57 protein-coding genes and 2 pseudogenes (2 of these 59 cut by a window edge) are annotated in these 57,671 nt (G+C 36.7%); 24 read left to right on the top strand and 35 right to left on the bottom strand.

Translation table 11 applies throughout. The features are described 5' to 3' along the window. Positions 1-220 carry the start of an enoyl-CoA hydratase/isomerase family protein gene (locus tag BW951_RS17280; RefSeq protein WP_076395176.1) on the bottom strand. It extends 545 nt beyond the left edge of the window, so 220 of the gene's 765 nt are visible here — the first part of the coding sequence; its start codon is at positions 218-220; its stop codon lies beyond the left edge, outside the window. A gap of 270 nt (positions 221-490) precedes the next feature. On the opposite strand from BW951_RS17280, the gene BW951_RS17275 reads away from it, so the two are divergent. Genes BW951_RS17275 through BW951_RS17265 form a run of 3 tightly spaced genes read left to right on the top strand, consistent with a single transcriptional unit; the run spans position 491 to position 2,471 of the window. Beyond that, entirely contained in the window at positions 491-1,036 is a 546-nt protein-coding gene (locus tag BW951_RS17275) for a phage tail protein (RefSeq protein WP_076395174.1), read from the top strand. Positions 1,037-1,069: 33 nt separating this feature from the next. Next, on the top strand, positions 1,070-1,615 hold the full coding sequence (locus BW951_RS17270; protein WP_076395172.1) for a phage tail protein: 546 nt from the start codon (positions 1,070-1,072) through the stop codon (positions 1,613-1,615). A gap of 28 nt (positions 1,616-1,643) precedes the next feature. Further along, positions 1,644-2,471, top strand: coding sequence for a T9SS type A sorting domain-containing protein (locus BW951_RS17265; RefSeq protein ID WP_076395170.1), 828 nt, complete (start codon positions 1,644-1,646; stop codon positions 2,469-2,471). Between the two features lie 189 nt (positions 2,472-2,660). Here BW951_RS17265 and BW951_RS17260 read toward each other — a convergent pair whose 3' ends face one another. The 20 genes and pseudogenes from BW951_RS17260 to BW951_RS17165 all read right to left on the bottom strand — a co-directional run bounded on the left by BW951_RS17260 (position 2,661) and on the right by BW951_RS17165 (position 19,578). Further along, complete coding sequence (locus BW951_RS17260) at positions 2,661-3,347, bottom strand: SMUG2 DNA glycosylase family protein (RefSeq protein WP_076395168.1); 687 nt, start codon at positions 3,345-3,347, stop codon at positions 2,661-2,663. Between the two features lie 38 nt (positions 3,348-3,385). Further along, positions 3,386-4,006, bottom strand: a pseudogene (locus BW951_RS17255) (DUF4241 domain-containing protein). Between the two features lie 292 nt (positions 4,007-4,298). Then, on the bottom strand, positions 4,299-4,460 hold the full coding sequence (locus tag BW951_RS22860; RefSeq protein ID WP_165762953.1) for a bacteriocin-like protein: 162 nt from the start codon (positions 4,458-4,460) through the stop codon (positions 4,299-4,301). A 159-nt stretch (positions 4,461-4,619) separates the two neighbouring features. Next, a complete protein-coding gene (gene paaZ / locus BW951_RS17250; RefSeq protein ID WP_076395166.1) occupies positions 4,620-7,115 on the bottom strand; it encodes a phenylacetic acid degradation bifunctional protein PaaZ in 2,496 nt (831 codons plus the stop codon). Positions 7,116-7,210: 95 nt separating this feature from the next. Next, complete coding sequence (locus BW951_RS17245; RefSeq protein WP_076395268.1) at positions 7,211-7,804, bottom strand: acyltransferase; 594 nt, start codon at positions 7,802-7,804, stop codon at positions 7,211-7,213. Between the two features lie 108 nt (positions 7,805-7,912). After that, on the bottom strand, positions 7,913-9,118 hold the full coding sequence (gene pcaF, locus BW951_RS17240) for a 3-oxoadipyl-CoA thiolase (protein ID WP_076395164.1): 1,206 nt from the start codon (positions 9,116-9,118) through the stop codon (positions 7,913-7,915). Positions 9,119-9,212: 94 nt separating this feature from the next. Beyond that, on the bottom strand, positions 9,213-9,626 hold the full coding sequence (locus BW951_RS17235; protein ID WP_029297542.1) for a PaaI family thioesterase: 414 nt from the start codon (positions 9,624-9,626) through the stop codon (positions 9,213-9,215). Positions 9,627-9,628: 2 nt separating this feature from the next. Beyond that, on the bottom strand, positions 9,629-9,943 hold the full coding sequence (locus tag BW951_RS17230) for a hypothetical protein (RefSeq protein ID WP_076395162.1): 315 nt from the start codon (positions 9,941-9,943) through the stop codon (positions 9,629-9,631). 11 nt (positions 9,944-9,954) lie between these two features. Beyond that, positions 9,955-10,182: a hypothetical protein gene (locus tag BW951_RS17225; RefSeq protein WP_076395160.1), complete on the bottom strand. Its 228-nt coding sequence runs from the start codon at positions 10,180-10,182 to the stop codon at positions 9,955-9,957. 265 nt (positions 10,183-10,447) lie between these two features. Next, positions 10,448-10,663, bottom strand: coding sequence for a hypothetical protein (locus BW951_RS17215; protein WP_076395156.1), 216 nt, complete (start codon positions 10,661-10,663; stop codon positions 10,448-10,450). A gap of 1 nt (position 10,664) precedes the next feature. Next, positions 10,665-11,798: a 3-hydroxyacyl-CoA dehydrogenase NAD-binding domain-containing protein gene (locus tag BW951_RS17210; protein WP_076395154.1), complete on the bottom strand. Its 1,134-nt coding sequence runs from the start codon at positions 11,796-11,798 to the stop codon at positions 10,665-10,667. Between the two features lie 106 nt (positions 11,799-11,904). Beyond that, positions 11,905-12,705 carry an enoyl-CoA hydratase-related protein gene (locus tag BW951_RS17205; RefSeq protein WP_076395152.1) on the bottom strand — a complete coding sequence of 267 codons (801 nt, stop codon included), beginning with the start codon at positions 12,703-12,705 and terminating at the stop codon, positions 11,905-11,907. Between the two features lie 94 nt (positions 12,706-12,799). Continuing rightward, a complete protein-coding gene (paaD, locus tag BW951_RS17200; RefSeq protein ID WP_076395266.1) occupies positions 12,800-13,237 on the bottom strand; it encodes a 1,2-phenylacetyl-CoA epoxidase subunit PaaD in 438 nt (145 codons plus the stop codon). A gap of 190 nt (positions 13,238-13,427) precedes the next feature. Further along, complete coding sequence (locus BW951_RS17195; protein WP_076395150.1) at positions 13,428-13,673, bottom strand: hypothetical protein; 246 nt, start codon at positions 13,671-13,673, stop codon at positions 13,428-13,430. Between the two features lie 175 nt (positions 13,674-13,848). Beyond that, the gene (paaC, locus tag BW951_RS17190) at positions 13,849-14,637 is read right to left on the bottom strand and encodes a 1,2-phenylacetyl-CoA epoxidase subunit PaaC (protein ID WP_076395148.1); all 789 of its coding nucleotides are present in this window, start codon (positions 14,635-14,637) and stop codon (positions 13,849-13,851) included. Positions 14,638-14,667: 30 nt separating this feature from the next. Next, positions 14,668-14,949 carry a 1,2-phenylacetyl-CoA epoxidase subunit PaaB gene (gene paaB / locus BW951_RS17185; RefSeq protein WP_002981782.1) on the bottom strand — a complete coding sequence of 94 codons (282 nt, stop codon included), beginning with the start codon at positions 14,947-14,949 and terminating at the stop codon, positions 14,668-14,670. 188 nt (positions 14,950-15,137) lie between these two features. Beyond that, the gene (gene paaA, locus BW951_RS17180) at positions 15,138-16,076 is read right to left on the bottom strand and encodes a 1,2-phenylacetyl-CoA epoxidase subunit PaaA (RefSeq protein ID WP_056017716.1); all 939 of its coding nucleotides are present in this window, start codon (positions 16,074-16,076) and stop codon (positions 15,138-15,140) included. 112 nt (positions 16,077-16,188) lie between these two features. Further along, entirely contained in the window at positions 16,189-17,274 is a 1,086-nt protein-coding gene (locus tag BW951_RS17175; protein ID WP_076395146.1) for a 2Fe-2S iron-sulfur cluster-binding protein, read from the bottom strand. Beyond that, a complete protein-coding gene (locus BW951_RS17170) occupies positions 17,275-18,591 on the bottom strand; it encodes a phenylacetate--CoA ligase family protein (RefSeq protein WP_076395144.1) in 1,317 nt (438 codons plus the stop codon). Between the two features lie 408 nt (positions 18,592-18,999). Further along, positions 19,000-19,578, bottom strand: a complete 579-nt coding sequence (locus BW951_RS17165) for a TetR/AcrR family transcriptional regulator (RefSeq protein WP_076395142.1) — start codon at positions 19,576-19,578, stop codon at positions 19,000-19,002. Between the two features lie 793 nt (positions 19,579-20,371). On the opposite strand from BW951_RS17165, the gene clpB reads away from it, so the two are divergent. After that, positions 20,372-22,966, top strand: coding sequence for an ATP-dependent chaperone ClpB (clpB, locus tag BW951_RS17160; RefSeq protein ID WP_076395140.1), 2,595 nt, complete (start codon positions 20,372-20,374; stop codon positions 22,964-22,966). Positions 22,967-23,099: 133 nt separating this feature from the next. Here the strand turns inward: clpB and BW951_RS17155 are convergent, their stop codons facing one another. Beyond that, positions 23,100-23,801: a BamJ family beta-barrel-assembly machinery protein gene (locus BW951_RS17155; RefSeq protein WP_076395138.1), complete on the bottom strand. Its 702-nt coding sequence runs from the start codon at positions 23,799-23,801 to the stop codon at positions 23,100-23,102. A gap of 192 nt (positions 23,802-23,993) precedes the next feature. Here BW951_RS17155 and BW951_RS17150 point away from each other — a divergent pair, with 192 nt between their 5' ends. From BW951_RS17150 to BW951_RS17130, 5 genes are all read left to right on the top strand, one after another. Beyond that, positions 23,994-24,548 (top strand): hypothetical protein, encoded by a 555-nt coding sequence (locus BW951_RS17150; protein WP_076395136.1) that lies wholly within the window; start codon positions 23,994-23,996, stop codon positions 24,546-24,548. A gap of 30 nt (positions 24,549-24,578) precedes the next feature. Then, positions 24,579-25,226 carry a hypothetical protein gene (locus BW951_RS17145; protein ID WP_076395134.1) on the top strand — a complete coding sequence of 216 codons (648 nt, stop codon included), beginning with the start codon at positions 24,579-24,581 and terminating at the stop codon, positions 25,224-25,226. Further along, positions 25,205-25,990: a sensor histidine kinase gene (locus BW951_RS17140; protein WP_076395132.1), complete on the top strand. Its 786-nt coding sequence runs from the start codon at positions 25,205-25,207 to the stop codon at positions 25,988-25,990. Before BW951_RS17145 ends, BW951_RS17140 begins: the two co-directional genes overlap by 22 nt. Further along, on the top strand, positions 25,987-26,625 hold the full coding sequence (locus BW951_RS17135; RefSeq protein ID WP_076395130.1) for a response regulator transcription factor: 639 nt from the start codon (positions 25,987-25,989) through the stop codon (positions 26,623-26,625). Before BW951_RS17140 ends, BW951_RS17135 begins: the two co-directional genes overlap by 4 nt. 193 nt (positions 26,626-26,818) lie before the next feature. Beyond that, complete coding sequence (locus tag BW951_RS17130) at positions 26,819-27,811, top strand: zinc metalloprotease (protein WP_076395128.1); 993 nt, start codon at positions 26,819-26,821, stop codon at positions 27,809-27,811. Positions 27,812-27,873: 62 nt separating this feature from the next. Here BW951_RS17130 and BW951_RS17125 read toward each other — a convergent pair whose 3' ends face one another. From BW951_RS17125 to BW951_RS17085, 9 genes are all read right to left on the bottom strand, one after another. Next, positions 27,874-29,736 (bottom strand): M1 family metallopeptidase, encoded by a 1,863-nt coding sequence (locus BW951_RS17125; RefSeq protein ID WP_076395126.1) that lies wholly within the window; start codon positions 29,734-29,736, stop codon positions 27,874-27,876. 143 nt (positions 29,737-29,879) lie between these two features. Continuing rightward, on the bottom strand, positions 29,880-30,707 hold the full coding sequence (locus tag BW951_RS17120; RefSeq protein WP_076395124.1) for an endonuclease/exonuclease/phosphatase family protein: 828 nt from the start codon (positions 30,705-30,707) through the stop codon (positions 29,880-29,882). 422 nt (positions 30,708-31,129) lie between these two features. Next, positions 31,130-33,328: a M1 family metallopeptidase gene (locus BW951_RS17115; RefSeq protein ID WP_076395122.1), complete on the bottom strand. Its 2,199-nt coding sequence runs from the start codon at positions 33,326-33,328 to the stop codon at positions 31,130-31,132. A 79-nt stretch (positions 33,329-33,407) separates the two neighbouring features. Continuing rightward, positions 33,408-33,602, bottom strand: coding sequence for a hypothetical protein (locus BW951_RS17110; protein ID WP_139326199.1), 195 nt, complete (start codon positions 33,600-33,602; stop codon positions 33,408-33,410). A 2-nt stretch (positions 33,603-33,604) separates the two neighbouring features. Next, entirely contained in the window at positions 33,605-34,861 is a 1,257-nt protein-coding gene (locus tag BW951_RS17105) for a S8 family peptidase (RefSeq protein ID WP_076395118.1), read from the bottom strand. A 162-nt stretch (positions 34,862-35,023) separates the two neighbouring features. Next, positions 35,024-35,602, bottom strand: a complete 579-nt coding sequence (locus BW951_RS17100; protein ID WP_076395116.1) for a hypothetical protein — start codon at positions 35,600-35,602, stop codon at positions 35,024-35,026. Next, positions 35,602-36,300 carry a hypothetical protein gene (locus tag BW951_RS17095; RefSeq protein WP_076395114.1) on the bottom strand — a complete coding sequence of 233 codons (699 nt, stop codon included), beginning with the start codon at positions 36,298-36,300 and terminating at the stop codon, positions 35,602-35,604. The genes BW951_RS17100 and BW951_RS17095 overlap by 1 nt, the downstream gene beginning before the upstream one ends. A gap of 16 nt (positions 36,301-36,316) precedes the next feature. Then, positions 36,317-37,189 carry a DUF2589 domain-containing protein gene (locus tag BW951_RS17090; RefSeq protein WP_228408263.1) on the bottom strand — a complete coding sequence of 291 codons (873 nt, stop codon included), beginning with the start codon at positions 37,187-37,189 and terminating at the stop codon, positions 36,317-36,319. 484 nt (positions 37,190-37,673) lie between these two features. After that, a complete protein-coding gene (locus tag BW951_RS17085) occupies positions 37,674-38,555 on the bottom strand; it encodes an SDR family oxidoreductase (RefSeq protein ID WP_076395112.1) in 882 nt (293 codons plus the stop codon). 229 nt (positions 38,556-38,784) lie between these two features. On the opposite strand from BW951_RS17085, the gene BW951_RS17080 reads away from it, so the two are divergent. Both BW951_RS17080 and BW951_RS17075 read left to right on the top strand, forming a co-directional pair. Beyond that, positions 38,785-40,419: a DUF1800 family protein gene (locus BW951_RS17080; RefSeq protein ID WP_076395110.1), complete on the top strand. Its 1,635-nt coding sequence runs from the start codon at positions 38,785-38,787 to the stop codon at positions 40,417-40,419. Between the two features lie 4 nt (positions 40,420-40,423). Continuing rightward, positions 40,424-42,040, top strand: coding sequence for a DUF1501 domain-containing protein (locus BW951_RS17075; protein ID WP_076395109.1), 1,617 nt, complete (start codon positions 40,424-40,426; stop codon positions 42,038-42,040). A gap of 116 nt (positions 42,041-42,156) precedes the next feature. Here BW951_RS17075 and BW951_RS17070 read toward each other — a convergent pair whose 3' ends face one another. Beyond that, positions 42,157-42,567 carry a DUF1573 domain-containing protein gene (locus BW951_RS17070; RefSeq protein ID WP_076395107.1) on the bottom strand — a complete coding sequence of 137 codons (411 nt, stop codon included), beginning with the start codon at positions 42,565-42,567 and terminating at the stop codon, positions 42,157-42,159. A gap of 162 nt (positions 42,568-42,729) precedes the next feature. Between BW951_RS17070 and BW951_RS17065 the strand changes: the two genes are divergently transcribed. From BW951_RS17065 to BW951_RS17050, 4 genes and pseudogenes are all read left to right on the top strand, one after another. Further along, a complete protein-coding gene (locus BW951_RS17065; protein ID WP_076395105.1) occupies positions 42,730-43,977 on the top strand; it encodes a sensor histidine kinase in 1,248 nt (415 codons plus the stop codon). 15 nt (positions 43,978-43,992) lie between these two features. Beyond that, the gene (locus BW951_RS17060; protein ID WP_076395103.1) at positions 43,993-44,673 is read left to right on the top strand and encodes a response regulator transcription factor; all 681 of its coding nucleotides are present in this window, start codon (positions 43,993-43,995) and stop codon (positions 44,671-44,673) included. Positions 44,674-44,784: 111 nt separating this feature from the next. Continuing rightward, entirely contained in the window at positions 44,785-47,082 is a 2,298-nt protein-coding gene (locus BW951_RS17055) for a GH92 family glycosyl hydrolase (RefSeq protein ID WP_076395101.1), read from the top strand. Positions 47,083-47,325: 243 nt separating this feature from the next. Further along, positions 47,326-47,685, top strand: a pseudogene (locus tag BW951_RS17050) (helix-turn-helix domain-containing protein); the annotation flags it as partial. On the opposite strand, the gene BW951_RS17045 reads toward BW951_RS17050, so the two are convergent. Then, entirely contained in the window at positions 47,682-48,059 is a 378-nt protein-coding gene (locus tag BW951_RS17045) for a winged helix-turn-helix transcriptional regulator (protein WP_056017652.1), read from the bottom strand. The pseudogene BW951_RS17050 and the gene BW951_RS17045 sit on opposite strands and share 4 nt — an antisense overlap. 108 nt (positions 48,060-48,167) lie before the next feature. On the opposite strand from BW951_RS17045, the gene BW951_RS17040 reads away from it, so the two are divergent. Continuing rightward, on the top strand, positions 48,168-48,770 hold the full coding sequence (locus tag BW951_RS17040; RefSeq protein ID WP_076395262.1) for an FMN-dependent NADH-azoreductase: 603 nt from the start codon (positions 48,168-48,170) through the stop codon (positions 48,768-48,770). Positions 48,771-48,929: 159 nt separating this feature from the next. Here the strand turns inward: BW951_RS17040 and BW951_RS17035 are convergent, their stop codons facing one another. Beyond that, a complete protein-coding gene (locus BW951_RS17035) occupies positions 48,930-50,264 on the bottom strand; it encodes a dihydroorotase (protein WP_076395099.1) in 1,335 nt (444 codons plus the stop codon). A 161-nt stretch (positions 50,265-50,425) separates the two neighbouring features. On the opposite strand from BW951_RS17035, the gene BW951_RS17030 reads away from it, so the two are divergent. From BW951_RS17030 to ribA, 8 genes are all read left to right on the top strand, one after another. Next, on the top strand, positions 50,426-51,850 hold the full coding sequence (locus tag BW951_RS17030; protein WP_076395097.1) for an oligosaccharide flippase family protein: 1,425 nt from the start codon (positions 50,426-50,428) through the stop codon (positions 51,848-51,850). Between the two features lie 144 nt (positions 51,851-51,994). Continuing rightward, complete coding sequence (locus BW951_RS17025; RefSeq protein WP_076395095.1) at positions 51,995-53,011, top strand: sugar phosphate nucleotidyltransferase; 1,017 nt, start codon at positions 51,995-51,997, stop codon at positions 53,009-53,011. Between the two features lie 107 nt (positions 53,012-53,118). Next, positions 53,119-53,958, top strand: a complete 840-nt coding sequence (lolB1, locus tag BW951_RS17020; RefSeq protein ID WP_076395093.1) for a lipoprotein insertase outer membrane protein LolB1 — start codon at positions 53,119-53,121, stop codon at positions 53,956-53,958. Continuing rightward, positions 53,955-55,520, top strand: coding sequence for a peptidoglycan DD-metalloendopeptidase family protein (locus tag BW951_RS17015; RefSeq protein ID WP_076395091.1), 1,566 nt, complete (start codon positions 53,955-53,957; stop codon positions 55,518-55,520). The genes lolB1 and BW951_RS17015 overlap by 4 nt, the downstream gene beginning before the upstream one ends. 30 nt (positions 55,521-55,550) lie before the next feature. Further along, the gene (locus BW951_RS17010) at positions 55,551-55,757 is read left to right on the top strand and encodes a twin-arginine translocase TatA/TatE family subunit (protein WP_076395089.1); all 207 of its coding nucleotides are present in this window, start codon (positions 55,551-55,553) and stop codon (positions 55,755-55,757) included. 16 nt (positions 55,758-55,773) lie between these two features. Further along, entirely contained in the window at positions 55,774-56,388 is a 615-nt protein-coding gene (locus BW951_RS17005; protein WP_076395087.1) for a DUF4254 domain-containing protein, read from the top strand. Further along, on the top strand, positions 56,385-56,843 hold the full coding sequence (locus tag BW951_RS17000) for a hypothetical protein (RefSeq protein ID WP_076395086.1): 459 nt from the start codon (positions 56,385-56,387) through the stop codon (positions 56,841-56,843). Before BW951_RS17005 ends, BW951_RS17000 begins: the two co-directional genes overlap by 4 nt. 18 nt (positions 56,844-56,861) lie before the next feature. Next, on the top strand, positions 56,862-57,458 hold the full coding sequence (ribA, locus tag BW951_RS16995) for a GTP cyclohydrolase II (RefSeq protein ID WP_076395085.1): 597 nt from the start codon (positions 56,862-56,864) through the stop codon (positions 57,456-57,458). A 68-nt stretch (positions 57,459-57,526) separates the two neighbouring features. Here ribA and BW951_RS16990 read toward each other — a convergent pair whose 3' ends face one another. Then, positions 57,527-57,671: the 3' end of a hypothetical protein gene (locus tag BW951_RS16990; protein ID WP_076395083.1), read on the bottom strand. The gene runs 368 nt beyond the window's last position; the window shows 145 of its 513 coding nt (coding positions 369-513); the start codon falls outside the window, past its right edge; its stop codon occupies positions 57,527-57,529.

Below are 57,671 nucleotides of genomic sequence, written 5' to 3'. Positions count from 1 at the left end.
CTTCAATTTCCAGAAGTTCATCAAAACTGGCTCCTGCGCAGAAAGCTTTTTCACCTTCACTTTTTACAAGAATGGCTTTTACATTCTCTTTTGCTCCTTCATTTAAAATAGTCTGTGCTAATTTTTCAAGAATTGCTCCCGGAAGAGAATTGCTTTTGGGTGTTCCGAATGTAATTTCGGCAATATTGTTCTTTAGTTCTGATACTACAAATTCGCTCATTTTTAGTTTTAATTGGATTTCTGCAAAAATACTAATTACAGGAATTTTAATGATTGTTTTATTCAAATATTTATGCCCTGAATATTTTTTACAATTCTCATTACGTAGAAATACGTAATCTTAAATTTGGTATTTTCTACTCTACTGTGAATTATTCTATTGTCGTTACTTTGACATGTCAATAAGACATAAGTTTTTAAAGATTTTTTGGCGGTATCCGAAAAGCCATGAACAGAGTAGGAATTTAAAAAAACTGAAAATTATATTATCATGGACGACGAATTAATGGGCGTAATCAAAGTATTCGCAGGCAATTTTGCACCTAGAGGCTACATGTTCTGCAATGGTGCTTTACTAAGTATTGCTCAAAACACTGCGCTTTTCTCAATTTTAGGAACAACCTATGGAGGTGATGGTATTAATACATTTGCTTTACCTAATCTTAACGGACGTACTCCTATCGGACAGGGAAATTCAACTACAGGAAAATCTTACGTTTTAGGAGAAGTTGGCGGAACACCACAAGTAACTTTACTTTCTTCTAATTTACCAAGTTTTACCAGTCAATTGAAAGTTGCAAACACCAATGCAACATCAGTAACTCCAACTTCCGTATCTTCTATTGCCATCACAGGACAGCCGAACGGAAGACAGTTTGATGCTATTCCAAGCTTCGTAGATGGAACTCCGGACACTCCTATTAATGCGATGTCTGTAACTTATTCAGGACAAAATTCACCTGTTAATATAATGCCTCCGTATGTAGGGCTTAATTATATTATCTGCGTAGAGGGAATTTATCCATCAAGACCATAATTTTAAAACTAATAACAACCAAATACGATAATCATGGACGAAGAATTAATAGGAACCATCAAATTATTTGCAGGAAATTTTGCACCAAGAGGATATATGTTGTGCAATGGCGCATTATTAAACATCAATCAAAATCAGGCACTTTTTGCCATTCTGGGCAACACTTACGGAGGAGACGGGAGAACAACATTTGCATTACCGAATCTTAATGGTCGTGCGCCTTTTGGAGCTGGTGCTTCTAATACCGGAAAAAGTATTGCTCTCGGGGAAGCTTCAGGAAGTCCGCAGACAACTATTTTACAGCAAAACCTTCCAAGCTTTAACAGTCAGTTGAGAATAGCTAATACCAATGCAACATCTGTAACTCCAAATCCGGCTTCTTCGATTGCCATTACAGGACAACCGAACGGAAGACAATTTGATGCTATTCCTAGTTTTGCGGATACTGCTCCAAATACAGCTATTAACGGAACATCTGTGGTACATGTTGGACCAAATCTTCCTATGAACACAATGCCTCCGTATTTGGGGATGAATTATATTATCTGTGTTCAGGGTATTTTCCCATCCAGACCATAAACAAAAAACCAACCTAAATATTTAAATCATGAAAAGCACTACCATTTTATTAATCTTTAGCCTGTTCATTTCTACCTTTTCAAATGCGCAGACCAGTACAGAGCAGTTTGAAACCGAATCAGTCGGAAGTACAAGTTTTACTGATAATGGAGTGATCTTTAATATTATATCCGGTGTGGCTACCTACGACATCTACGCGCTTAGCGGAGGCGGATGGAATGGTACAGCAGCTGATAACAGATTTATAGACAATACAGGAACAGCAACTGCACAGTATGCCAACTCATCATTGACTATAAAGACAACCTCAAATCTTTTTAAGGTAAACAGATTCTGGGTATATTTAACAGACAGACTTAATGTACTTTCTGCTCCGGGAACACTAACCGTAACCGGGAAGCTTTCCGGTGTAACAAAATTTTCCCAGACAAAAAGCACTGGTTTTACAACCTCAATCTCTACCAATAATGGATTTACGCTTATTGACCTTACGAATCTGAATGGCCAGAACTACAGCAATATCGTTCTTGATGAGCTTGTTGTAACAATAGGCGGGGACTTCCGTTATATGGCATTGGATGCTTTTACATGGGTAAAAGATACCGGACTTGTATTAGCCGCCAATGAAGTAAAACCATCGAAAAAAGATTCAGGGGTTTATCCTAACCCGACTAACGGTCCGCTAACCATTAAAACTGACGAAAATACTAAGTTTGAGGTATACAGCCAGGCCGGACAATTGGTAAAAACAATTGAAACCCAAAAAGGAATCAATGAAACAGACATTTCAGAGCTTCCGAAAGGTGTTTATACGGTAAAGTCTTCCAGAGAATCTTATAAAATTATTAAAAAGTAATACGCTTATTATTAAAGTAAGAACTAATAACCATGAAATTCATTAGGATAAGCGATTGTACCGTGAAAGATTTTAAAGCATAATATTGTGATGATATCCCCTGAGAGATCGGGGGATTATCATATTTTCCCTCGTTCTGGCGATATTTATTATCACCGTTCTAAAACTCTCTGAGAAATTCAGAGAGTTTTAATTTTTCAGTGTGAGAATATATTTATCGATATATAATTGTTTCTCTTTGGATTTATACTGCTGAATGTATCTCGGATGTTCCAAAACCGTCATTTTTTCAAATAAATTGGCTTCCTTATTTAATTTTGAAATAAAATCTGCATTTTTTTTACCCAAAATAAAAACTTCTGAAGTGTCGAGATTTAGGGTGATATGCTTTTTTAAAGAATCAATCATGAAGTCTTTTACATCTTTAAAAAGCTCTTTATCATCATAATAATTGGCATTGATCCAGCTGCCTTTCGATTTTCTTACAATCGCCAAAGGAAATGGTGAGTTGATGTAAACCTCTTTATAAAATTCTTCTGCTCCACCATACTGCCCAATCACATCATACATAAAGACCGAAGAAACTTCGTGGGTGTGAGCAGATTCCATTTTAATTCCGCAAACCGCTTCCAGACGTTTGGTATCGGTAAACGGAACGCCTGTAACTCCGGCTCCGTGACGACTTGGGTTAATTCCGATTAAAAATTTCCTTTGATGGCTGTCATTGTAATATTTCTGATAAAACTTTTCCATGACAATCATGGTTTCAGGATTATCGAGATATGGGTTTAAAACCTGAAAATCATCGGGAAGATTTCCGGAGTAATGTAAGTTTCGATTAAATTCTACTACTTCCTCAGCAAAAGTTTTCGTCATATTTGGTTTTTAAGAAAAAAATTATCTGGCTGATCTTTTTAATCTACATCATCCTCATCTCCATCTTCGCTTAAGGCCAATTCAACATCAATGAACTGAATGTACAATCCACAAATATTTCCATTTGCATCATAGGCAAAATAAACAGGATAAATACCATCGCCAAAACCACTTGCAAACATAGGAATCCGGTATTCTGTATTCGGAACCTTCCAGTTGATCCAGTCTCCTTCATCTCTCTGGTTTTTAGGATTTTACTGATAGCTTTGCTCAAATAAATCGGCAAAATAATCGTCGTAAACATTATCAATATCTGCTTCATCAAAAAAATTATCCACAAAAGGAAGCACTTCCGCATCAGCAATACAGCCTAGTCCCGCATCTACCTCAAAACCAAAGAAATCATCTTCACTTACATCCTCCAATTCCTCAATTCCTACTAAAGCCTCCCTGTAAATAATAGGCTTTTCTTTTGCAAATTCAACTTTTACAACAGCATATCTATCTCCCCAATCTTTAGATTTTACCACGGCAACCGTTACCGGAAAATTTCCTTGCGGAGCCTGAATAAAATAAGGTGATTGATTGGCATTCAGATTCACAAGCGGATCTCTCACCACTATTTTTCCGGAAGGAAGGGAAACATTTCCGATTTCCATCGTTTCCAATGGCTGCCCTGCAATTTCATCAGACGTAAAATAAGTTTCCAAATCCGTCGGACATATGAGAACATTTTTTACTTCTTCATATTTCTGTAGCCAGTTTTCATTCATTTCTTTTATGATTTAATTTTAAGCCTTAAAATAAGGAATAAAAATAAAGACATAACTATCCATAAGTTTTTTAACATAAAATTATAAAACACCCTTTCAACAAAAGCTGAAAGGGTGTTTAGAATTATTTTAACCGAAACAGGCTAAGTAAAATAATACATGAAATTTATTTGTACGACTAAGAATCTGCACAAATAACGCACGCTCTTGGAGTACTCGGCCAGCTTCCGGGAATACAGCAGCTTCCTTTAGGACACGAAGTTGGTGTACAAGACCAGTTTGGACCAGATCCTTCAATGGCTCTCAACTCTGGTCTTGACAGTTTTTTTAAGTTTTTCATAATGATTTAGTTTTAATGATTGTTCCTACTCTTTATGCTTTTCGGATTTCGCATTCTAAAGTTAGCAATAAAATTATTTAAAAACAATTTAATCAAACAGTTATACAATTAAAAAGCAGCAATTCGTTAGAGAATGCTGCCTTATATCATCTTCTGAATTTAAATCAATCCAAACTGCTCAAAATGATGTGTAAAATGCTTTTTGTGCATCAGTTCCCACATTTCCTTATTCAGTTTTCCGAAAACGAAATTCAGGTGTTCTGCCTGTGGATTTTCTTTGTAATAAATGATAAATCTTTTTAAGTTATCAATGAAAGACTGTTTAGCAGCTTCAAGATTTTTATGTCTTAACTCCAATAGTTTTTCGTCATCCTCTAAAAACGGCGCAGGGAAATCTTTTGGCATTTTTCGGTGATTATACAAAGAATCCTGCCATTTTTCCAATTGCTCTTCAGGAGTGAAACATTTGTCTGCTTCAGGTTCGCCAAGACTTACCAAAACCCCATGCTCCAAATGTTCAATCATTTGTTGTGGAGACATTTTACCCCAGCTTGGCTGAGTAGATTCTGTTAATCCATTCAGCATTTTCTGAATATTTTTTAAGTTTAAATCAATAAAAGGAGATTGTTTTGCCACCAAAGTTAAAATAGTAGCAACACAAACGATCTCATCTCTTTGATTCACGACCTCAACCAGCCATTTTACCACTCCGGAAGGAATGTTTCTTCCTTTTACGCCACGATTGATTTTTTCTTTCGCCGTTAAATACACCGTAATGGTATCTCCTGCATAAACCGGCTTGAAGAACGAACAGTTTTCCAATCCGTAATTTGCGATAACCGGTCCTTTTTTCCCTGAAACAAACAATCCTGCCGCTGCGGAAAGAATGAAATAGCCATGAGCAACGGTTTTATCGAAAATAGTTCCGGTTAAGCTCGTTGCATCGGTGTGTGCGTAGAAATGATCCCACGAAACATTGGAGAAATTCACGATATCTGCGTCGGTAACCGTTCTTCCTGCTGTTTCCAGAGAATCTCCCACCTCAACTTCTTCAAAATATTTCTGGAACGGATGTTTATCTGAATATTTTTTTTCAGCTCCCTGCTGATAAATCTTTGTAATGGCTGTTAAAATATCCGGAGACCCCTGAATTGCTGTCTTCTGAAGGAAGAAATGAAGACCGTTTAATCCGCCCATTTCCTCTCCTCCTCCTGCTCTTCCAGGACCGCCGTGCATTAAAGTCGGAAGCGGAGAACCGTGACCCGTACTTTCTTTCGCGCTGTCTCTGTTCAAAACAAAGATTCTTCCGTGCTGTGAAGCCATTTTCCATGACGTTTCGGCAACAAAATTATTATCATGGGAAACGATGGAACCTACCAGACTTCCTTTTCCTCTTTTTGCCAACGCCGCCGCTTCTTCCGCATCTTTGTAAGGCATTAATGTAGAAACCGGACCAAATGCTTCGACATCGTGAGAGATATTTTTTTCAAAAGGTTTATCATTCAGGAAGAGTTTCGGACTCATAAATGCTCCGTTTTCGTAATCGGCATCTACCAATTCGTGCTTTCCGTCGTAAACCAGTTCTGTTTCGGCTTTTAATAAATTTATTTTTCTTACAACTTCATCATACTGCTGTTTTCCCACCAAAGAACCCATTCTTGTTTCCCTACTCAACGGGTTTCCGATTTTTGTCTGGTCTAAAGCTTTGGACAAAGCATTCTGAACGTCTCCGATTAAGTTTTCAGGAACGAGGATTCTACGGATCGCTGTACATTTTTGTCCGGCTTTCGTCGTCATTTCATTACGGACTTCTTTAATGAATAAATCAAACTCGGGAGTTCCCGGTTTTGCATCCAACCCAAGAATTGAACAGTTCAAAGAATCGGCTTCCATATTGAAGCGAACGGCATTTCCTGCAATTGAAGGCAGAGATTTTAATTTTCTACCTGTATTTGCAGAACCTGTAAACAGCACAGAATCTCCATCCTGAACATAATCCAGAATATTTCCCGGATCACCGCAAACCAACTGAACCGCTCCTTCAGGAAGGATTCCACTTTCAATCATATCCTGAAAGACGGCATTCGTTAAATAAGAACCAAACGGAGAAGGTTTCACAATGGATGGAACACCTGCCAATAAAGAGGTGGATAGTTTTTCCAGCATTCCCCAAACCGGAAAGTTATAGGCGTTAATCTGAACGGAAACTCCTTCACTTGGTGTTAAAATATGAGTTCCTAAGAAAGTTCCATTTGCTGAAATTTTCTGCGTATCTCCATCTACCCAAAACGGCGTATTCGGAAGCATTCTTTTTGCCAATCCTGAATACGTGAAGAATGTACCGAAACCTCCTTCAATATCTACCCATGAATCTACATGAGTAGCTCCTGTCTTATATGATAATTCGTAATATTTTTTCTTTCTTTCTAAAAGGTAAAGCGCTACTTTTTTCAACATTTCACCACGATCGTAGAACGTCATGGATGATAGGTTTTTGTAGCCTACTGTTCTTCCGTAATCCAAAGCCTGCTCAAAATTCAGACCTTCTGTGTCGGAAACAGCAACCTGCTCTCCATTAACAGCGTTATATAAAGGAATTCCGTTTCCGTTTCCTTCGATCCACTCGCCGTAGATATAGTTTTTTAACTTTTCCATATTTATCTAATTTGAAAATTTGAGAATGAGTCAATTTGAAAATTAATTTCCTATGATAAAATTTTCAAATTAGCACATTTTCAAATTATTTAATTTTACTTAATATCATCCCAGATGCTGTAATCTACAACTTTCGTAGGAATCTGCTGAACATATTCTGTAAAAGGTTCACAAGGCAAAATAGCATCTTTTCCTTCTCTTGCCAATTCCTGATACAGTTTTGTTCCTTCTGTTTTCCATTTAATCATTTCATCGGAAACATCGCGGATGATTTTTGCAGGACTTCCGACAATTAATTTTCTTGCATCACATCTGAAATTTGCCGGAACAAAAGCCAAAGCACCGATGATACATTCATCTCCGATGACCGCTTTGTCCATCACGACTGAGTTCATTCCGACCAGACAATTTTTTCCGATATGTCCGGAGTGAATAATTGCTCCATGACCAATGTGTGCAGACTCTTCAAGTATGGTTTCAATTCCCGGAAAAACGTGAAGGGTACAGTTTTCCTGAACATTGGCACCGTCTTTCACAATAATTTTACCCCAGTCGCCACGAATCACTGCATTGGGACCAACATAAACTTCTTCGCCAATTTCCACATTTCCGATGATCACCGCTTGTGGGTGAACGTACGCGGAAGGTTTTATTATCGGCCGAATTCCGTGATATGAGTAGATATTCATAATTTTAATTTGAAAATAAATCAATTTGGAAATTTGAAAATGTGCCAATTTGAAAATTAAAACGCTGTGAATAGTATTTTCAAATTCTCAAATTAGCTCATTTTCAAATTAAACCCGTTCAATCACCATCGCATACCCTTGTCCGACACCGATACAAAGAGTACACAATGCATATTTCTTATCCTGTTTTCGAAGTTCCATTGCTGCTGAACCAACGATTCTGGCTCCCGAAACTCCAAGTGGATGACCGATTGCAATAGCACCTCCGTTTGGATTTACTCTTGAATCGTCATCTTTTAAACCTAAGGTTCTTGTTACGGCTAAAGCCTGAGCAGCGAATGCTTCATTCAATTCGATGATATCCATATCATCTAATGAAAGATTCAGTCTTTTTAATAGTTTTTGAGTGGCTTCAACAGGTCCGATTCCCATGATTCTTGGCTCAACACCGGCAACGGAAGATCCTAAGATTTTCGCTTTTGGTTTCAACCCGTATTTTTTTACAGCTTCTTCGCTTGCTAAGATTAAAGCTGCTGCTCCGTCATTCATTCCGGATGCATTTCCTGCGGTTACCGTTCCTTCTTTTCTGAAAGCCGGACGAAGTTTTCCTAATCCTTCTATTGAAGAAGTCGGCTTGATAAATTCGTCGGTATCAAATATTTTAGGTTCACCTTTTTTCTGTGGAATTTCAACTTTTACGATTTCTTCCGCCAGTCTTCCGCTTTCCTGAGCTTTGGTAGCTTTCTGCTGTGACCAAAGGGCAAATTTGTCCTGATCTTCACGGCTGATGTTATGTATATCCGCTAAATTTTCAGCCGTTTCACCCATTGCATCAATCCCGTACATTTCTTTCATTTTCGGATTTACAAATCTCCATCCGAAAGTGGTATCAAACATTTGGCTATCTCTACCGAAAGCTGTACTTGGTTTTGACATTACATAAGGAGAACGCGTCATGTGTTCTACTCCACCTGCGATATAAATTTCACCTTCTCCTGCAGCAATAGAACGGAAAGCATTTGCCACCGCAGACATTCCTGAAGCACACAATCTATTCACCGTTTCCCCTCCGATTTTATATGGAAGTCCAGCTAGTAAAAGTCCCATTCTGGCTACGTTTCTGTTGTCTTCACCTGCCTGATTGGCACATCCGAAAATAACATCCTCAATTTCCTCAGCAGGAACTTCAGGATTTCTTGCTACAATTTCTTTAATAACAATGGCAGCCAAATCGTCGGCTCTTACTTCTGAAAGACCTCCGCTCAATTTTGAAATGGGAGTTCTTATGTAATCTATGATGTATACGTTGTTCATGATTTAATTTGAAAATGTGTTAATTTTATAATTTGAAAATGAAAAAAGCAGTAAAAAATAATTTTCAAATTGCCTCATTTCCAAATTTTCAAATTTATAATTCTGTTACTTTTTTTCCTATTTTATAAACCGTTCCGACAAATTTGGCAACCAATTCTTCGTTTTGATTGGTAATTTTAATGTCATAAACAGCGGTTTTTCTGGTTTCATTTACCAAAATACTTTCTGCTCTGAAAGTATCGCCTTCTTTTCCCGCTTTTGTAAAATTGATGATGCAGTTTAAAGCAACGGCAGCGTCTCCGGAATTGTTGGACGAAAAAGCCAGTGCAGAATCTGCAAAAGCGAATGTAACGCCTCCGTGAACCGTTTTCAGCCCGTTAATCATTTCTTTTTTAATGGGCATTTCTATTAAACAATAATTTTCTCTGACTTCAATCAATTTGATATTCATCCATTGGGAAAAATAATCCTGATCGAACATATATTCTGCAACCTGTCTCGGATTCATTTTTAATTTATAGTTGTTATTTTTTCATATAATTCATCAGCCAACTTGTCGTAAACCGACATGGTCTTTCCAAGAATAATCTGATGGTATGAAAGATTTTCGCAATTTGATGGATCTTCAGCTTGAAAAGGTTCATGTAAATCAATTCCAAATTCATTCGCTAATCTTTTAATCAGCTCTTTATATTTTTCATTGAATTTGCCTAATAATTCAAGTTTTTCCTGATAATCTTCAATCGAAGAAAGTTCCTGAATGATGTATTCTTTTTCAATGATAAGTCTTGTTTCCAGTTCAGCTCTGAATGATTCTATATCCATCCTAAATAATATTATTTCATCAAATCTTTTCTGTCGGGATGTTTTAAATATTGTTTACCATCTTTATCAAAACACCAGACATCTGATATCTCTCTTAGCTGAAAAAATTCAAAATCTCCCTTATGAATTTTCATTCTATTCAGTCTTCTAAGCTTTCTATTGGCTTCTAATTTATTTTTCTTTTCTGTCTCAGCAGTTGTTATTCCGGTAATCGGAGTTTTTCTTTTTGATCTACTCATAAAAATAAATTAAATTTTATTGATTGATTATCCTTTTCAAATCTTTAATCCCATTTTCATAAGATTTCTTAAAAAGAAAATTAATTATAAAATATAAAAATCCAAATGTCATTAAAAGTGGTATAAATAAGGCAAAAGCTTTTACTCCAAATTCTAAAAAATTTATAATAATCGTGAAAAAAGGAAGCAAACTCCATATATAAATTAATATTTTAAATGTATTATGAAATTTTGCATCCAACCTTATTATTGTCTCTCTTTCCTTCTAAACCAGCCTTCCTTCAAAAACACAAAAAATTCCCAAAGGCTTTTCTGAACTGATGATTTTGAAAAAATTCTTTTCTATATTTCCCTTGAAATATTTATCAGACCTTCTCATTGTTAAAGAACTGATCTCAGTATTATCTTTGATATTTAATAATACTTCTTCAATTATTTTTGAAGATTTTAATTCTTCAGATTTTTCAGGAAAAAACTTCATCTTATAATTTTCTCAACAACGGGCTTTGTCTGTATCTTTCTTCCTGATATTCTTCGTAAAGATTCTGCAAAGTTTCTGAGATTTTAGCATATCCTATTTCTTTTCCCCAAGCCAATAATCCTTTAGGATAATTTACGCCTTTCTGCATTGCAAGTTCGATATCTTCGTCATTCGCCACGCCTAATCTTTTTGCTTCTACGGCTTCGTTAATCAGCATGGAAATAATTCTCATGAATATTTGCTGATAAAGCGTATCATCTTTCACAGGTTCCGGTTTAACGGCTCCTTCCGAATAATCGTAAAATCCTTTTCCTGTTTTTCTGCCGTGAAGTTTTGCCTCCGACATTCTTTGCTGAAGAAGAGACGGTTTGTATTTAGGATCGTAGAAATATTCGTTATAAACGGTTTTGGTTACCGAGAAATTTACGTCAACTCCAATTAAATCCATTAACTCAAAAGGTCCCATTTTAAAGTTACCTAAAGTCTTCATAGCATCATCAACCTGTTCTACCATTGCGATGTTTTCCTCAACTATTCTCAACCCTTCTCCATAGTAAGGACGGGCAATTCTGTTGACGATAAATCCGGGAATATCTTTGGCAATAACCGGAGTTTTTCCCCAATCTTTCATCAGACTGTAGATTTTTTCCGCTAAAGATTTTTCGGTTAATAAAGATGGAATAACCTCAACTAAAGGCATCAACGGAGCCGGATTGAAGAAGTGAATTCCGATGAAACGCTCCGGTTTCTGTAATTCCGCACCAAGAGAGGTGATGGAAATAGAAGAAGTATTGGAACCAATAACACAGCTTTCTGAAACGTATTTCTCTAATTCTGTGAAAACTTTGGTTTTTATTTCTTTGTTTTCTATGATCGCTTCAATAATCAGTTCACAATCTTTGAAGTCTTTTAATTCTGTAGCAATGGAAATACTGGCTAAAATTTCAGTCATTTTCTCTGATGAAATTTTTTGTTTATCAACCAGTTTAGTCAATGTTTTTTCCAGACCTACGGTTGCCGTTTCTACTTGTTTTGCATTAGCGTCATAAATCCAGACTTTGCATCCGTTCGTTGCGGCTACCTGTGCAATGCCGATTCCCATGGTTCCGGCACCGATAATTCCTACATTTTTCATTATGTAACAGTGTATCAATATACCAATATAACAATCATTGTCATGCTGAGCTTGTCGAAGCATCTAATTGATAAGCCGCTACATTGGTACATTGCTATATTAATTCTTATTTCCCTTTATACTCAGGTTTTCTTTTCTGTAAAAAGGCACTTACTCCTTCTTTAAAGTCTTCTGTTTCTGCGGCTTTCTGTTGAAGATCGCCTTCTAATTCCAACTGCTGCTTCAGCGTATTGTCATAAGAATGTGCAAATGCCTTTTTGGTTAATTTTAAACCAACTGTAGGCATATTGGATACTCTTTCTAAAATTTCCAGTGATTTTGAACTGAATTCTTCCTCATTGAAAACTTCAGCAACCAAACCGTATGATTTAGATTCTTCTGCGGATAATTTTTTTCCGGTAAATGCTAAATAATTAGCTAATTGTCTTCCCAGTAATTTTGGTAAAAAGTAGGTTCCACCCGTATCAGGAATCAATCCGATATTGGAGAAAGCCTGAGCAAAATAAGCTTTTTCATTTGCCAGAACAAAATCGCAGATCAACGCCAACATTGCTCCGGCTCCAACTGCAGGACCGTTTACCAATGCTACAACCGGTTTTTTGCAGTGGGTAATTTCCATCACCAGAGGATTGTAATAATCTGTTACAATTTTTCTGATGATATCGTTGTCATGATGTTCATTGCCCTGAACAAAAGCATCATCAAGATTCTGACCGGAACAAAAAGCTCTTCCTCTTCCGGAAATTGCCACGCATCTTACTGCAGGATCTTCACTGCATTCTTTTACAAAATCTTTCAGATCTGATAAAGACGGCTTTGTAAGCGCGTTCATGGTATCCGGCTGATTAAGATAAGCAATTTTAAGTTTTCCGTCGAAATGCGACTCAATATCGAGTTGTGTATACATAGTTTATAATTTTTTAATTTGAAAATTAGACAATTTGAAAATTTTAGTTCACCACTAATTTACTCATTTTCAAATTAGCACATTTTCAAATTGTTTAGTGACATTTAAAATAGTCAAAAGGTTCTAAACAGTCTAAACACTGATACGAAGCCTTACATAAGGTAGATCCGAATCTGCTGATCTGTTTTGAGTTCATGGAGCCACAACGTGGACATTTTTTCGGTTTCCCGATATGATGCTCGTCGGCTCCTTTTTCGGGAGGGGTAATTCCGTACACCCGAAGTTTTTCTCTCGCTTCATCGGTTAACCAGTCCGTTGTCCAGATCGGAAACATTTTGGTGACCACTTTCGCTTCCCATCCGTTTTCCTTCATAATTTTGATGATGTCTTCCTCAATGGTAAACATGGCGGGACAGGCAGAATAAGTAGGCGTAATCGTTACTTCGCAGGAATTCTCGCCAGTAATTTTCGCCTCTCTTACAATACCCAATTCCACGATATTAATTACCGGAATTTCCGGATCGGGAACCATTTCTAATATGTCTAAAGGATTTTTCAATCTTCTTTTTATCTTAAATTTTTAGCGCAAAGCGCGCGAGGGTTTTTTTAAATACTAAATGCTTTTAAGTTCGAAAAGCCCCTCTCTCAGCAAACCCAAAAAGGATAATTGCAACAGCAGCTTAAATCTTACTTTAATCAACTCCAATATGCCTAAAAGATTTTCAAGCTTTAATTATTTTCTTTCTAAACATCATTAAAAGAATAAGGATGATTACATCAATTATAATTAATATTTTTCCCTGTTCTATATCCTGACATAAATTTTTCCCTGAAATTTGTGAAATGCAATCACCGGGATTATTTGTTTCATATTGCAGACTGACATTTGAATTAAAAATTCCTAAACAAAATATTGGAATTAAAATAATTAATCCTAAAATTAATTTATTAAAATATTTACCTTTCAATTTTGAAAATTTTTAGCGCAACTACGTTATGATTTTTTAACCAATTACGGTTTTTAAGCTTGGAAAGGTTTTTCTCTCTGCAAATGCTATAAATAATAAGTAAACTGCAAAATTGTTATGGTCGTTTGTTATTTTTAAACCTCACAGGTTTTAAAAACCTGTGAGGTTTGTATTTCTACCACGTACAACCCGGATATGCTCTCTGCATATACTGTAATTCACAAAGGATATATCCAAAATATTCTGTGTGATATCCTGTTCTGGATTTTGGCTGCATGAAAGGATTTGTAGGATATTCTAACTGGAAATCTGCAAAATCTTTTTGGGTGATAGTTACAAATTCTTCATAAAGAACATCGGTGTTCGGAGCAATATTTAAAGCGACCAAATCATCTTCTCCTTCTGTTTTTGCAAATAAACCTTTAGTGTATTCCCAGATGTTTTCAATGGCTTTTACCAGACGGCTCTTACTTTCTTCAGTTCCCTGAGCAAAAATTTTCATCCAGGAAACAGCGTGTGTGTAATGGTATTTTACCTCTTTTAATGATTTTTGAGCAATCGCCGCCAATTCTTCATTTGCTGAATTGGACAATGCTTCATACATCAGTTTCTGATATACTGCAAAAACATACACTTTTAAAATCGTCTGGGCATAATCTTCGTTCGGAAGTTCTGTCCAGTGTGCATTCACATATTCGTGTTCATATCTTAAAAAGGCGATATCATCTTCAGATTTTCCATCGTCTAAAAGTCTTGAAGCGTAAACGTAAAAGTTGTTCGCCTGACCAAGTTCATCCAGCGCAATATTCGTTAATGCAATATCTTCCTCCAGATAAGGACCTTCACCGCACCACGCAGACAAACGTTGTCCCATAATGAAACTGTCGTCTGCCAATTTTAATAAATAATTATATAATGGGTTCATTGTTTTAGCTTTTGGCTTTTGGCGTCTAGCTTTTGGCAAATTGCAAGCAGCTAACAGCCAATTGCTGTTTTACATATTTTTTACATCGTTCGGGATCTCGTAGAAGGTTGGGTGACGGTATAATTTGTCATCTGCCGGATCGAAAAATGCTTCTTTATCCACTCCTTCTGAAGTTACGATGTATTTACTTGGGACTACCCAAACAGAAGTTCCTTCTTTTCTTCTTGTATAAACGTCTCTTGCGTTTTGCAAAGCCATTTCTGCTGTTGGCGCCTGTACAATTCCAACGTGTTTGTGAGACAATCCCGGTTTAGTCTGAATAAACACTTCCCACATATCTAAATTTGCCATAGTCAAATTTTAATTTTTATCTAAATTTTAGATTTTGAATTATTTTAAATTTTAATTTTTGAACCATTAAGGACAATTAAGTTGTTAAGAATATTAAGTTTAGCTCCGCTTTTAGATTTAAAACCAGAATGATTTATCTTAATTAAACTAAACTTCTAAATAAAATCTTAATGGTTTAAATTAAGAAATTAGTTTACCTTTTCGTTCTGCTTCTCAGCAAAAGCTGCTGCCGCTTCTTTTACCCAGGAATTTTCTCTTTGGGCTTTTCTCTTCGTTTCGATACGCTTTTTGTTGGCAGGGCCGTTTCCTTTTAAGATTTCCATAAATTCATCCCAAGGAAGCTCTCCGAAATCGTAATGCTGTCTTTCTTCGTTCCATTTCAGGTCTTTATCCGGAATGGTTAAGCCTAAAAATTCAGCCTGAGCAACCGTCACGTCGATGAATCTCTGACGAAGACTGTCGTTGCTTTCTCTTTTCACTCTGTAATTCATAGAGATTTTAGAGTTTGGTGAACTGTCATCATTTGGACCAAACATCATTAAAGCCGGCCACCAGAAACGGTTTAACGAAGCCTGAGCCATTTCTTTCTGCTGTTTTGTACCGCGGCAAAGAGCCATCAAAATTTCATAGCCTTGTCTTTGATGAAAAGATTCTTCTTTACAGATTTTCACCATCGCTCTTGAGTAAGGACCGTAAGAATTCCCCATCAACATCACCTGATTCATGATTGCAGCACCATCAACCAACCAACCAATGGCACCGATATCTGCCCAGCTTAAAGTCGGATAGTTGAAGATACTTGAATATTTTGCTTTTCCTGAAAGCATATCTTCATACGTTGCATCTCTGTCGGCTCTGATGGTTCCATCACCTAAAGTTTCTGTCGCAGAATAAAGGTATAAACCGTGACCTGCTTCATCCTGAACTTTCGCCAGAAGTGCCATTTTTCTTCTCAAAGAAGGTGCTCTGGAAATCCAGTTGGCTTCCGGCAGCATTCCTACGATTTCAGAATGTGCGTGCTGTGAAATCTGACGAACCAATAGTTTTCTGTAATCATCCGGCATTACATCTTTTGGTTCTACTTTATTTTCGTCGTGTACGTACTGTACAAATTTTTCTAAATCCATCTTTTTAAATTTGAAAATTAATTAATTTGAAAATTTGAGAATTAGGCAATTTGAAATTAAAACACAATCATGGCATTTTCAAATTAGCACATTGACTCATTTTCAAATTGTCTTAAACATCATAATTAAGCATCACCACGTTGGTTGTCGGGTGACACTGGCAGGTAAGAACGTAACCTCGGGCTACTTCTTCTTCGGTAAGCGCGTAGTTTTTTTCCATGAAGACTTCACCTTCCAAGACTTCGGCTTTACACGTACAGCACACTCCCCCTTTACATGCAAAAGGTACAGGAAGATTGTCTTTCAATGCTTTATCTAAGATACTCTCTTTTTTTGAATTCAAATGGAACGAATATTCATCATCATCAATAATTACTGTTACCATACTTTCGATATTGGCAATGGCTTTGAATTCGTCGCTCATTTCCTCCGTATTTTCTTCGTCAGGAGCAGTGAAATATTCAAATAAAACCTGAATTGCCGGTACTTTTTTATCTTTTTTTAAATAATCTGCAATTCCTTTGATCATTTCCGAAGGTCCGCAGATAAAATAAGTGGCTTCTTTTACATCGATATCGGTATATCTTTCAAATAAATGTTCCAGTTTTTCAGGGGAAATTCTTCCTTCAAAAATCGGATCTTCATGCTTTTCACGGCTTACGAGATAAACTACTTTCAATCTTCCGTTGAACTGCTCCACCAATTTATCGATCTCAGCCTTTTTCATCACGTGATTCATGCTTCTGTTGCTGTAGAACAGGTACGCGTTGGAATTCGGCTCCTGATAAAGACTTTCTTTAATATTTGATAAAACCGGAGAAATTCCGCTTCCTGCCGCCAAACCAATGTATGTTTTTACGTTTGTCGGATGATAAGACGTGTTGAAACCGCCCATCGGAGGCATTACCTCAAGAATTTCATCCATGTGAAGATGTTCATTGAAATAACCGGAAACTTTTCCGCCTTCCAATAATTTCACTAAAACTTCCAGCGTGTTGCTTTTTTCACTCGGCGCATTGCAAATGGAGTAAGAACGTCTTTCTTCATTTCCGTTGATCATCATTCGGAAATTAAGATACTGCCCCTGTTTGAATCTGAATTTATCTTTCAGCTCTTCAGGGATTTCAACCGCTACATTTACTGCATCGTTGGTATCTTTCTGAACTTTTACCGTTTTAAGTTTATAAAATGAATTCATTTATTTTTTAAGTATTCTGTTAATTTTTCCACCTTCGCATTTCGGAAGACTGTCCTGAGCATGAATTTTCACTTTTGTGGTAATTCCTACCCTCTTTTTTATTTCGTTTTCTATACTTTTTCCAAAGTTTCCGACAAAAATAGCATAATCGTCGGTATTTTGATTTAAATTTTTCGATGCGATCAATTCGTCACCAATTTCAACATCAATATCCAGTGCAACACACATTTGTTCCTTCTCAACAGGAGTTAAATAATAGTTCGGAACTACGCCTTCCACATGAGAAAATGCTTCTTCAATCTGACTTGGATAAACATTTACTCCTCTTACAATAAGCATATCATCGGCTCTTCCCAAAATCGGGCGCATTTTCACCATCGTTCTTTTACCATTTTCGTCATAGTAAAGACTTGTGATATCATTTGTCCAGTAACGCAGAAGCGGCATTGCTTTCTTCGTTAAAGTCGTAATCACCAAAACGCCTTCTTCTCCGAAAGGAACGGGCTCCTTTGTAACCGGATCGAGAATTTCGGGGTAAAAATGGTCTTCCCAAATGTAAGAACCTCCTTTTTCCTCAAAATCTTCCATCGAAACACCCGGCCCTATAATTTCACTTAATCCGTAAATATTGGTTGCATGAACGCCTAATCTTTCTTCAATATGATGTCTGATTAATTCTGTCCATGGTTCTGATCCTAAAACGGCATATTTTAAACTGATTTCTTCTGCCGTGATTCCTCTTTTTGCAAATTCATCAGCAATGGTTAAAGCGTAAGATGGCGAACAGCAGATTACTTCCGGCTGAAAATCCATAATCAGATCAACCTGTCTCGCCGTCATTCCTCCCGAAATCGGAAGAACGCTCATTCCCAGTTTTTCCGCTCCGTAATGCAATCCCAATCCGCCCGTGAAAATTCCGTAACCATATGCATTATGCAACTGCATTCCCGGTTTCGCGCCTGCTGCGTTCAAAGATCTCGCCACGACTTCGCTGAATAAATCAATATCTTCTTTTGTATATCCCACCACCGTTGGTTTTCCCGTTGTTCCGCTTGAACAGTGAATTCTCTGCAGTTCATTTTTCGGAACGGTAAATAACCCGAACGGATAATTGTCTCTCAAATCCTGTTTGTATGTTATCGGAAGTTTGGTAATATCTTCAATCGACCTTATTTCCTGTGGAGATATTCCTGATTCTTTAAATTTTCTTTTATAAAACTCCGACTTCTCCCCAAGATAGCTTACCAAATTTGCCAACCGCTCAGACTGAAGCTGTCTCAACTGATCGAGCTTAAGATATTCAACACCAAAATCCATAACTAACTAACATTTGTTAGGTGTAAATTTAAAAAGATTTTGGAACGTGACAAAATTTTTATGATTTTCGTCAGATTTTTAATGATTCTAAATAATTATGGCTAAGATTGAGGCTTAGTTTAAGCATGATTTTAATGAGGATTTTGTCATTCAGTACATAGACAGAAAGTCTACGAACGTAGTTCAGAAGTGAAGTGAAGAATCTGTTTTTATTTAATGTTTAGTAGATTTCTCCTTCGTCGAAATGACAGCTTACTGCATAATCAAAATTGAATAGAGTAAAATGTGGAATATAAGCGAAGTTTTCGTTGTAGCTGTCTAAATTTCTACGGAATGACAATAACAATTTTAAATAATTTTAAAATAATTGTTGAGATTCTTCCTTCATCAGAATGACAGTTAAACGGTTTATTTCTTTTGATTTCCCAGTAAACCAAAAAGAATTTTATCCCTTATTTCATCGGTGATATCCGAACCGGATTCTATATTTCTTTTGAACCAGAAATAGGAGTTGTTTAAGGTATGGAGAATAAATCTCGTGGTAAAAGCGGGTGATCTCAATTCCCAGTTTTCAGCGGTATAAATTTCAGAAATCAACTGTTCAACTTCCTGCTGATAATTTTTTCTTAGTTCGATGAATTCGGGTAATCTCTCTTCCAGATGTTTCCATTCGTTGGAATAGATGTGCGTGACATCACGGTTTTTCAGAACAACCGACAAATGTTTTTCAATAAAAAGATTGAGCTTTTCCTTTGGTGGAATATTGGTATTTTTTACATCCTGAAGTTCATCGAAAAATTCCTGCGCGATGCCGAAACAGATCCATTCCAGAATTTCTTCTTTTGAGCGGATGTGTGCATATAAAGAAGCTGCTTTGATATTCAGTCTTGTTGCCAAATCCCGCACAGAGCTTCCCATGTAGCCTTTCTCCTTGAAAAGTTCCACGGCAACATCTAAAATTTTCTTCTGTTTTTCTTTAAGCTCCATTTGTAAAAACGCAAAAGTAATTATTTTGATTTTAATATTTGATTTTGAGAAGATGATTTTTAACTTAAGAATTAAAAGCTAAACACTGACACTGCATAATGCTTTTTCAAAATGATGAAATGAAAAAATTAAACTTTTTTACCACAAAAGATTTAAACACTTTAGTTTCTTAAGTTTAATGCTTTAATGAAAAAAGAGCACACAAGTTAAAAAATCAAAGATTTTTCTCTTCGTAGACTTTTGAAAAACTTTAAATCAATCCAATAAAGTCTTTTGTTTCTTTTGTGGTTAAATTTAAAATGAGTTTAAAAAAACTTATTATTTAAACCATTAAGAAAATTTTAAGATGTTAAGTTTAATTGAGAAAAATCAAATAGATTCTTAATAAGCATTATTCTGAAATCGAAGCTCATTTTAAATATTCTAAACTTCTTAATTAAAATCTTATGATCCAATCAAAAAAACAAGGTTAGGCGTATTTTAAGATTTAACCCAATCTGACGGTTCTTCCGATAATTTTCACTTAAATTCTTCGAATCGGAAATTTTGTCTTTCCAAAACATATTAAAAATAAATATTTCGGAAAATTTGTCCCATATTTTTAAAAATTCAACAATAGAATACTTTTTGCGATAATGTACCCGAATTAAATGATTAAATAAAGATTAAGGGCATCAGAAATTAGAAAATCTGATTAAAAAATTAACATTTATTTGACTCTTATGGTCTGAAATCTGATGTCTAAAATCTAAAATTGGAAACTAAAAATTAAAGAATCAAAAATATACAAAATATGAACTTAAATCAATATACCGTAAAATCTCAGGAAGCAATTCAGGCTGCACAACAGGTGGCAATGGAATTTGGCAACCAACAGATAGAACCTCAACATTTACTGGAAGGTATTTTTCAGGTAGATGAAAATATATCGCCTTTCTTATTAAAAAAATCTGAAGCAGATGCGGCTTTGGTAAGAGAGCGAAACCGCGAAAATTTAGAGAAACTCCCTAAAGTACAGGGAGGCAATATTTACCTTTCACAATCAGCAAATAAAGTTTTGCTTGATGCGCCTAACATTGCTAAAAAAATGGGCGACGAATATGTAACCATTGAACACTTATGGCTTTCCTTATTGGAAACGAATTCAGAAGTTTCAAAAATGCTGAAAGATATGGGCGTTACCAAGAGTCTTTTGGAAGGCGGAATTAAAGAATTAAGAAAAGGCTCGAAAGCCACTTCTGCAAGTTCGGAAGAAACGTATCAGTCTTTAAATAAATACGCTAAAAACTTCAACGAATTAGCAGCGGAAGGAAAATTAGATCCTGTAATAGGCCGTGACGAGGAAATCCGAAGAGTGTTGCAGATTCTTTCCAGAAGAACAAAAAACAACCCGATCCTGATTGGTGAACCCGGCGTTGGTAAAACTGCAATTGCAGAAGGGATCGCCCACAGAATTATCAGCGGTGACGTTCCCGAAAACCTGATGGATAAAACATTATATTCACTGGATATGGGCGCTTTGATTGCCGGTGCAAAATACAAAGGTGAGTTTGAAGAGCGTCTGAAATCCGTGGTGAATGAAGTTATTAAATCGGAAGGACAGATTATTCTTTTCATTGATGAGATCCACACTTTGGTAGGCGCAGGAGGCGGTGAAGGTGCAATGGACGCCGCAAATATTCTGAAACCAGCTTTAGCAAGAGGAGAATTAAGAGCGATTGGAGCAACGACTTTAAATGAATATCAGAAGTATTTTGAAAAAGATAAAGCGTTGGAAAGACGTTTCCAGAAAGTAATGGTGGAAGAACCGGATACAGAATCGGCAATTTCTATCCTTCGTGGAATTAAAGATAAATATGAAGCCCACCACAAAGTAAGAATTAAAGATGAGGCGATTATTGCGGCGGTGGAAATGTCTCAACGATATATTTCAGACCGATTTTTACCGGATAAAGCGATTGACCTGATTGATGAAGCATCGGCTAAATTAAGAATGGAAATCAATTCGAAACCGGAAGAGCTGGACGTTTTAGACAGAAAATTAATGCAGATGGAAATTGAACTGGCTGCCATTTCAAGAGAAGGTAACCAGACGAAAATCGATCATTTAAAAGAAGATATTGCGAAGATTTCTGAACAGAGAAATGAAATTAACGCCAAATGGCTGAAAGAAAAGCAAAAATCTGAAGATTTAACGCAGATTAAAAAAGATATAGAATCTCTGAAATTAGAGGCAGAAAGAGCTTCAAGAGCAGGAGATTACGCAAAAGTAGCGGAAATCCAATACGGAAAGCTGCGTGAAAAAGAGGAAGAGCTGAAAAAGCTTGAACTTGAAATGCAAAATCATCAGAATGAGTTAATTAAAGAAGAAGTAACTTCTGAAAATATCTCTGAAGTGATTGCCAAATGGACCGGAATTCCTGTTACGAAACTGCTTCAGTCTGAAAGAGAAAAGTTATTGAATCTGGAAACCGAACTTCATCACAGAGTAGTTGGACAGGACGAGGCGATTACCGCTGTTGCGGATGCGATCCGAAGAAACAGAGCGGGATTGAGTGATGATAAAAAACCAATCGGGTCATTCTTATTCCTGGGAACCACCGGAGTCGGAAAAACTGAGCTGGCAAAAGCTTTAGCGGAGTTTTTATTTGATGATGAAAACAATATGACGAGAATTGATATGAGTGAATATCAGGAGCGTCACAGTGTTTCGAGATTAGTGGGTGCGCCTCCGGGATATGTGGGTTATGATGAAGGCGGGCAATTAACGGAAGCCGTGAGAAGAAGACCGTATTCTGTGGTTCTTTTGGATGAAATTGAAAAAGCGCATCCTGATGTTTTCAATACTTTGTTACAGGTTTTAGACGACGGAAGGTTAACAGATAACAAAGGAAGAGTGGTGAATTTCAAAAATTCGATCATTATTATGACTTCGAATTTAGGTTCGCACCTTATTCAGGAAAATTTTGAACATATTACTGATGAAAATCAGGATGAGATTGTTGACAAAACAAAAGATGAGGTCTTTGATTTATTGAAACAGACGTTACGTCCGGAATTTTTAAACAGAATTGATGAGGTTGTATTATTCCAGCCTTTAAGAAAAAAGGAAATTGGAAAAATCGTTACCTACCAACTGAGAGGATTTAATGAAATGCTTTCGAAACGAAATATCATTATGACGGCAACTCAGGATGCTGTAGATTATCTGATGAATAAAGGGTATGATCCTGCGTTCGGAGCCAGACCTCTGAAAAGAGTCATTCAGCAGGAAGTTCTCAACAAATTATCAAGAGAGATTCTGGCAGGAACGGTAAATGATGGAGACAGAATCACTTTGGATTATTTCGAGGAAACAGGTCTGGTTTTCAGACCGACCGATTTATAAGTAGTTTTTTTCATATATATTATTTTTGAAGAATTTCCGCAGACCAAAAAATCTGCGGAAATTTTATTTGTAATACATCAGATGTAAAATAAGCAAATCCCATTATCGCTGATCTACCTATCAAACAACATTTTTATTTAATATTCACCAATTCTACATCAAAAATAATAGTCGCTCCCGCAGGAATTGGTCCGGCACCATTATCTCCGTAAGCCAGCTCTGAAGGAATGTAAAATCTGTATTTAGAGCCTTTGCTCATCAACTGGATACCTTCTGTCCATCCTTTGATTACTGCGCCCAGATTAATATCCATTGGCGCACCTCCGCTTTTGTCGGTAGAGTCGAAAACAGTTCCATCCAGAAGCTTTCCGGTATATTTTACCTGTACAACATCTGAGGCTTTTGGTTTTGTTTTACCATCACCTTCCTGCAAAACTTCATACTGTAAACCTGAAGCCGTGGTCTTCACTTTAGGATTGCTTTTATTTTTGGCAAGAAAATCCAGACCTTTTTTCTTATTTTCATCTGCCTGTACCCCCGCTGCAGCCTGCTTTTTTTCATGTTGCTTCTGCATAAACTCCTGCATAAAAGCTTCCATTTCTTCAGCGGGCATTAGCTTTTTCCCTCCATTCATTTCTTCTTTAATAGCCTGAGCCAAAAGATCTGCATCTACTTTGAAGCCTTCCTGTTTCATGTTTTGGGCAATACTCAGACCTATATAATAAGAAGCTTTTTGATCATCCGTGTATTTGCCATCCACTGCGTTTTCATCTTTCTTAGCGCATGAAACACTAAATATTGCTATGCAAAATAATGCGATAGTCTGTCTTTTCATTTGATAATTTTATTGTTTATGATTAACGAATTTAAAATCGCTGCAAATCTATCCAAAATCTTTATCATTTTAATTAAAATTTACAATCCGTAAAAACCCCATAAATAATCAGGAAAAAACCGTGTCGTATTCCCCTGAAATTTTACGAGATTTGCAATACCAACTAACCTTACACCTTTTAAAACTAGCTTTATGGAAACAAAACCAAATTTAGAAAACTTAGAATTTGAATCTGCCGAATCAATTTCTAATCCCAACACCCTTCATTGCGATTTGATCAGAACTCTTGTAGAGAACTACAGAAAAAATCAGTTGGCGTGTATAAACCAAAATTTAGGATTTGATGATGCCCATTCCATTCATTTTGATCTGGCTACGCTGAAAAAATTTATTTCAGACATTGAAAATGAAGCAGTGAAAAACGATTCCCGCGTTACAGATCAGGATTTGGGAATACGATTTTATTATGCGGCTTATCCTAAAGAGCAGGACTGGAATATCATGTCGGGAACTCCGATCGGAACAGAGTATGCGCAAAGACATACTTTAGTTTTGGTTCCTACCATGAAACAGGAAGACGAAAACGGAGATAAACTCTGCTATGATTTCAATCCTTTAAGCGCAAGCGGAAGCGGAGAGTTTTTGGCGATGGCTTCGGCAAGAAATTCCGGTTTGCAAGGAGAGGTAGTATGTCAGAATCATGGTACCCTGTCTCCTCCTTCAACACAAGTAACAGAATCTTTTTAATAAAAAATTATATTTACACGAATAAGCACAATGAGTGAATTTCAAAAAGTACTACAAGAATCTTTAATCTGGATGGAAGGGCTGGCTGCTCTTATTTCTATTATATTTTATAGGAATGCTAAAGATAAATACTGGAAGTACTTTTCCATTTATTTAATACTCATGTTTTTATGTGAAGTTTTTGGGAAATGGGGCGGATATTTAATGGAATATAATAAGCCAAAGTTTTTTAATTATTTTGTTATTCCTGTTGAGTTTTTATTTTTCTATTGGCTTTACGCAGCAAAATCATTAAAAAGACCAAAACTATTCTATACGCTATCTGTTATTTATCTGCTTTCCTTTCTTCCCAATGAATATTTTTTTAAAGCAGGAAAAATAATTTTTTCATTCAATTATACGTTTGGCTGCCTTATCCTTATGGTTCTTGTGATAATGGAATATTACAGGCAAATTAACTCTTCGGATATTTTGCATTTCAGTAAAAACAAAATGTTTTACATTAATCTCGGGGTCACTTTATTTTATATCGGAACTTTACCTTTTTGGACGTTCTTCAGTTTATTAAACAAGTATCCAGAATTATGGAATATGTATTTTAATTATTTCCTAGTTTCCGGAATCATCATGTATTTATTATTCTCAATTTCATTTATATGGGGAAAACAGAGCTCATAATAACAATCATCCTTTTCAATATATTCTTTGTATTGTTTGTGGCTGCAGTGATGGTTTATATCCGCAAATACAAACAGCGCAAGAAAGAATATCTGAATGAGATTGAAATAAAAAACGAAATTCACCAAAAAGAATTGTTAGCGACGCAGCTTGAAATCCAGCAGGCAACGATGCAGCAGATCGGGCGCGAACTTCACGATAATATCGGGCAGAAATTAACGTTAGTGAGCCTTTACACGCAGCAGCTTTTGTATGAGAATAAAGTTCCGGAGGTAAGCGAAAGAATTGAGCAGGTTTCACAGATCATCAATCAGTCGCTTCACGATCTCAGGAGCCTTTCAAAAACATTAACGGACGATAATATTAATCAAAAGGAAATCGTAACTTTAATTCAGGAAGAAGTAGACAATACCAATGCGTTTAAAAAATGCCATGTCGATTTTCAGCATAATTTTAATCAGCTGGATCTCAGCTTTGTGCATAAAAACGTATTGCTGAGAATTACTCAGGAATTTATTCAGAACAGCATCAAACATTCGGGCTGTAAAAATATTCTGATTAATCTGAATACTTCTCAGGAGTCGCTTTGGGAACTGAATATTAAAGATGACGGGGTGGGTTTCGATCAGTCCAACATCAAATCCAACGGAATCGGGCTCACCAATATGAAAAACAGAGCCGAAATTATCGGGGCAGATTTTTGCCTTGAAAGTCAGAAAAATTTGGGAACTACGCTCAACATTATTTTAAAAAGACAGCCATGAAAAAAACGATAGTAATTGTAGACGATCATGTACTTATCGCAAAAGCTTTAGAAGGAATTATTGATAATTTTCCGGAGTTTGAAGTGATCTACGTTGCCGAAAACGGAAAAGATCTGATCCAGAAATTCGAAAACAACAGCAAAATTCCGGATATCATTCTTCTGGACATCAGTATGCCGATTATGGACGGTTTCGAAACCGTGCTTTGGCTTAAAGAAAATCATCCGAACATTAAAGTGATGGCTTTAAGCATGCAGGGCGACGATAAAAGCGTTATTAAAATGATCCGGAACGGCGCCAAAGGGTACTTACTGAAAAATACACATCCGAAGGAACTGGAGAATGCATTGACGAAACTTAACAATGACGGTTTTTTTTATCCGGAATGGGCTTCGAAAATCATTTTTTCCAACATGAACAATGAAGATGCTGCCAATAATGTAAAAATTTCCGACCGCGAGAAAGAGTTTTTAAAATATACCGTTACAGAACTCAGCTATAAAGAAATTGCGGATAAAATGTGCTGCAGCCCGAGAACAGTGGAAAGCTACAGAGATCAGCTTTGTGATAAATTAGATCTTAAAACACGGGTCGGTCTTGCCGTTTTTGCCATTAAAAACGGTTTTGCAGGATAAAATCAACATTCAAGCATTACTCAATAATGGTTTTAAATAATCAACAAAAACACCGTTTAAATATAAATACAGTAACATATATTTAAAATTACTATTTATTGAATAATAAAATAATTCAACTATACAGTGAAATACTTGCATATCTACTTCAAATAATATAATTTCATCCTGCGAAACAAAATATTGTATTTTTATGAAAAAACTATTATTCGGAGCTCTTATGCTGAGTTTCCTGTCTGCGTGTAACAGCGACAACATTTCTAACCAGACCGAAGGATCTGAAAACACTCCTGCCATTTCCGGAACCGCACTGCAAAGAGGCTGTGCTTCAGAAGAAATCAGAAAAGTGGCATTGAAAAACAGTTCGGAACTGAGACAAAAATATTCTGAAATCGAAGCCAAAACCGAACGATTTGAAAATGACATGAAGCTGGGAAAAGTATTATCCGATGGTACCGTTGAAATTCCGGTAGTGGTAAATGTCTTATACAGAACAACTGCTGAAAATGTTTCTGATGCGCGTATTGCAGAACAAATTGCAGTTCTTAATGCGGATTATGCAGGAACGAACACCGACGTTTCAAAAATTCCTTCCGAATTTCAGGGGGTAAAAGCAGGTGATGTGAAAGTAAGATTCAGACTGGCAAATGTGGTGAGAAAATCTACTACCAAAACAAGCTGGGGTACCAATGATGCCATGAAGAAAGCATCTACCGGAGGAATTGACGCAACAAGCCCATCTAACTATCTAAACATCTGGACGGTAGGAAATATGGGACAGGTTCTTGGCTATGCGACTTTCCCTGAATCTTCCGGATTATGGAATGATGGTGTGGTAATTGCCGCTCCTTATTTTGGTAAAACCGGTGCCTCTTCTCCATTTAATCTGGGAAGAACAGCCACCCACGAAGTTGGACACTACCTGAACTTAAGACACATCTGGGGAGATGCGAACTGTGGAAACGACCTTGTAAGCGATACACCTACACAAACAACAGCTAACACAGGAAAACCAAGCTACCCTCTTTACAATACCTGCAGCGGCGTACAGAGATCTGTAATGTTCATGAATTATATGGATTATGTGGATGATGCAGCCATGTTTATGTTCTCCGCAGGACAAAAAACCAGAATGCAGTCTGTTGTAGCTTCTAACGGAGCAAGATCAGGACTAAGACTATACTAATCTTTATTGTTAATTTTAATACAAATGATTCCGGCTGTTTCTCTGAAACAGCCGGAATCTATTTATAATGTTTTAGTATTGTCTTTCGGTGTATAATCCATAAAGATACCACCATCAAGATTTACCGATTTTACTTTTTTGGTAATCGGAACCGTAAGCATTGTTTTTTTCTGATCTTTTTCCCAGACCGATGGCGAAAAATGAAGCTTCTCCACACTTCCGTCTTCATATCCGATTTCCGCATCAAAAGGGATGGCAAAACCGCCCACATTATCTACATTTACCGTCAGAAGATCATTCATCTGAGATGCTGAAGACACTTTCAGATCGATATAATTATTGGTGTAAAACCAGTTATTAAAGAACCAGTTCAGATTTTTTCCCGAACCTGTATTCATAGAATTAAAATAATCCCACGGAATCGGATGTTTTCCGTTCCAGTTGTTCATATAATGATGTAATGCTTTTTTAAACAAATCATCTCCCAGATAATCTTTTAAAGCCAGATAAGACAGGGATGCTTTTACATAAGAATTGTTTCCATACCCTGCTCCGCTTACCTGAGTACTCATCGTAATAATTGGCTGATCCTGTTCTGCAGAAGGATCATTAATCCATCTTTTCACTCTGAAATTTTTATAAAATTCTTTGGCTTTTGCTTCTCCGTTTTCATCAATTCCGATTAAATATTCCAAAGTCGTTGCCCATCCTTCATCCATAAAAGCATAACGGGTTTCGTTGATGCCCATATAGAAAGGAAAATAAGTATGTGCAATTTCGTGATCCGCCGTTAATCTCGCATCCTGAAAATCATCCGGAATACTGGTATCATTAATCATCATCGGATATTCCATGTCTGCGTATCCCTGAATTGCGGTCATCGCATTGTAAGGATATTCCACTCCGGGCCAGTTTTTAGAAAACCAGTCGAGATTATACTGCATCCATTCCACATAATGCTCAAAATCTTTTGCATCCGCTTTGTAACCTGCCTGAACACTTGCTCTTTTCGTTTTAAGCTGCACACTTGCTGCATCCCAAACATAATGATTGCTTAAAGCAAAACAGAAATCGGTGATGTGACTGGCTTTAAATTTCCACGTATTCCATTTATTCTGCTTCGTTACTTTTCCGGACTTCATTTCTTGCTCAGTCGCAATATGAATGACTTTGTCGCTTTTTAACGAAGACTTATATCTTTTTAAATACTCAGACTGAAGAACGGCATCGGGATTCAGGAAATCTCCGGTTGCCCAGACTACGTAATTTTTAGGCGCAGTAATCGCAAAACTGTAATCGTTGAAATCATTATAAAACTCCTGCCTGTCGGAATGCGGAAGCATATCCCATCCATTATAATCATCATAAACAGAGACTCTCGGGAAAGAATAGGCAACATAAAATGTTTCAGGATCTATCTGTCCTTCTCTTCCGCTTTGTACAGATAAAGGATACTCCCACTCTATTTTAATTTCAGCTTTCTCTTTGGATTTTAAGGCTGAATTCAGCTTTATTTTTTCAACCGTTCCCCAATCGTCGCTGTTTACGTTATATTTTTCACCATTTACAGCAAATGATTTAATATGCAACCCCGAAGAAAGAAAATCCTTGGAAACAACGCCCGATCTCGGAGCCTGTGGTTTATGGAGGTTATTAACAAATCTTATGGCAAGATCATTCAGATCATTTGGGCTGTTGTTGGTATAGACGATGGTTTCCTTTCCCGAAACCACCTTAGAATTGGCATCTACCTTTACCTCAACATTATAAATCCCTTTATTCTGCCAGTAATTTTTACCCGGAGCGCCCGACAGATCACGGGTTCCGTTTTCGTATGCTTTTTTAATATTTCTCGGCATATACAATTCCTGCGCGGAAAATTGCCATGAAACTAAAAACAATACACCCAAAACAAGTTTTTTCATTAAAATCTTTTTATAATAAGTATTTTATTTAACATAAAAGTAACAAAAAACGGCAATATAATTATTACCGTTTATATAATTTTTTGATCGCTTACAATTAAGCAGAAATCATCTATTATCTTAAATATTTGACTGGAGCCATTTTAAAACATTAAATCCACCAAAACCGGAAAGTGATCCGATGGATACAGCAGATTTTCTCTTCTGTCGTTGATGTGTCTGTGAGATTTGATCTTAAATCCTTTGACGAAAATATAATCAATTCTGTCCTGTGGAATTTCATTTACATTGAAACCTGTAAAAGTTCCTTTCGGACCGTAATGTTTTGTTTCTGAATGATAAAAACTGTCCTGCATATTCTGCGACATAATTTTTATCGGTTCTGAATCTTCCGTTAAATTAAAATCCCCACTCACAGTTACAGGCAGATTTTTAGGATTGATTTCTTTGATTTTCTTTAAAATTAATTCTGAAGACTTCACTCTTGCTACATTTCCGATGTGATCGAAATGAAGATTCAGTGCCATGAATTCTTTTTTAGATTTTTTATCTCTGAAAACAGCATACGTACAGATTCTGTTCAAAGCGGCATCCCACCCTTTTGATGGTTTTTCAGGAGTTTCCGAAAGCCAGAACGTATCCGATTTTAAAACCTGCAATCTCTCTGTATCATAAAAAATAGCCGAAAATTCACCTTTTTCTTTTCCGTCGTCTCTTCCCACTCCTACATAATCATAGTTTTTCAATCCGTTTTTTATATCCTTCATCTGATCCGGCAACGCTTCCTGAACGCCGAAATAATCGGGATGATAATACGTAAGGAGATCTACAACATCCTGTTTCCTGTTCGTCCATGAATTTTCTTTATCCGAATCTACATTCAGTCTGATATTAAAACTCATCACCTTAAGATTCTGCGAAAATCCCAATGCAAAAATCATCAGGAATACGATTGAAAATCTGTAATTCATAATCATCTATTTTAAGTAACAAAATTAAGGTTTCTCCTTAAAACAGCCTCTAGAATTGGGAATTTTAATATTAAATTCAATTTAAAAACAAAAAACTCCGGAGTATTTTCCGAAGTTTTGATTTATTATTTATTGATTATCCGTTATTAATCAAACTGTTTTTTTTAACGCAAAGACTCGCAAAGATTCTTTATATACTAACTGTTTTTAAGTTCGCAAAGGCGTTTCACTCAGCGAAGAACCCAAAGATTTTCCAATTATGGCAAATTACGGACAATCATATATTATTTAAATTGAACCTTAAGATGGATTTAAGGAGTTAAGAATATATAAGTTTCTAATTTTTAAGATTTAAAAAAATGATTTTCCTTAATACAGTTTACCCTCTCAATTTAGAACTTAATGGTTCAAAAAGATTAAAATTATTCTTTATTAAATTTAAATTCTCTTCCGTTCTGCTTAAAGGTAAATGATTTTTTATCCTGACTGAAAGTTAAAGAAATCTGCGCCATTTCCAGACTGAACGTATTGTTCCCGGTATATTCCAGAGGAAATTCCTGCTGTCCTGTTGCCTGAGCAAAAAGCTGGTTGTTTTTCTCTGTAAATACAATTTTCATCGGAAGATCCTTGCTTCCGAAAGTTCCCGTAAATTCTTTAAGATTTACTTTTTCTGTCGGTTTTGCATCCGCGGAACTCCAGGTGTTATTTTTAGAATCTACATCCGGAATTTCTGAATTTGGATCCAGTTTCACCTGATCGATTTCTTTTGTGGAATTGATTCTGAATGTCCATTCCGTATTTCTTTTCCAGACCTCGATCGGCAGTTTTACCATCTGCTGTGTTCCGTCTTTAAATTTAACCTGAACGTTGGTCGGCATTGGTAACTGTCCGATATTTTCAACCGTGATCTGCGCTCCGTTTTTAAAGTCTCCGTTAACGTATTTTACATTTTTAATGCCCTGATCGATTTTCCATTTGTTGATGAACCAGCCTCTCCAGAACCAGTTCAGCTCTTCACCCGACACATTTTCCATCGTGTGGAAAAAATCCCAAGGTGTAGGATGTTTGAAAGCCCATCTTTCAACATAGGTTCTGAATGCCTTGTCGAATTTTTCAGGTCCTAAAATAGATTCTCTTAAGATTTGCAGTCCCATTCCCGGTTTGAAATACGCCAAAGCTCCGATGCTGTTTTCTTTCATATTATCCGGACCTACCATGATGGGTTCAAAACCGTCACTCATAATATATCCGCTCATCTGCGCAATATTTTTCTTTTCGTAATACTCACCTTTGTTGAAAGCTTCCGTAGAAAGTTCGTTGATGAATGTATTAAATCCTTCATCCATCCAAGCAAATAATCTTTCGTTGGAACCCACAATCATCGGGAACCAGTTGTGCCCGAATTCATGATCTGTAACACCCCAAAGATCGCCGCCTTTGGAATCCATATGGCAGAAAACAATTCCCGGATATTCCATTCCGCCTTCATTTCCTGCCACGTTGGTTGCAGCCGGATAGGTGTATTCGTACCATTTTGCAGAGTAATGCTCAATCGCCGCTTTTGTGTATTCTGTAGATCTGCTCCATGCCTCTTTCCCTACACTTTCTACAGGATAAGCAGAGATTGCCAAAGATTTTTTTCCGCTCGGAAGGTTAATTTTTGCGGCATCCAGAATAAATGCAGGAGAGGAAGCCCAAGCAAAATCTCTTGCCTGATTGATTTTAAATTTCCATGTTTTTGTTCCTGAGGAATTATTTTTTCCTAATTCAGATTCGGAACGGATCATCACTGTTTTATCACTGTTCTTTGCCTGATCCCATCGGCTGATTTCTTCTTTGGAATACACTTCTTTTGAATTCAGCAATTCTCCTGAAGCCACCACATAATGATTGGCAGGAACGGTAATGTTTGCCGTAATATCTCCGTATTCCAGATAAAATTCCGAAGCACCAAGATAAGGCAGCGTATTCCATCCCATGACATCATCATACACACACATTCTCGGATACCATTGTGCTATCGTAAAGATTTTTCCGTTTTTCGTATCTTGAATTCCCATTCTGTCGGAACCGTATTTTGGAGAAAGGAAAGAATATTCAATCCTAATTTTTGCGACGCCTCCCATCGCTTTCAGTTCTGCTGGAAGATCGATCTGCATTCTGGTATCAGTAATCGTATATTTCACATCCTTTCCGTCCAGTTTTACCGATTTTATTTTGTAACCGCCGTCAAATTCCTCACCGTGCGCTCCGTTTCGGCTTCCCGAAGTCGGTACGACTGCATTTCCTCTTGAATCTTTTGCAAATAAATTCTGGTCGAGCTGCAGCCATAAAAAACCTAATTTATCCGGACTGTTGTTTGTATAAGTGATTTCCGCAGTTCCCGAAAGTTCGTTTTTGGCTTCGTTAAGGCTTACATCGAGATTGTAACTTGCCGAATTTTGCCAGTAGGCGTGTCCCGGCTGTCCGCTTGCGGATCTTGTAGGCGTACCTGTCTGTGTATAGAAAAATGGTTTGAAAGCTTCTACGTAGCTGTATTTCGGGGCTTCCTGAGCCAAAGCAGACTGTGAAAAGAACATCACGGCAAGCGCAGAAACAAGGGTTGGAATTTTGAAGTTCATATTACTATTTTTAATTTAACAAAGTAAACAAAAATAAGACTTCTCCGGACAGAAAAGTCTGATGTCTTCATTTATCTTGTTAAATTTCTTTATCTTCTTCCATAGAAAGAAAATACTGCTCAAAATCTTTATCTGAAACCGGCTTTTCGCTTTCGAGTTTTACTACTCCGATGGTTTTATAGTGGGCAGACAATTTTACATTGTTTTTTTTCAGTTCTTTTTCAAGCTGTCTGATATCTGTATTTTTTTTGAGAACTGCTAAGTATGTTTTCATCATTATATCTGTATAAGTCCGTTTCCGATGTCTCTGTATTTCAAACCTTCGATGGGCTTTGCCTTCATTTCTACGAGTTCCCAGATTTCTTTTGCCGATTTTTCGGGAAACTGTTCCATATATAAGGCAATAAGACCTGAAACATGCGGTGTTGCCATGCTTGTTCCGCTCATTGCGTAATAATTGCTGTTTTTATTCTTAGAATTTTTGGGATAAGAACTGATGATATCGACTCCGGGAGCGCAGATATTGACGTTTCCTCCGGTTGAAGGATTTAAGCCCGCGTTGGAAAATTTAGCCACTTTCATTTGTCCGTCAATCGCTCCGACTGCCATTACGGACATGGAGTTTGCGGGCATTGAGACAGGTTTGGGAACAGCCGGTCTGTTGCTGTCGTTTCCTGCTGCTGCAATAATGATGCAGTTGTTTTCCAAAGCTCTTGCACCCACGGTTTCAAAAAGCGGGGAAGGTGCTTCATTCAGCAGAACGGGAGAAGCGAGTGAAAGGGACAGAATTCTGAATTTCTTTGTAATTGCCCAGTCTATGGCATCAATAACGCTGCTTGTGGTTCCTTTTCCTGCATCGGAAAGCACTTTTGCAATTTTTAAATTAGCCTCTTTTGCGATTCCGTACCGTTTTCCGTTATCCAGTCGTATGTTTCCTGTCGCAACTCCTGCACAGTGGGTTCCGTGACCGTTCGGATCGCGGTTCCAGTCTTCTCCGGCAATAAAGGATTTCCCTTCAATATTTTTTCCGAAAAAATCGGGATGAGAAAGTTCGAGACCTGTATCCAGAATACAGATATCAACACCTTTTCCCGTGTATAATGAATTTCCGAGACCCAAAGCTTTGAGCCCCCATTCCATTTCCACTAAAGGTTTTTGGGGTAACGGTTTATTTATAATGTATTTTTCCAGCTCGGTGATTTTGTCGGCAATCTCTGCGGACTGCTTTTTCAGTTCACTGATGAGGGAGAGTTCATCCGCCGAAAAAAAATCTCTTTCTTTTTCAAAATAAACGATCGGGTTAGAATCGTTTTTCACAGCGCTTTTCAACTGTGCTTCATCCATATTTTCAACCACAAGAACACCCAGATTTTTGTAGAGGACTCCGTTATCTTCATCAATAACATCATAGGCTCGGTTTTCTGCGGAAAGAAATTCTGATGAGGTAATGTTTACATCAAATTCATTTTCAATTTTTTTGAGGGAATTTTTATGCTGATCTTCGAGAACAACAATGTATCTTTCATTTTCCATGGGTTTTGTTTTTAAATCTATTATTCGCCTTTTAATTTTAATACAAAGGGCAATAAGTTTTTTTTCAACTAATTGTTTTTAAGGCTCACAAAGGTGTTTGACTACGTCGAATCTTCGATTTCACTTAAATTAACAAACACAGAGATTTTAAATTATTACAGATTAGTTTAATTTCAAAAGGACTTTTTCAAGAAGCAGGTAAATGTCTTCCGAGATCATCTGTAATCTGAGTTTTTTATTGATTCCTGAAATCTGAGTGTTTTGTTTGATTAAAGAATTCCAGAAGTCTTCAATTTTTGGTACATTGGCGAGACTTTTCACGATTTCGTCGTTCAGTATTCCGTTTTGATAGAGAGAAACTATTAATCCTGACAAAATTTCTTCTGCTTCATCCAGTTTTTTATGCTCTTTGGTATACATTTCCATTAAAAACTTGTGTACACTTTCCATTGCACTAAATGAAAATCCCCAAGTCAGCTCACGTTTTCCCGAAGCTATTTTTTCCATCTGAACAGGATTAAACCCTCTTTTTACAGTGGAAATCATGTTCATAACCTTTAAAACTTCGGATTCGTACGTAGTATTTCCTTTGGTTTTCAGGTAATCTAAAAATTCGTAGAGAAATTCCTCAAACTGCGCATCAAAATCGAAAGACTTCGACAGATAAAGCTCCTGAACTTTATTAAAATGCTCAAGCAATCCCTGAATTTTCTGTATCGTATGATGAACAAGTTCCTGCATTACTCAAAAATTATCTGTTCGACTTCTTTGCCGTCTTTGTCTTTAAAAGAGACGATTCTGATTCCTTCGTCTTCCATTTCCACATGAAGATTGACGAAAAGCTTGTCTTTATCTTCCGCAGAGTTGGTATTGGGATCGATGTAGATGTTATTGATTTTAGAATTCACGAGGCTGAATCTGTTCAGCAAAGCATTACTAAAAATTTCTTTCAGCTCATTCACTTCCTCTTCGCCGTTTCCTTCCTGCACGCGGAAAATTCCGGAATTTAAACTTTTAACATTCTGTCTGAGATCAACTTTAAGCAATTCCACAGAAGGTTTTTTTCCGAATTTCTGGTCTCCGGTTTCAAGTGCTTTAAAAAGACTGGTAAATTCTTTGGTCTGAAGCTGTTTTTTACTGATCTCTGTCATGTTGAGGTTTTTCTCTTTATTGACAAGGCGGATTTTTTTGTTAACATCTTCCACAAGCTGATCTTCGCTGTACTTGAAATTGTACTTCGAATCTGCATCAATATCCGTGATCTTGATGGGAATATCCATCTTTACACTCGGAAGCGAATATCTTGGAACTTTAAAAAACTTTAAATACTCGTGTTTAGCATATTCTTTTGCGATCATTACCGCATTTTCGTCTGCTTTTTTACGAGCCTGAATTATCTCGTTGTTGAGATAATCCAGGTAATCTGATAATTTAATCATTTCTCGTAAAGGGTTTTTATTGTGCAAGTAATCCTAAAACTTTTTCCAATCCTGCAGGCATTTCGTCGTTGGTTGCTCTTACTTTTACGCCCAGAGAATATTCTTTTTCCACTTTAATTCCTGTGGCTGAAGTTCTTTTGTAAGAAACATCCACTTTAAACTTCACCGGTCCGAAACCTCCTGAAGCTCCCGCAGTAATCCCGAATTCATCGCTTACATCTTTGGTGTAAGTAGAATTTAATTTTACATTGAAATCCACTTCGCAGGTTTCAATTCTGAAGCTCGGAACATTTAGTAATGCAATGAAAGGAACTGAAATTTCAACATCGTTCATTGTTTCTTTAGGATTGGTGGAACTTTCGGGTTCTGCCGGATCAAAATCGGGGTTTGGTCCCATTTTTTTGTACTTGAATTCCGCCATACGAAGTTTGCTGTCGCTTCCATCCTGCTCGAATCCTACTTCTTTGATGAAATTTACTGTGCTGATTGATGCGTTCGACTGTGCTTTTACACACGCATCCAACGGACCTCCGATGATGGTTGCAAAATCGATGCTTCCCAATTCTGCTGCAAAATCTGCGCTTTCGGCTCCTGAAGTTTTGAAAACCTGATCGTCTGCCGCCATTCTTCCTGCCATCATTTTCATGATTTCTGAAGAAACGGCTGCGAAAGATTTTTCCCACTTCTCATCGTAATTTTTTTTGAAGTCTTCAATAATGCTTACCAATTCTTTGTTGGAAAGAGAAGAAAGTTCTGACGTTTCAATACCTGAAACTTTTTCGTAAACTGCGGGACTTAAAGATTTTTCCAGTCCTGTTAATAAATCAATTAATTCACTTTTTGTTTTCTTGGTGTGGTTCGCTTCCAACACCGACTTTAATGTTTCCATGTTTGGTTGTTTAGGTTATTAAAAATTGATACTGCAAATTTATAGTCGTGCGTGATGAGATGTCTCAGTAAATCACCTAAATTTCAACCGTAAAATCACCCAAATAAAAAAAGTAGATTCCCCATTGAGAATCTACTTTTTGCTTTGTTTAAAGGTTTTTTTTCTTTTTAAATTAGAAAACAATTTAAATTTTCCTGATTATCCGCAATATGCTATAATTAAATGTTGCTTACTGTAATCATTATTATTTTTTTACCACAACGTACACTAAGGTGATCCACAAAGCTCACAACTATTGTGTTCCTTATCAAATCTTTAGTGCTCTTCGCGGTTAAAATCCAAGCATGATAAATAAAGTATATTCAAATAAATTTTTATACACATTGTCATTCTGACGAAGGAGGAATCTAAATATTCTTTTTTAGAGATTCTTCACTCCACTTCGTTCCGATCAGAATGACAGTGAAACATTAAAATCTAAAATTTAATTTGATTTTTTAGCTTTAATCATCGCTTCGAGAGCATCCCACATTTCCTGCGGAATATCTTCCAACATATTAAATTCACCTGCTCCCTGCAACCATTCTCCACCGTCGATGGTTACCACTTCACCATTCATATAAGCTGAATAATCTGAAACTAAGTAAGCGGCAAGATTTGCCAGTTCCTGATGTTCTCCTACTCTTCTTAAAGGAACTTTCTTTCTCATATCAAATTTTTCCTGCAGGTTTCCCGGAAGCAATCTGTCCCATGCTCCTTTTGTAGGAAATGGTCCCGGAGCAATGGCATTGAAACGGATTCCGTATTTTGCCCATTCTACCGCCAAAGATCTCGTCATTGCCAAAACGCCTGCTTTTGCGCAAGCGGACGGAACCACATACGCAGAACCTGTCCATGCATACGTTGTTACAATATTTAAAACCGTTCCCGGTGTTTTGGAATCGATCCAGTGTTTACCAACGGAAAGGGTACAGTTCTTTGTTCCTTTCAACACAATATCCAGAACAGCATCAAAAGCAGAGTGAGTGAGCCTTTCTGTGGGTGAAATAAAGTTTCCGGCAGCATTGTTGAGCAGGATATCAATTTTTCCGAATTCTTTTAACGCAGCTTCTTTCATGGCTTCTACCTCATCCCAGTTTCTTACGTCACATGCTACGCAAAGAACTTTTCCGCCTGTTTCTTCTTCCAGTTCTTTTGCAGTTCCCTGTAGTTTTTCGAGGTTTCTGGAAGTGATGACTACTTTTGCGCCCAATTCGAGAAAATATTTGGTCATTGCTTTTCCGAGACCGCTCCCTCCTCCTGTTACAATGGCTACTTTATCTTTTAAAGCTCCTTCACGAAGCATCGGCTGTGTATAAAGATTCATAATTTAGTTTTAATAGATTACGTTAAGTAGTAAATTTACTATAAATATTTGTTTTGGCAGAGTAAAAAGCTATGCACGATATAGAATTGTAAAAAACCTGCTATACCAAGCTTCATAAAATCAATCCCCAAACATTTTCAATATATACTAAATTTAATCTCTGCAATTTTATTAAAACATTAAATTTAATTCATTAAAATTGTACATTTGTTAAAAATTAAGCATAATTATGCCAAGTCTTACTCCTAAAACCAATGTGCTGGGATTTTCGAATGCTTATCATCTTCTCAGACGTACCACTTATAACATTACGAAAGCAAAGATTCTGGATTTTGCAACCAAAACTCCACAACAGGCGCTTACGGAATTGTTTACATTCAGCAATCCTGTTCCGCCTTCTCCGCTGAATAACGTGGGTGAAACAATTGTCCCGACAGCAGCAAATCCTACGATTACCGATACCCAAAGTACGGCAAACAGCGTGAGAAACGATCTTTACTGGTGGCTTTACAGTGCTTTGAAGGATCCTTCTGCACAACACAAGATTGCTTATTTTCTTCACGTCCTTTTTGTAACGGATGATAATGCTTCTTTCTGGACGAATTATGACTATAAAGAGCTTCTCAGGTTTCATGCGAATGGAAGTCTTAAAGAACTGGCTTTCAGAATAACACAGAATCCGAGAATGCTTATTTTCCTGAATAATAATGTGAATCTGAGCACAAGTCCCAATCAAAATTATGCAAGGGAGTTTCTGGAATTGTTTACGATTCTAAAAGGACCGCAGATTGCTACGGGAAATTATACCAATTACACGGAAACAGATGTACAACAGGCGGCAAGAGTTTTAACAGGATTCTCCCTGACTTCATCGGTACATCTGGATAAAACAGCAAGACTTACTTCTCTGGATCCGGTAACGAATATTCCCATCGGTCAGGTAAAAGTTAACACGCATGATACGGGAACCAAAACATTTTCGTCAGCTTTCGGAAATCAGTCAATTTCGGGAGGAAATACAGAAGCAACGATTAAAGCCGAACTTCAGAATTTCATTAACATGGTTTTTAATCAGGATGAAACGGCAAAAGCGTATTGCAGAAGAATGTACCGTTATTTTGTGGGAAGATTAATAACCACCGAGATCGAAAACGACATCATTGTTCCTTTGGCAGCTTCTCTTAAGGCAGACAATTACAATATTATTCCTGCACTGACCACCCTGCTGAAAAGCAAACATTTTTACGATGAGGAAGACAGCATTACGGGAGACCAGACCATCGGAAATATTGTAAGAAATCCTGTTGAGCTTTATCTTCATATGTTTTCCCTGCTGAATCTTCAGGTTCCGCTGTATGGCGTAAATCCTTCGGCAATACACAGTCTGATGAATGTTGTCGGCAATTTCTCTACAAATATGGGAATGCCCATTTTCAGTCCTCAGTCGGTGAACGGATATGCAGGATATTCCAGCAGTCCGAATTATGATAAAAACTGGATTACCACTTCATCTCTGAGAATACGGTACAACAATACAATAGATTATCTCATCAACGGTCTTACCTATAATGGCTTTACCTTTAAACTGAACAATGCATCTTTTGTAAAAGACAGCGGATATTTTTCAAATCCTGCCAATGCAGATACACTCGTTACAGAATTTCTCCAGATGATGTTTGTGGAAGTTCCGGACGGCACCCGTTATGATTATTTTAAAGGTGTTTTTTTGAATAATTTAAGCACCATCAACTGGCAGAACGAGTGGAATAACTACCTCAGTACAGGAAATGCCAATAATGTAAAGATTCCGATCGACAGACTGGTAAAAGCCATCATTAAATCTCCTGAATTCCAAATAATTTAAGATCATGAACAGAAAAGATTTTTTAAAATTAATATCTCTTGCAGGAGTCGGAGCTCCGTTTTATCTTAACGGAATGCCTTCGAGGTTTATGAATCAGTTTTTGGATTTTCAACTGAACTGTGATACGGTTAACGACCGTTCTCTGGTTATTCTGAGACTTGCAGGAGCAAATGACGGATTGAATACGGTAATTCCGATCAGCCAGTACAGTACGTATGCCGCCTTACGTCCCAATATAAAAATTGCCAGTTCAGGAACGGGAAGTTACATTCCGTTAGACAGTACGGTATCTTCCGGTAAGCTTGTAGGGCTTAATCCTTCTATGACGGGTTTTAAAAGTCTATATGATTCTGGAAAACTGCTTTTAATGAACGGAGTGGGCTATCCGAACCCGAATTATTCGCATTTCCGATCAGAAAATTTAATGTTTGCAGGGAAAGACGGAACAACAAATTCGGATCTTCTCGACGGTATTTTCGGAAGATATCTTGGTGCGTTATATCCGGGACTTGCCGGAAATCCGACGACGCTGAATCCTGATCCGCTTGCTATACAGATGGGAAATCTCAATCCGTGTCTGTTTTATGAACATACGACTGAGAAAAATATCGAATACAATATGACCGGATTTCAGTCGAGTGTTTTCAGCAATTTAAATTTAATGAATTCTGAATATAATGATCTTCTAAATTATATAAAAGGAGTTGCCACGAGTATGGATGCGTACTATGACCGTGTGATGCAGCTTTTCAACGCCGGAAACAATTCAACCACTACTTATCCTAATTCATCTCTTGGAAAACAACTGAAAACAGTGGCAAGAATGATTAAAGGAGGCAGCAAGACCAAGATTTTTCAGGTGAATCTAAGCGGATTTGATACTCACGTGAGTCAGGTACAGACGGGAAGTACGCATTTGGGAACCCACGCGAATCTATTGGCTGATATTTCCAATTCTGTTGCCGCTTTTCAGGCAGATATTCAGCAGTTGGGAATTGCAGATAAAATAATGACGGTTACTTTCAGTGAATTCGGCAGACAGGTTCGCGAAAACGGAAGTACCGGTACCGATCATGGAGATCTTGCTCCGTTTTTCGTGGTTGGAAACGCCGCAGCCGCAGGAATTTTGGGAGATCATCCTGTATTTACCAACCAGACAAGTTTTTACTATAACCAAAATCAAAGAAGATATGATTACCGGCAGATTTTCGCTTCTCTTCTTCAGGACTGGCTTGGAGCAAGTACGAGTCTGATGATTACTTCGGAACTGGATTATTACGTTACGGGAAATCAGAAAGTGGATGTCATCAAAAATTCTCAAAAAGCCAATGCAGTATGTTCAACTTTGGGAACATCGAATGTGGTTTCAGATAAAGGAATAAGGATTTATCCGGTTCCGGCAAGCCAGTTTGTGTATGTGGAATTTGACAACAGAACATCCGGAAGTATAAAATATCAGTTAATGGATATGAGCGGAAGAGTAATTCAAAGTTCATCAGAAAAACTAATATCCAACCGAATTGAAATTCATGTTTCGGGAATTCCTGAAGGAAATTATTTATTGAAAATCGATACAGATTCTGAAGAAATCAGCAGAAAAATTATTGTTTCGCACCGTTAGAAATTTTTATAGAATCTCTAAAATAAAAGTTTTAAAATAATTCAATTTAAATCAAAAACAGCCCGACAGAAATTGTCGGGCTGTTTTTATATTGAACAAGATTAAATTTATTCAGATTAAGAAGCAACAACTGTACCTTTAAAAGAAAGAGTCTTTGGAGTTTTGCTGTCGCTTGTGGTAACGTTCACTGTTTTCATGAAAGGACCCGCTGCAGCAGCGTTGTAGCTAGCTTCTACAAATCCTTTCTTACCCGGAAGAATAGGCGTTTTTGTATAATCCGCAGTTGTACATCCGCAAGAAGGCGCTACATTTTCGATAATGATAGGCTTCTTTGAAGTATTTGTAAATTCGAATCTGATGGTTTTTGGTTTTCCCTGAGGAATATTTCCAACATCTATAGATTCTGATTTCCATGTAACGTCTGCAAGAATTCTTACAACCGGATTATTGTCAGTCGGAAGTGTATTTGCAAAAAAAGGAGAAAATGCCAAAACTGCTAATAATGCTGAAATTTTTAAATTTTTCATGAGTATAAATTTTAATAATTAAAAAGAACCGATTTATTTTTGTTTTCACAAATGTAAGATGAATATTTATATTAATCCTGTTAACCGGTCTCAAACATTTGTTAATAAGTTGTTAATGATCAGAAATTAATAGATATTTTTGGATATTATTGTTCCTGTAAAATGGAAATAAAGAAACTCAATATTATTATAACGCTTGGTTTTGTTGCTATTATCGGAATTCTGATAGCACAGCTTTTATGGACACGACAGGCTTATAATCTTGAAGACAAGAAATTCAATCAGACTGTAAACATTGCTTTACTGGAAGTGGTTGAAAAACTTTCCGGCGGAAAAACTTCCTTTACTGAAAGTCCTGTTCAGAATATTTCCAATGATTATTATGTGGTTAATATTAACAATGAATTTCACCCTGAAGTTCTGGAACATTACCTGAAAACTGAATTTACACGTTTTCAAATTAATACCGATTATGTTTACGCATTGTACAATTGCCACAGCGATCAGATGATCTACGGAAAATTCGTATCCAAACATCAGGAAAGCCCGAATGAAAAAGTGATTAAATTTCCGAAGCATAAAAATCTGGTGTATTATTTTTCCATCCGTTTTCCGGATAAAACCACGTATCTCATCAGTTCGTTACGTTTCTGGTATCTTCTCACTTTTGCCCTGATTATCATTCTTCTGGTATATGTATATTCCATTTATACCATTATTCAGCAGAAAAAATTCTCGGAACTGCAGAGAGATTTCATCAATAATATGACGCATGAATTCAAAACGCCTCTTTCTTCTATACTGCTGGCTTCGGAAGCTTTAACCAAGCAGGAACAGATCAAGGAAAATCCTAAATTACAGACGTACACGTCCATTATTACGGATCAGAGCCACAAACTGAATAGTCATATTGAAAAAATCCTGAATATTGCTAAAAATGATGCTTCTGGATTGTCTCTAAAACCGCAGAGAATTGTTTTAAAGCCTTTCATTCAGGAAATTGCAGAAACCGTAAAGCAGAAGAATGAAAACATTTCGATTGATTTATCTATTGATGAGAATATTTCCGTTATAGCCGACGAATTTCATTTCAGCAATATCATTTACAATATTCTGGACAATTCCATAAAATACTGCGAAACCCAGCCACACATTATTATTTCTTCTTTAAATGACACAAAAGGTTTATATTTAAAGTTCAAAGACAACGGAATCGGGATTCCTGCGAAAAACCTTCCTCATATTTTTGATAAATTTTACAGGGTAAACACTTCAAAAAGCGATGCGGTAAATGGTTTCGGACTGGGACTTTTTTATGTAAAAAAAGTAGTTCAGCAACATAACTGGAAAATTTCTGTTGAAAACAACAGCCATCAAGGAATAACCACTACCCTGTTTTTGACATTCTAAAGAATATGTGTAATCATGGAAAAATCTAAAATTCTCTACGCCGAAGACGACAAAACCATTGCGTTCCTTATTCAGGACAGTCTGGAAAATCATTACGATATTTCCTGCTATTCTGACGGAAAATCGGCTTTGGATGCTTTTAACAGAGAATGTTTCGACATTTGTCTTTTAGATATCATGATGCCGGAAATGAACGGTTTTGAGGTTGCACAGCATATCAGAGAAAAAGATTCTGAAATTCCCATTATTTTCATTTCAGCCAAAGCACTGAAAGAAGACCGGATTAAAGGATTGAAAATAGGAGCCGATGATTATCTGGTAAAACCTTTCAGCATTGAAGAGCTTATTCTTAAAATTGAAGTCTTTCTGAGAAGATCTAAGAAAAAAGAATCTGCACCAACAAAATACAAGGTCGGAAACTATGATTTCGATCCGAACAATTACACCTTACACAATTCGGAAAGCACAGTAACACTTACTCAAAGAGAATCGGAGCTGCTTTTATTTTTTATCCGAAATAAAAATACCGTTCTCAAAAGACAGGATATTCTGAAGGCGGTTTGGGGCGATGATGATTATTTTATGGGACGGAGTCTCGATGTTTTTATTTCAAGGCTGCGAAAAGTCTTTTCCGGCGAAGAAAATATTTCCATTGAAAATCTTCATGGGATTGGCTTTCGTTTTTCTGAGAAATGATTTTTTTGTTTTTGGTTAATCGCAAAGGCTCAAATTTTAGTTTAAAATAAAACGATAAACAATTATTCCTTGTTTTTGTCTACATTTACTTTTCATTAAAAATATTCATGCATGAGAAGGTACGGAACTATTGCTTTTCTATTTCTTTTGTTTTTTAGTTTACATTTTAAAGCTCAAAAAACCGAAAAACTTTATCAATATGTGAATCCGTTCATCGGAACAGAAAAAATGGGACACACCTATCCCGGCGCAACCGCACCTTTCGGAGCCGTTCAGTTAAGTCCGGAAACCGATACAATTTCCTACGCAATGAATGGAAAATACAATGGTGACGTTTACAAATACTGCGCAGGCTACCGCTATGAAGATAAAACCATTGTCGGTTTCAGTTCGACACATTTTAGCGGAACAGGACATTCTGATTTGGGAGATTTTTTAATCATGCCGACTGTGGGAAAACTGCAGTTAAATCCCGGAGCGGCAACAAATCCTGAAAGTGGTTACAGAAGCAGATTTTCTCATCAGAACGAAAAAGCAGAAGCGGGATATTATCAAGTAAAACTGGAAGACCATAATATTTTGGCAGAATTGACTTCCACAACCAGAGTAGGAGTTCACCGATATACTTTTCCTAAGTCTGATCAGGCACACCTCATATTAGATTTGATGGCCGGAATTTATAATTATGACGGAAAAAATATCTGGACTTATGTTCGTGTGGAAAACGGAAATACAGTAACCGGCTACAGACAAACCAATGGCTGGGCAAGAACGAGAACGGTTTATTTTGCGATGAAATTTTCAAAACCCTTTAAATCTTACGGACAAAAAAATTATGACGGAAAACAGGTTTACAACGGATTCTGGAGAAAATTCGACCAGACGAAAAACTTTCCTGAAATCGCAGGGAAAAACCTGAAAATGTATTTTGATTTTGACACGAATGAAAATGAAGCCATTGAAGTAAAACTGGCTATTTCTCCGGTAAGTCAGACAAACGCTTTGGAAAATTTAGAAAAAGAAGCCGGAAATTTATCTTTCGATCAGATAAAAACGCAGACGCAGAACAATTGGAACAAAGAATTAAATAAAATCGTCATCAAAGGTTCTGAAAACGAAAAAACGAATTTTTATACTGCGATGTATCATACTTTTATTAATCCGACCACTTATATGGACGTAAACGGAGAGTATAAAGGTGTGGATCAAAACATTCATCAGGCAGACAATTCTACAAATTACACCACTTTCTCACTTTGGGATACTTACCGAACGCTTCATCCGTTCTTCAATATTATTCAGCCTAAAAGAAACAGCGATATGGTGAAATCCATGATGGCACATTACGATCAGTTTTCTGTGAAAATGCTGCCGATCTGGTCGCATTATGCGAACGACAACTGGTGTATGAGCGGCTATCACAGTGTAAGTGTGGTTGCAGATGCAATTATTAAAGGAAATTACAGCGGTGATGCAAAAGCAGCGTTACAAGCCTGTGTTGCTACGGCAAACAAAAGAGATTATGAAGGCATCGGACAATATATTGATTTAGGATACATCCCTGCCGAAAAAAGCGGGACTTCGGTTTCCAATACGCTGGAATATGCTTATGATGACTGGGCAATTGCCCAATTGGCAAAATATGTAGGAGAAACAGACATTTACAACCAGTTTATGAAACGTTCTGAAAACTGGAAAAATAATTTTGATAAAAACATTGGGTTTATGCGTCCCCGTTTGGCAGACGGAAGTTTTAAGAAGGATTTTAACGCTTTAAGCACTCACGGACAAGGATTTATTGAAGGAAATTCATGGAATTACAGCTTTTTTGTTCCTCAAAATCCGGATGAATTGATTCAGCTTATGGGCGGCAAGAAAAAATTCGCTTCCAAACTGGACGAATTGTTCACAATGCATTTGCCCGACGAGTTTTTTGCCGATACGGAAGACATTACCCGGGAAGGAATTATCGGAGGATATGTTCACGGAAATGAACCTGCACATCACGTTGCCTATCTTTACAACTGGGTAGGGCAGCCATGGAAAACACAGGTGCAGATCAGACGGATTTTAGAAATGCAATACAAAGCCACTCCCGATGGATTGGGTGGAAATGATGATGCGGGACAAATGAGCGCATGGTATATTTTGAGTTCCCTTGGTTTTTATCCTGTTGCTCCGGGTTCGGAAGATTATGCCATCGGAAGTCCTGCAATTGAACATGCTGTTTTAAATTTAGAAAACGGAAAAACGTTTGAGATTGAAGCGATTAATCAAAGTCCGAAGAATGTGTATGTGCAGAAAGTTCTTTTGAATGGAAAGGAAATTAAAAATTTCACACTGAAGCATTCTGAGATTATGAATGGCGGAACACTGAGTTTTTATATGTCTTCTAAACATGGAAAATAGTTTTATTTAAATACTGATTTCACACAAATTTTCACTCATAATTATATGCGTTAAGTTTGTCATCCTGAATGGAGCAAGAGCAGAATGAAGAATCTATATTGCAATTTTACCTGCCTCTGATTTTGCTATTTGTACGGATGATTCTGTTGTAAATTTTTATTGTTAATTCAATTCAAGAACCACAATCCGTAATTTGCATACGACAATCTTCATTTTGCATACATCCGGTGTGAAAGAAAGTAGTTTATTACCAAAAAAAATGGCAATCATCATCTTTTAACAAAATTTGAAAGCTATCTGAATGATTATTTTATTGACAATTCTGCAGAGAAAGAACTGTTAACGGTTCATCAAATTGCAGAAGCCATGAATCTTTCGCCAAATTATCTGAGCGACCTTTTGCGGGCTCATACCGGACAGAACACGCAGCAGCATATCCACGAAAAGCTGATCAGTAAAGCAAAGGAAAAGCTTTCTACAACGGAATTATCCGTCAGTGAAATTGCTTATGAGCTGGGATTTGAACATGCGCAGTCATTCAGCACGCTTTTCAAAAAGAAAACGAAGATGTCGCCTTTGGAATTTCGGCAGTCATTTAATTAAAACAGATCCTCACGGATATTTTTTTTGTGCTTTCTTCCCCACTCCGAAAGCGCCATAATAACAGGTTTCAGGGTTCTGCTGTAATCGGTTGAAATGTATTCTACCACAACAGGCATCTGTTCCGCATGTACTACTCTTTTTACAAAACCGTTCAGCTCCAGATCTTTGAGTTCATTGGAAAGTACTCTTGCGGATATTCCGGCAACGATTCTCTGAAGCTCATTGAATCGGATATTTCCGTTTTCATGTAATGCTATAATGATTTTGAGCTTCCATTTTCCTCCAATCACATAGATAGCATCTTCCACGGAGGAAAGATGTCCGCTGCATTTTTCAGCCGTCATAGGCTCTTCAAAAACCATCGTATTTTCCATGTGTTTCAATTTTAACTAATCTAAAGGTTACTGCTAACCTTTTGTTTACTACTAACTTTTGATAAGCAAATGTACATAATTTTGCTGAAGAAATTTAAATTTTTAAAAATGAAAAACATCCTTCATATCATTTCAAGTCCGAGAGCTGAAATATCGGCAAGCAGAAAATTAGGAAATGCCGTAGTGGAAAAAATTAAGGAAAAATATTCTGATGCTGTAATTAAAGAGCGTGATCTGACGAAAGACCACGTTCCGTTTCTGGAAGAAAAGCACATTAATGCGTTCTTCTCTCCGGAGGAAAGCCATTCTGCGGAACAAACGGAAATCAGCGACTATTCAAAAGGACTGATTTCAGAATTGCAGGAGGCAGACATTATTGTAATTGATTCTCCGATGTACAATTTCTCGGTTCCGGCAACACTCAGAGCGTATTTTGATTTTACTTCGAGAGCAGGATATACTTTTAAATATGATGAAAACGGTCCCAAAGGTTTATTAAACGATAAAAAATTATACATTGCCTTTACTTCCGGAAATATTTATTCTGAAGGTCCTTATCAGGTTTATGATTCTAATGTTCCTTATGTAAAGAATGTTTTTGGATTTTACGGAGTGTCGGACGTAAGTGTTTTCCGTGCTGAAGGTTTATCAATCCCCGGAATAATGGAAACTTCTTTGGAAAAAGCAATTGAGGGTATTAGTATTGACTAATTTTTAAAGACTGTTAGTAACTTGATCCTTGCTGAGGTTTTGAACTTTAACAAGGATTTTTTTGTGTTACCAAGTTTCGGCTAAAGCCAATTTTTCCGTTTTAAATGGAAAAAGCGGACTAAAGTCCGCTTCTATTGATATTGTTCTATTTTATATTTATCATTCAACTTCAAAAAGCAAACGCTCCCCGAATTTCTGTTCATTGATTTTTCCGTTTTCGTAGACCAGATTTCCGTTGACAAAAGTATGGGTGACTTTAGAATGGAAATTCATTCCTTCCAACGGGCTCCAGCCGCATTTGTAGAGGATGTTTTCTTTTTCAACGGTCCAGTTTTCATTTAAATCTACCAAAACAAGATCTGCTTTATAGCCTTCTCTTATGAAACCTCTTTTTTCAATTCTGAATAAAATGGCAGGATTGTGAGCCATTTTCTCAACAATTTTCTCTAAAGAAATTTTTCCATTTTTATAATTTTCCAGCATTACCACCAGAGAATGCTGAACCAAAGGTGCTCCGGAAGGACATTTTGTATACACATTCTGCTTTTCTTCCCATGTGTGAGGCGCATGATCCGTTGCAATCACATCAATTCTGTCATCCAGCAAAGCTTCCCAAAGTCCGTCTTTGTCTTTTTGGGTTTTAACGGCAGGATTCCATTTGATTAATCCGCCTTTTGTTTCGTAATCTTCATTGGTGAAAGTCAGGTGATGAACACAAACTTCCGCTGTAATTTTTTTATCTTTTAAAGGAATATCATTTCTGAAAAGTTCTGTTTCTTTGGCTGTCGACAAGTGGAAAACATGCAGTCTTGCCCCTGTTTTTTTTGCTAACTCGATGGCTTTCGAAGAGGATTTATAACAAGCCTCTTCACTTCTGATCAGATGATGGAACTTCACAGGAATATCTTCTCCGTACTCATCCAGATATTTTTGAGTATTTGCTTTGATGGTTGCTTCATCCTCACAGTGAACGGCAATCAGCATTTTTGTATTGCTGAAGATTTTTTCCAGCGTTTCGGGATTGTCAACCAACATATTTCCGGTGGAAGAACCCAGGAATAATTTAATTCCGGGAACATTTCTAGGATTTGTTTTTAATACTTCTTCCAGATTATCGTTGGTTCCGCCCATCATGAAGCCGTAGTTGGCGTAAGATTTCTGAGAGGCAATTTCGTACTTATCTGCCAATAATTCCTGTGTTACCGCATTAGGAACGGTATTGGGCTGCTCGATAAAACTGGTTGTACCTCCTGCAATTGCGGATCTCGATTCTGTTTCAATATCTCCTTTGTGCGTTAATCCCGGTTCACGAAAATGCACCTGATCGTCGATAACACCCGGTAAAAGATATTTCCCTTCGCCATCAATAATCCGGTCTGCTTCTTCGGAAATCTGGGAATCTATTTTGGAAATTAAATCGTTATCCAATAAAATATCGCCTTCAACAATCTTTCCTTCGTTTACGATTTTTACTTTTTTGATTAAGGTTTTCATTTTTACTTTTTTTACAAATTAGAGATGGAGCCATACTTCCAACTTTGTCAAAGTTTAAAACTTTGACAAAGTTCTTCAAAATTAAGGTTTATGAATGAATTTTAATGCCGCCGATAAAAAATCAATTTCTAAATATTTACATTTGCATAAAATTTCACACGTTGTATAAGAAATTATTAGGACAGACAATTATCTATGGAATTGGAGCTATAGCGCCAAGAATTATTTTATTCATCCTAAATCCACTTTTGATTTATAAAATTCCCAACGAAGGTTTTGCAATTTTCACACAGCTTTATGCATGGATTTCTTTTGTGAACATTATCCTTTCTTTTGGCTTTGAAACTGCTTATTTTCGATTTTCTGCTGAAGAGGATAATGAGAAGAAAACATTTAATACCTCATTTTGGTTTTTATTTTCAACCTCTAGTCTTTTTCTAGTTTTATGTTATTTATTCAATCAGCCGATTGCTGATTATGCAGGTTATCATCATAATCCTGAGTACATCAGATGGTTTGCTTTAATTGCTTTTTTTGATAATCTTTTAGTAATCCCTTTTGCCTGGCTGCGTTTTCATAATAAACCGATAAAATACTCTGCAGTAAGAATTGTACAATCTGTATTTCAGGCATTTTTTACAGCAGCATTATTCTTCTGGATCCCCGAAAATGTATCTAAAAGCTTTGGATTGGACCAAAACGTAGACTTCCCCTTCTTTAGTAATTTAGCCGGAAGTGCCTTAGGATTTTTATTACTGCTTCCTATTATATTAAAGGTAAGATTTCAGTTTGTGACTTCTTTATTTAGCAGAATGATTAAATATTCGTTTCCTTTGATGTTGGCTGGTCTTGCTTTCATGGTGAATGAAAATTTCGATAAATCTGTTCAAAGAGGTCTTATTTCTGATGAAGAAGCCGGTGCTTATGGAGGATGCTATAAGTTAGCTGTACTAATGACATTATTTGTCACCGCTTACCGAATGGGAATTGAACCTTTCTTTTTTAAACAAATGGATAAAGGAGATGCTAAAAAAACATATGCTAAAGTAGCTGAGTATTTTGCATTTTTTGCCTGTGTGGTTGCTTTAGGAATTATCGCTAATATTTCCTGGCTGAAAAGTGTATTTATCCCTAATAAATCTTACTGGATCGCGATAGATATTATTCCTATCATTGTGGTTGCCAATCTCTGTTTCGGAATTTATTACAATTTTTCAACATGGTATAAAGTGACGGACAAAACCAGTGTAGGAACCATTATTTCATGGCTTGGAGCCGGAATAAATATTACCCTTAATCTTTTGGCACTTAAGTATTATCACAGTATGCTCGGTTCTGCGTGGGCAACTTTCGGAGCTTATGCTATTATGATGATCGTCTCTTATTTACTTGGTCAAAAATATTATCCTATCCCTTACAGAATGAAAAAAATGTCATTCTTTCTGATATTATTGGGAGCTTTCAGCTTTATCATTGTTAAATATTTTAATTATGATATTTTAATGAGTAATGCCTTATTTATAACTTTTGCAGGTATCCTCATTTACTCCGAAAAAGAGATGCTTTTATCAAAAATCAAACGATAAATCTGGCTCTGAATTTGCTTATACCGGATTCTGCGTTGCACCAGACAAAACTTGAAAACTCTTGGCAATACTATCACACTCAAAGGTTTTATTGCTATCTTTATAAAAAATTAGAACTAACAAAAAAACATATTTATATCATTTATGAAAATTATTGTTCCTATGGCTGGACGCGGTTCCAGATTACGTCCACATACACTGACAGTACCAAAACCTCTTATCCCTATCGCAGGGAAGCCGATCGTACAGAGACTGGTGGAAGATATTGCTAAAGTTGCGGGAGAAACCATTGAAGAAGTAGCTTTTATCATCGGGGATTTTGGTCCGGAGATTGAAAAATCTCTTATTCAGATTGCCGAAAAACTGGGAGCAAAAGGAAGCATTTATTATCAGAATGATCCTCTTGGGACAGCTCACGCCATTAAATGTGCAGAACAGTCGATGACGGGAGATGTAGTAATTGCTTTTGCAGATACATTATTCCGAGCAGATTTTGTTTTAGATAAAAACTCGGATGGAGTAATCTGGGTAAAAAGTGTAGAAGATCCTTCTGCTTTCGGAGTAGTTAAATTAGATAACTACGGTTTCATTACAGATTTTGTGGAAAAACCCCAGACTTTCGTTTCGGATCTCGCCATTATTGGTATTTATTATTTCAACAGTGCCGAGAAACTGATGGATGAAATTAATTATATCATGGACAATGATATTAAAAACGGTGGTGAATATCAACTGACTACAGCACTGGAAAACCTGAGAACAAAAGGAGCAAAATTCACGCTTGGAAAAGTAAATGACTGGATGGATTGCGGAAACAAAAACGCAACCGTAGAAACCAACAGTAAAATTCTTGAATACGAAAGAGATGCAATGTCTCATTTTCCCGCTTCTGCGCAGATCGAAAATTCTTTGATTATTCAGCCTTGTTTTATAGGGGAAAATGTGAAAATTTCAAACTCAAAAGTGGGTCCCGGAGTTTCTTTGGGGAATAACACCATCATTGTTAATTCAAATATAGAAAACTCTCTGATTCAGGAAAATACAAGAATCAACCATGGAAACCTTTCCAATTCAATGATTGGTAATTCTGCTCAGTATTTCGGTGTTGCAAGGGAAATTTCTCTGGGAGATTATTCCGTTCTGGATTTTTTGTCTAAATAATTTTTCGAAAATATAAAATATTAACATAAATAAATTATCTTCAAGCCACACAAAATGTTTTGTGTGGTTTGGCGTTAATATTGCAACAATTTATCAAATTTTCCGGCATGAAAAAGTGGATTCCATTACTTATTTTAACTGTATTTCTTTTTAACTGTAAATCCAGAAAAACAGCCATGCAACAAAATCAGAATACCGACAGTCTCGTTGTGAATGATATGAAGGATCCTGACAAAAAAGAAAATCATATTGGAGACAGAATGGATTTTTATCAGAAAATTTATCTTCATCCGCAGTTTGAATATCTTAAAATTACCAGCAAAATAACGGCAGACAACATAAAAGTGAGTCCGCTGGATGCAGTCATTTATATTGAAACCGATAAAAAAATATGGTCAAGAATAGACTTTCTGTTTTTTAATGCAGCAAGAGCATTAATTACTCCTGAAGGAATTAAAGCGATGGATAAATACAACAAAAACTACATCGATTCCGATTTTGATTATTTAAACAATCTTCTGAACGTTAACTTTATCGATTATAAAAATCTCGAAAAACTTTTAGAAGGAAGAACATTTTTCACTTTAAGCGACAGAAATGCAAAAATTGTAAAGAATAATGACGGTTATCTTGTAGAATCTATTTCCAACCTCAAAATTTCTACGGAAAATATAGAAAGGGAATATAAAATCATGATGCAATATTCGGATGATTTTGATCTTACAACGGTAAATTTGAGGGATGCTAAATCCAATGATGCCATGCAAATCGTATATAGTGATTGGGAGCTTCAACCGAATAATGTAAAGTTGCCAAAAAATGTTAAAATAATTATAAAAGGAAGTAAAAACAGCCAGATTTTAATAGAAAATACGAAATTTGATTTTTCGAGGATGGAAACACCCTATTCTGTGCCATCTAGTTATAAGAAAATTGAGATTCAATGATTAAAAAATTTAGCTTTTTAATAGGTATTTTACTGTTCGGATTCCACTATGGGCAGAATCAGAAAAAAGAACAGCTGCAAAAACAAAATGCTGAACTTAAAAAACAAATTGCACAAATAAATACAGACTTAGCAAAGACAAGAACCGAATCTAAACTTTCGGTTGCTTATCTTGATAATGTTAATAAAAAACTGGCTTTAAGAGAAAAAGTCTATACCAATACCCAGAAGGAAAAGAGGTTTATTGAAGACGATATTTATCTGCGTCAGCTGGAAATTAACCGTCAGAATAAAGATCTTAAAGTTTTAAGAGACAATTATGCCAAGGTTTTGGTAAATGCCTACAAAAATAAAGGGGTACAAAACAAGGTAACGTTCATCCTTTCGGCTAAAAATCTGGGGGAAGCGATAAGAAGAGTTCAGTATTTAAAGCAATATTCTGATTATCAAGATAAAAAGGCAGCGGAAATTACCAATGCCGCAGAAAAAATAAAGCAGACTATTGCCAGAAGACAAAACTCTGTAAAAGAAAAAGCAAACTTATTGGTAAGTCAGCAGAAAGATTTAACAACGATTAATGCAGAAAGAGCGCAAAAAGAGCAGCTGGTTGCAGAATTTAAGAAAAATGAATCTAAACTTACCGCTGAACTAAGACAAAAGCAGACTCAGTCTAAAGCCTTGGAAGGACAGATCAGAAGCATCATTGCCGAAGAAATCCGAATCGCCAAAGCAGAAGAGGAAGCAAGAAAAAAAGCGGAAGCTGAAAAAATCCGTTTGGCAAAAATAGCGGCTGAGAGAGAAAAAGCGAGAATTGAAGCTGAAGCTAAAGCCAGAGCAGAAGCTTTGGAAAAAGAAAGATTAGCCGCGGAAGTTGAAGCTAGAAAAACAAGAGAACTTGCTGAAAAAAGAGCAGAAGAAGAAAGAAAACGTAATGAAGAAGCAGCCCGTTCTGAAGCAACAGCAAGAGATGAAGCGAGAAAAATAGCAGCCAAAAAAGCTTCTGATGAAGCTAATGCGAAAGCAAAGGAAGCATCTGACAAATTAACGGCAGCAAGAGCAGCAGAAGCAGCATTGGTAAAGAAAAAAGAAGACGATAAGAAAGCTGCTGAAAGCAAAGCAATGACCAATTATGGCGTTACTACTGTTGCGGGAAGTAATTTTGCAGATAATAAAGGCAGATTGGGATATCCTGCGGACAGAATAGGACAGATTACGCATCGCTTCGGAAGACATCCGCATCCTGTATTTAAAAACATTGATGAGGAGAACAACGGGATAAAAATCTCCGTACCCTCCGGAACAAGAGCAAAATCTGTATTTCCGGGAACAGTATCTTCTGTATTGGCAAACAGCGACGGAACAAAAACCGTTATGCTGAGACACGGAAATTATTTTACCATCTATTCCAACCTTTCCGGCGTAAGTGTTTCCAAAGGACAGCAGGTTTCCGCAGGAACACCGGTTGGAGTGGTAGGACAGGATTTTGACGGAACCTATACCCTTGATTTTCAGGTATGGAACGGAAGTACTCCGGTAGATCCATTAGGTTGGGTTTCTTATTAAAAAAAGACTAACTTTGTAAAAATTTTAGAAATGAATACATTAACAATACTGTCATTATCTTGGCAACACATTTTGATCGTAGCGGTCATTCTGCTTCTACTTTTCGGAGGTAAAAAAATCCCTGAACTGATGAGAGGTGTAGGTTCTGGTATCAAAGAATTTAAAGATGCTGTAAAAGAAGAGGACAAACCGGGTTCTGAAAACAAGACAACAAACAACAACTCTTCGAGCAACTAAAAATTCTTTACACTCAATGAATTTTACTGAGACTGCATGGAAAGTCTTCAATCAGGCTATTGAAGACTATCACGTGTCTGATGACGTTAACACTCTAATTAATAACCCGTTCGAAAAGGATACTTTGGAACGGATTTTGTATGCTAAAAACTGGATTGACACCGTTCAATGGCATTTGGAAGATATAATTAGAGATGAAAATATTGACCCAACTGAAGCTCTTCATTTGAAGAGAACAATTGATACATCCAACCAGAAAAGAACAGATCTGGTAGAATTTATCGACAGTTGGTTTCTGAAAAAGTTTGAAAATATTACTCCTAAGCCTGACGCAAAAATAAATACCGAAACAATCGCTTGGGCGGTAGACAGGTTATCAATTCTTGCATTAAAGGTTTATCATATGTCGCAGGAAGCCTACAGAGAATCTGCTTCAGAAGAGCACAGAGCAGCTTGTAAAGCCAAACTGGATGTTCTTCTTACCCAGCATGAAGATCTTTCCACTTCTATTAATCAGTTGCTTACTGATATCGAGAACGGAGATGTTAAGATGAAAGTGTACAAACAAATGAAAATGTACAATGATGAAAGTCTTAACCCAATCCTTTATCAAAAGGGGCAGCAAAAATGAAACGAATAATTTTTTTTGGAGTACTACTAATTATAACATCTTCCTGCGCAACGGAAAAACCCAATTTTTCTCCGTTGTCGAATAGTTTTTATAGCGAAACAAAAGGTTCAGATTCTGATAAAGGAGCCAAAAACAACATCGAAATTAATGTTCGTGACAATGTAAACGCTTCAGAAATATCCAATCTCATTGCTACTTTTCCGCAGTTTAAAAATACAGCTTTAAACACTGAAATCACTACTTTAAAGTACAGCCTGCAAAACTATCTTTATGCTATAGATGCAGGTAATCTTCAGGGTAAAAACAGAGCAATAAAAGACTTTGAAAAATCCTATAAAAAAATTCAAAAGCTAAGACAGAATCTTAAAGAGGACGACAATGAGGTTCTCAACAGATATTTGGTGAGATTAAAAACCAACATTTCTGCCATAGAAGATTCTGTAAAAAGAAACTAAAAAACCAATTAGGAATTAATGATTAAAATTCAGGCGGAATCCAACGTCCCTACGGAATACGGAACGTTCCGAATGATCGCGCTCTCTGAAAACGAAAACGACTGGATGCCTCACATGGCGATCGTTGCAGAAAATACAGATTTTTCCAAACCTGTAAACGTGCGTTTTCATTCAGAATGTATTACCGGGGAAGTTTTCCATTCCAAAAAATGCGAATGCGGACAGCAATTAGATGCTGCCATGAAATACATCCATGAAAATGGAGGCATTATTATCTACCTTCGTCAGGAAGGAAGAAACATCGGGATCATCAATAAATTAAAAGCATACTCTTTACAGGAAAAAGGTTTTGATACCGTAGAAGCCAATTTAAAACTTGGACTTCCTGCGGATGACAGAAACTTCGGGGTTGCTATTGAAATCCTGAATTTATTGGGGGTAAAAGATATTAATCTTCTTACCAACAATCCTGAAAAAGTAAAATATGTAACCGAAAGCAATATCCACCTCAACTCAAGAGTCCCGTTGCAGATTCCGGCAAACGAAATCAGTAAAGGATATTTACAGACAAAAAAAGATTATTTTGGTCATCTACTCGATGACAGTGATAAATAAAAAAGCAAAAGCTCCGAAAGAAATTCCGGAGCTTTTTTGTAATTATAAAAAACTGAAAAGATATATTCTTAATTCGCTTTCACCGTGATTACTTTAGACTCATCTAAATTGTAATATTTAATTACCGCATTGTAATCACTTGTATCTACTGTAGATGAATTTTTAGCAGGACTTGCCGGAACTAAAACAACTCTGAATGTCTGGCTATTCAGG

The organism is Chryseobacterium gambrini, from assembly GCF_900156825.1.
GTDB lineage: Bacteria > Bacteroidota > Bacteroidia > Flavobacteriales > Weeksellaceae > Chryseobacterium > Chryseobacterium gambrini.
The sequence above is the reverse complement of the archived record's forward strand: the minus strand, read 5'-3'. Positions and strand labels throughout refer to the sequence as shown.

Coding starts and splice junctions, on each gene's coding strand:
- BW951_RS17055 (WP_076395101.1), top strand. CDS start 44,785: ATGAGAAGGTACGGAACTATTGCTTTTCTATTTCTTTTGTTTTTTAGT.
- BW951_RS17245 (WP_076395268.1), bottom strand. CDS start 7,804: ATGAATATCTACTCATATCACGGAATTCGGCCGATAATAAAACCTTCC.
- BW951_RS22860 (WP_165762953.1), bottom strand. CDS start 4,460: ATGAAAAACTTAAAAAAACTGTCAAGACCAGAGTTGAGAGCCATTGAA.
- BW951_RS17150 (WP_076395136.1), top strand. CDS start 23,994: ATGGAAACAAAACCAAATTTAGAAAACTTAGAATTTGAATCTGCCGAA.
- BW951_RS17085 (WP_076395112.1), bottom strand. CDS start 38,555: ATGAATCTTTATACACAGCCGATGCTTCGTGAAGGAGCTTTAAAAGAT.
- BW951_RS17115 (WP_076395122.1), bottom strand. CDS start 33,328: ATGAACTTCAAAATTCCAACCCTTGTTTCTGCGCTTGCCGTGATGTTC.
- BW951_RS17175 (WP_076395146.1), bottom strand. CDS start 17,274: ATGAATTCATTTTATAAACTTAAAACGGTAAAAGTTCAGAAAGATACC.
- pcaF (WP_076395164.1), bottom strand. CDS start 9,118: ATGAACAACGTATACATCATAGATTACATAAGAACTCCCATTTCAAAA.
- BW951_RS17155 (WP_076395138.1), bottom strand. CDS start 23,801: ATGAAAAGACAGACTATCGCATTATTTTGCATAGCAATATTTAGTGTT.
- clpB (WP_076395140.1), top strand. CDS start 20,372: ATGAACTTAAATCAATATACCGTAAAATCTCAGGAAGCAATTCAGGCT.
- paaZ (WP_076395166.1), bottom strand. CDS start 7,115: ATGGAAAAGTTAAAAAACTATATCTACGGCGAGTGGATCGAAGGAAAC.
- BW951_RS17010 (WP_076395089.1), top strand. CDS start 55,551: ATGAATACATTAACAATACTGTCATTATCTTGGCAACACATTTTGATC.
- BW951_RS17215 (WP_076395156.1), bottom strand. CDS start 10,663: ATGAAGTTTTTTCCTGAAAAATCTGAAGAATTAAAATCTTCAAAAATA.
- BW951_RS17100 (WP_076395116.1), bottom strand. CDS start 35,602: ATGCAGGAACTTGTTCATCATACGATACAGAAAATTCAGGGATTGCTT.
- BW951_RS17035 (WP_076395099.1), bottom strand. CDS start 50,264: ATGAAAACCTTAATCAAAAAAGTAAAAATCGTAAACGAAGGAAAGATT.
- lolB1 (WP_076395093.1), top strand. CDS start 53,119: ATGAAAAAGTGGATTCCATTACTTATTTTAACTGTATTTCTTTTTAAC.
- BW951_RS17070 (WP_076395107.1), bottom strand. CDS start 42,567: ATGAAAAATTTAAAAATTTCAGCATTATTAGCAGTTTTGGCATTTTCT.
- BW951_RS17265 (WP_076395170.1), top strand. CDS start 1,644: ATGAAAAGCACTACCATTTTATTAATCTTTAGCCTGTTCATTTCTACC.
- BW951_RS17080 (WP_076395110.1), top strand. CDS start 38,785: ATGCCAAGTCTTACTCCTAAAACCAATGTGCTGGGATTTTCGAATGCT.
- BW951_RS17225 (WP_076395160.1), bottom strand. CDS start 10,182: ATGAGTAGATCAAAAAGAAAAACTCCGATTACCGGAATAACAACTGCT.
- BW951_RS17040 (WP_076395262.1), top strand. CDS start 48,168: ATGAAAAACATCCTTCATATCATTTCAAGTCCGAGAGCTGAAATATCG.
- BW951_RS17135 (WP_076395130.1), top strand. CDS start 25,987: ATGAAAAAAACGATAGTAATTGTAGACGATCATGTACTTATCGCAAAA.
- BW951_RS17095 (WP_076395114.1), bottom strand. CDS start 36,300: ATGATTAAATTATCAGATTACCTGGATTATCTCAACAACGAGATAATT.
- ribA (WP_076395085.1), top strand. CDS start 56,862: ATGATTAAAATTCAGGCGGAATCCAACGTCCCTACGGAATACGGAACG.
- BW951_RS17235 (WP_029297542.1), bottom strand. CDS start 9,626: ATGAATCCGAGACAGGTTGCAGAATATATGTTCGATCAGGATTATTTT.
- BW951_RS17130 (WP_076395128.1), top strand. CDS start 26,819: ATGAAAAAACTATTATTCGGAGCTCTTATGCTGAGTTTCCTGTCTGCG.
- BW951_RS17075 (WP_076395109.1), top strand. CDS start 40,424: ATGAACAGAAAAGATTTTTTAAAATTAATATCTCTTGCAGGAGTCGGA.
- BW951_RS17110 (WP_139326199.1), bottom strand. CDS start 33,602: ATGAAAACATACTTAGCAGTTCTCAAAAAAAATACAGATATCAGACAG.
- BW951_RS17000 (WP_076395086.1), top strand. CDS start 56,385: ATGAAACGAATAATTTTTTTTGGAGTACTACTAATTATAACATCTTCC.
- BW951_RS17015 (WP_076395091.1), top strand. CDS start 53,955: ATGATTAAAAAATTTAGCTTTTTAATAGGTATTTTACTGTTCGGATTC.
- BW951_RS17270 (WP_076395172.1), top strand. CDS start 1,070: ATGGACGAAGAATTAATAGGAACCATCAAATTATTTGCAGGAAATTTT.
- paaB (WP_002981782.1), bottom strand. CDS start 14,949: ATGGCAAATTTAGATATGTGGGAAGTGTTTATTCAGACTAAACCGGGA.
- BW951_RS17090 (WP_228408263.1), bottom strand. CDS start 37,189: ATGGAAACATTAAAGTCGGTGTTGGAAGCGAACCACACCAAGAAAACA.
- BW951_RS17210 (WP_076395154.1), bottom strand. CDS start 11,798: ATGAAAAATGTAGGAATTATCGGTGCCGGAACCATGGGAATCGGCATT.
- BW951_RS17045 (WP_056017652.1), bottom strand. CDS start 48,059: ATGGAAAATACGATGGTTTTTGAAGAGCCTATGACGGCTGAAAAATGC.
- BW951_RS17230 (WP_076395162.1), bottom strand. CDS start 9,943: ATGGATATAGAATCATTCAGAGCTGAACTGGAAACAAGACTTATCATT.
- BW951_RS17145 (WP_076395134.1), top strand. CDS start 24,579: ATGAGTGAATTTCAAAAAGTACTACAAGAATCTTTAATCTGGATGGAA.
- BW951_RS17140 (WP_076395132.1), top strand. CDS start 25,205: ATGGGGAAAACAGAGCTCATAATAACAATCATCCTTTTCAATATATTC.
- paaD (WP_076395266.1), bottom strand. CDS start 13,237: ATGGTTCCCGATCCGGAAATTCCGGTAATTAATATCGTGGAATTGGGT.
- BW951_RS17060 (WP_076395103.1), top strand. CDS start 43,993: ATGGAAAAATCTAAAATTCTCTACGCCGAAGACGACAAAACCATTGCG.
- BW951_RS17005 (WP_076395087.1), top strand. CDS start 55,774: ATGAATTTTACTGAGACTGCATGGAAAGTCTTCAATCAGGCTATTGAA.
- BW951_RS17205 (WP_076395152.1), bottom strand. CDS start 12,705: ATGTATACACAACTCGATATTGAGTCGCATTTCGACGGAAAACTTAAA.
- BW951_RS17275 (WP_076395174.1), top strand. CDS start 491: ATGGACGACGAATTAATGGGCGTAATCAAAGTATTCGCAGGCAATTTT.
- BW951_RS17165 (WP_076395142.1), bottom strand. CDS start 19,578: ATGGAGCTTAAAGAAAAACAGAAGAAAATTTTAGATGTTGCCGTGGAA.
- BW951_RS17120 (WP_076395124.1), bottom strand. CDS start 30,707: ATGAATTACAGATTTTCAATCGTATTCCTGATGATTTTTGCATTGGGA.
- BW951_RS17025 (WP_076395095.1), top strand. CDS start 51,995: ATGAAAATTATTGTTCCTATGGCTGGACGCGGTTCCAGATTACGTCCA.
- BW951_RS17170 (WP_076395144.1), bottom strand. CDS start 18,591: ATGGATTTTGGTGTTGAATATCTTAAGCTCGATCAGTTGAGACAGCTT.
- BW951_RS17125 (WP_076395126.1), bottom strand. CDS start 29,736: ATGAAAAAACTTGTTTTGGGTGTATTGTTTTTAGTTTCATGGCAATTT.
- paaA (WP_056017716.1), bottom strand. CDS start 16,076: ATGGATTTAGAAAAATTTGTACAGTACGTACACGACGAAAATAAAGTA.
- BW951_RS17065 (WP_076395105.1), top strand. CDS start 42,730: ATGGAAATAAAGAAACTCAATATTATTATAACGCTTGGTTTTGTTGCT.
- BW951_RS17260 (WP_076395168.1), bottom strand. CDS start 3,347: ATGACGAAAACTTTTGCTGAGGAAGTAGTAGAATTTAATCGAAACTTA.
- BW951_RS17105 (WP_076395118.1), bottom strand. CDS start 34,861: ATGGAAAATGAAAGATACATTGTTGTTCTCGAAGATCAGCATAAAAAT.